Source organism: Pseudomonas sp. Tri1 (assembly GCF_017968885.1).
Lineage (GTDB): Bacteria > Pseudomonadota > Gammaproteobacteria > Pseudomonadales > Pseudomonadaceae > Aquipseudomonas.
Genome location: NZ_CP072913.1, coordinates 790,001 through 847,671, shown reverse-complemented (window position 1 = coordinate 847,671; position 57,671 = coordinate 790,001). Strand labels below are relative to the sequence as shown.

At 59.8% G+C, this 57,671-nt stretch carries 37 protein-coding genes and 2 rRNA genes (2 of these 39 running past the window's edge); 12 read left to right on the top strand and 27 right to left on the bottom strand.

Annotation, left to right across the window (positions count from 1 at the left end; genetic code table 11):
* Positions 1 to 263, top strand: partial view of an ABC transporter substrate-binding protein gene (locus J9870_RS03610; RefSeq protein ID WP_210642743.1) — the final stretch only. 1,252 nt of this gene lie to the left of the window's left edge; only the last 263 of its 1,515 coding nucleotides appear in the window; its start codon lies beyond the left edge, outside the window; its stop codon occupies positions 261 to 263.
* A gap of 50 nt (positions 264 to 313) precedes the next feature.
* Here J9870_RS03610 and J9870_RS03605 read toward each other — a convergent pair whose 3' ends face one another.
* Positions 314 to 904, bottom strand: coding sequence for a hypothetical protein (locus J9870_RS03605; protein ID WP_210642742.1), 591 nt, complete (start codon positions 902 to 904; stop codon positions 314 to 316).
* Positions 905 to 1,275: 371 nt separating this feature from the next.
* Here J9870_RS03605 and katG point away from each other — a divergent pair, with 371 nt between their 5' ends.
* A complete protein-coding gene (katG, locus tag J9870_RS03600) occupies positions 1,276 to 3,540 on the top strand; it encodes a catalase/peroxidase HPI (protein WP_210642741.1) in 2,265 nt (754 codons plus the stop codon).
* Positions 3,541 to 3,691: 151 nt separating this feature from the next.
* Here katG and J9870_RS03595 read toward each other — a convergent pair whose 3' ends face one another.
* Positions 3,692 to 4,540 carry a phosphatase PAP2 family protein gene (locus tag J9870_RS03595; RefSeq protein WP_210642740.1) on the bottom strand — a complete coding sequence of 283 codons (849 nt, stop codon included), beginning with the start codon at positions 4,538 to 4,540 and terminating at the stop codon, positions 3,692 to 3,694.
* A gap of 24 nt (positions 4,541 to 4,564) precedes the next feature.
* Positions 4,565 to 5,257, bottom strand: coding sequence for a histidine phosphatase family protein (locus J9870_RS03590; protein ID WP_210645086.1), 693 nt, complete (start codon positions 5,255 to 5,257; stop codon positions 4,565 to 4,567).
* A 239-nt stretch (positions 5,258 to 5,496) separates the two neighbouring features.
* Here J9870_RS03590 and J9870_RS03585 point away from each other — a divergent pair, with 239 nt between their 5' ends.
* From J9870_RS03585 to J9870_RS03565, 5 genes are all read left to right on the top strand, one after another.
* Positions 5,497 to 7,416: a methyl-accepting chemotaxis protein gene (locus J9870_RS03585; protein WP_210642739.1), complete on the top strand. Its 1,920-nt coding sequence runs from the start codon at positions 5,497 to 5,499 to the stop codon at positions 7,414 to 7,416.
* Between the two features lie 251 nt (positions 7,417 to 7,667).
* Complete coding sequence (locus J9870_RS03580) at positions 7,668 to 10,202, top strand: Tc toxin subunit A (protein WP_210642738.1); 2,535 nt, start codon at positions 7,668 to 7,670, stop codon at positions 10,200 to 10,202.
* 34 nt (positions 10,203 to 10,236) lie between these two features.
* Positions 10,237 to 13,995, top strand: a complete 3,759-nt coding sequence (locus tag J9870_RS03575; RefSeq protein WP_210642737.1) for a neuraminidase-like domain-containing protein — start codon at positions 10,237 to 10,239, stop codon at positions 13,993 to 13,995.
* Positions 13,992 to 18,467: a SpvB/TcaC N-terminal domain-containing protein gene (locus J9870_RS03570; protein WP_210642736.1), complete on the top strand. Its 4,476-nt coding sequence runs from the start codon at positions 13,992 to 13,994 to the stop codon at positions 18,465 to 18,467. The genes J9870_RS03575 and J9870_RS03570 overlap by 4 nt, the downstream gene beginning before the upstream one ends.
* The gene (locus tag J9870_RS03565) at positions 18,464 to 21,253 is read left to right on the top strand and encodes an RHS repeat-associated core domain-containing protein (RefSeq protein WP_210642735.1); all 2,790 of its coding nucleotides are present in this window, start codon (positions 18,464 to 18,466) and stop codon (positions 21,251 to 21,253) included. The genes J9870_RS03570 and J9870_RS03565 overlap by 4 nt, the downstream gene beginning before the upstream one ends.
* Positions 21,254 to 21,259: 6 nt before the next feature.
* Here J9870_RS03565 and J9870_RS03560 read toward each other — a convergent pair whose 3' ends face one another.
* From J9870_RS03560 to J9870_RS03545, 4 genes are all read right to left on the bottom strand, one after another.
* Positions 21,260 to 21,628, bottom strand: coding sequence for a glyoxalase superfamily protein (locus J9870_RS03560; RefSeq protein ID WP_210642734.1), 369 nt, complete (start codon positions 21,626 to 21,628; stop codon positions 21,260 to 21,262).
* Positions 21,629 to 21,764: 136 nt separating this feature from the next.
* On the bottom strand, positions 21,765 to 23,237 hold the full coding sequence (locus tag J9870_RS03555; protein WP_210642733.1) for a D-aminoacylase: 1,473 nt from the start codon (positions 23,235 to 23,237) through the stop codon (positions 21,765 to 21,767).
* Between the two features lies 1 nt (position 23,238).
* Positions 23,239 to 24,099, bottom strand: a complete 861-nt coding sequence (locus J9870_RS03550; protein WP_210642732.1) for a MurR/RpiR family transcriptional regulator — start codon at positions 24,097 to 24,099, stop codon at positions 23,239 to 23,241.
* A 22-nt stretch (positions 24,100 to 24,121) separates the two neighbouring features.
* The gene (locus J9870_RS03545) at positions 24,122 to 25,471 is read right to left on the bottom strand and encodes a gluconate:H+ symporter (RefSeq protein WP_210642731.1); all 1,350 of its coding nucleotides are present in this window, start codon (positions 25,469 to 25,471) and stop codon (positions 24,122 to 24,124) included.
* 257 nt (positions 25,472 to 25,728) lie between these two features.
* Between J9870_RS03545 and J9870_RS03540 the strand changes: the two genes are divergently transcribed.
* A complete protein-coding gene (locus J9870_RS03540; RefSeq protein WP_210642730.1) occupies positions 25,729 to 27,174 on the top strand; it encodes a SulP family inorganic anion transporter in 1,446 nt (481 codons plus the stop codon).
* 144 nt (positions 27,175 to 27,318) lie between these two features.
* On the opposite strand, the gene J9870_RS03535 is transcribed toward J9870_RS03540, so the two are convergent.
* From J9870_RS03535 to J9870_RS03525, 3 genes are all read right to left on the bottom strand, one after another.
* A complete protein-coding gene (locus J9870_RS03535; RefSeq protein WP_210642729.1) occupies positions 27,319 to 28,212 on the bottom strand; it encodes an NAD-dependent epimerase/dehydratase family protein in 894 nt (297 codons plus the stop codon).
* A gap of 103 nt (positions 28,213 to 28,315) precedes the next feature.
* The gene (locus tag J9870_RS03530; RefSeq protein ID WP_210642728.1) at positions 28,316 to 29,227 is read right to left on the bottom strand and encodes a LysR family transcriptional regulator; all 912 of its coding nucleotides are present in this window, start codon (positions 29,225 to 29,227) and stop codon (positions 28,316 to 28,318) included.
* 115 nt (positions 29,228 to 29,342) lie between these two features.
* Positions 29,343 to 29,933: an NAD(P)H-dependent oxidoreductase gene (locus tag J9870_RS03525; protein WP_210642727.1), complete on the bottom strand. Its 591-nt coding sequence runs from the start codon at positions 29,931 to 29,933 to the stop codon at positions 29,343 to 29,345.
* 201 nt (positions 29,934 to 30,134) lie between these two features.
* Between J9870_RS03525 and J9870_RS03520 the strand changes: the two genes are divergently transcribed.
* On the top strand, positions 30,135 to 30,449 hold the full coding sequence (locus J9870_RS03520) for a putative quinol monooxygenase (protein WP_210642726.1): 315 nt from the start codon (positions 30,135 to 30,137) through the stop codon (positions 30,447 to 30,449).
* Here J9870_RS03520 and J9870_RS03515 read toward each other — a convergent pair.
* The gene (locus J9870_RS03515) at positions 30,439 to 31,203 is read right to left on the bottom strand and encodes a sulfite exporter TauE/SafE family protein (RefSeq protein ID WP_210642725.1); all 765 of its coding nucleotides are present in this window, start codon (positions 31,201 to 31,203) and stop codon (positions 30,439 to 30,441) included. The two genes, J9870_RS03520 and J9870_RS03515, sit on opposite strands and share 11 nt — an antisense overlap.
* Before the next feature lie 230 nt (positions 31,204 to 31,433).
* Between J9870_RS03515 and J9870_RS03510 the strand changes: the two genes are divergently transcribed.
* The gene (locus J9870_RS03510) at positions 31,434 to 32,315 is read left to right on the top strand and encodes a LysR substrate-binding domain-containing protein (RefSeq protein WP_210642724.1); all 882 of its coding nucleotides are present in this window, start codon (positions 31,434 to 31,436) and stop codon (positions 32,313 to 32,315) included.
* A gap of 98 nt (positions 32,316 to 32,413) precedes the next feature.
* Positions 32,414 to 32,758: a cupin domain-containing protein gene (locus J9870_RS03505; protein WP_135843561.1), complete on the top strand. Its 345-nt coding sequence runs from the start codon at positions 32,414 to 32,416 to the stop codon at positions 32,756 to 32,758.
* A gap of 74 nt (positions 32,759 to 32,832) precedes the next feature.
* On the opposite strand, the gene gntB is transcribed toward J9870_RS03505, so the two are convergent.
* The 8 genes from gntB to J9870_RS03465 all read right to left on the bottom strand — a co-directional run bounded on the left by gntB (position 32,833) and on the right by J9870_RS03465 (position 42,423).
* On the bottom strand, positions 32,833 to 33,819 hold the full coding sequence (gene gntB, locus J9870_RS03500) for a guanitoxin biosynthesis L-arginine gamma (S) hydroxylase (protein ID WP_210642723.1): 987 nt from the start codon (positions 33,817 to 33,819) through the stop codon (positions 32,833 to 32,835).
* 195 nt (positions 33,820 to 34,014) lie between these two features.
* A complete protein-coding gene (locus tag J9870_RS03495; protein WP_210642722.1) occupies positions 34,015 to 35,130 on the bottom strand; it encodes an aminotransferase class V-fold PLP-dependent enzyme in 1,116 nt (371 codons plus the stop codon).
* A gap of 3 nt (positions 35,131 to 35,133) precedes the next feature.
* Positions 35,134 to 36,342 (bottom strand): MFS transporter, encoded by a 1,209-nt coding sequence (locus J9870_RS03490; protein WP_210642721.1) that lies wholly within the window; start codon positions 36,340 to 36,342, stop codon positions 35,134 to 35,136.
* On the bottom strand, positions 36,339 to 37,643 hold the full coding sequence (locus tag J9870_RS03485) for a hypothetical protein (RefSeq protein WP_210642720.1): 1,305 nt from the start codon (positions 37,641 to 37,643) through the stop codon (positions 36,339 to 36,341). Before J9870_RS03485 ends, J9870_RS03490 begins: the two co-directional genes overlap by 4 nt.
* Positions 37,640 to 38,701, bottom strand: coding sequence for a GntG family PLP-dependent aldolase (locus tag J9870_RS03480; protein WP_210642719.1), 1,062 nt, complete (start codon positions 38,699 to 38,701; stop codon positions 37,640 to 37,642). Before J9870_RS03480 ends, J9870_RS03485 begins: the two co-directional genes overlap by 4 nt.
* 11 nt (positions 38,702 to 38,712) lie before the next feature.
* Positions 38,713 to 39,675 (bottom strand): proline dehydrogenase family protein, encoded by a 963-nt coding sequence (locus J9870_RS03475; protein WP_210642718.1) that lies wholly within the window; start codon positions 39,673 to 39,675, stop codon positions 38,713 to 38,715.
* Between the two features lie 323 nt (positions 39,676 to 39,998).
* On the bottom strand, positions 39,999 to 40,886 hold the full coding sequence (gene mmsB / locus J9870_RS03470) for a 3-hydroxyisobutyrate dehydrogenase (RefSeq protein ID WP_210642717.1): 888 nt from the start codon (positions 40,884 to 40,886) through the stop codon (positions 39,999 to 40,001).
* A gap of 10 nt (positions 40,887 to 40,896) precedes the next feature.
* Positions 40,897 to 42,423, bottom strand: coding sequence for a CoA-acylating methylmalonate-semialdehyde dehydrogenase (locus J9870_RS03465; protein WP_210642716.1), 1,527 nt, complete (start codon positions 42,421 to 42,423; stop codon positions 40,897 to 40,899).
* Between the two features lie 138 nt (positions 42,424 to 42,561).
* On the opposite strand from J9870_RS03465, the gene J9870_RS03460 reads away from it, so the two are divergent.
* Complete coding sequence (locus tag J9870_RS03460; protein ID WP_210642715.1) at positions 42,562 to 43,509, top strand: LysR family transcriptional regulator; 948 nt, start codon at positions 42,562 to 42,564, stop codon at positions 43,507 to 43,509.
* Here the strand turns inward: J9870_RS03460 and J9870_RS03455 are convergent.
* From J9870_RS03455 to J9870_RS03420, 8 genes are all read right to left on the bottom strand, one after another.
* Positions 43,506 to 44,009, bottom strand: a complete 504-nt coding sequence (locus tag J9870_RS03455; RefSeq protein WP_210642714.1) for an OmpA family protein — start codon at positions 44,007 to 44,009, stop codon at positions 43,506 to 43,508. The two genes, J9870_RS03460 and J9870_RS03455, sit on opposite strands and share 4 nt — an antisense overlap.
* Before the next feature lie 2 nt (positions 44,010 to 44,011).
* Positions 44,012 to 45,280, bottom strand: a complete 1,269-nt coding sequence (locus tag J9870_RS03450; RefSeq protein ID WP_210642713.1) for a diguanylate cyclase — start codon at positions 45,278 to 45,280, stop codon at positions 44,012 to 44,014.
* Positions 45,277 to 45,852 carry a YfiR family protein gene (locus J9870_RS03445; RefSeq protein ID WP_210642712.1) on the bottom strand — a complete coding sequence of 192 codons (576 nt, stop codon included), beginning with the start codon at positions 45,850 to 45,852 and terminating at the stop codon, positions 45,277 to 45,279. Before J9870_RS03445 ends, J9870_RS03450 begins: the two co-directional genes overlap by 4 nt.
* Positions 45,853 to 45,991: 139 nt before the next feature.
* Positions 45,992 to 48,082: an exodeoxyribonuclease V subunit alpha gene (gene recD, locus J9870_RS03440; RefSeq protein WP_210642711.1), complete on the bottom strand. Its 2,091-nt coding sequence runs from the start codon at positions 48,080 to 48,082 to the stop codon at positions 45,992 to 45,994.
* The gene (recB, locus tag J9870_RS03435) at positions 48,079 to 51,768 is read right to left on the bottom strand and encodes an exodeoxyribonuclease V subunit beta (RefSeq protein ID WP_210642710.1); all 3,690 of its coding nucleotides are present in this window, start codon (positions 51,766 to 51,768) and stop codon (positions 48,079 to 48,081) included. Before recB ends, recD begins: the two co-directional genes overlap by 4 nt.
* Positions 51,765 to 55,217, bottom strand: coding sequence for an exodeoxyribonuclease V subunit gamma (recC, locus tag J9870_RS03430; RefSeq protein WP_210642709.1), 3,453 nt, complete (start codon positions 55,215 to 55,217; stop codon positions 51,765 to 51,767). Before recC ends, recB begins: the two co-directional genes overlap by 4 nt.
* A gap of 155 nt (positions 55,218 to 55,372) precedes the next feature.
* Positions 55,373 to 55,488: ribosomal RNA gene (rrf, locus tag J9870_RS03425) — 5S ribosomal RNA — on the bottom strand.
* Positions 55,489 to 55,637: 149 nt separating this feature from the next.
* A 23S ribosomal RNA gene (locus J9870_RS03420) occupies positions 55,638 to 57,671 on the bottom strand; it runs 858 nt beyond the window's last position.

Here is a 57,671-nt window from a genome sequence, read left to right as displayed (position 1 = left end):
TGCTGGGGCATGACACCAACATGAATTACATGACCCGCTACAAGAACGACAAGGTCAAGGATCTGGTCGCGGCCGCGCGGGTAGAAGTGGACCCGACCAAGCGCAAGCAGATGTATACCGACCTTCAGGCGATCGCCAAGCAGGACGTCAACTGGATCGATCTCTACTACAGCCCATACATCAATATTTCGCGCAAGAACATCGAGCACTTCCAGCAAAACCCACTGGGGCGTTTCTCTCTCGAGGAAACGGTGAAGCGCTAGCGAGCAGTGGCTTTCATCCGAGTCGGATAGGGCCAGTGGCAACGCCTTGATCACGAGTCGAGGCTTGCCACTTGATGGCCAAGCAACATCGGTCGCTCCCCGGTCATCTCGCACAGCAGCGCTGTGACGGCGCTCCCCTCAACCGTGCCGTGCTCTTGCAGAAAGCCCGCCACGGCGCTGACAGCCGGCCAGTAGCGATGCACCAGACAGCTGCAGCGGGCAATGGCCTGGGATTCGGCATCAAGTAGCTTGCGCGGCGGCAGCAGGCTGATCAATTCGAGCCCCCGGTCCAGGTCTCCCCGGCCGCTGCCCCTGATCAACCGGTCGGACCTGCGGTGCCGGTAGACCGCCTCGGCCACGGGCCCCGCGAAGCAATGGAGCAGGTCACGTTCAATGGCATCGACCATCGAGGGCAGGTATTCAGCGATTCCCGGAGCGTTGAAGGCCGGGCGCGGGACAAGGTAATCCGCTTCCACCATCCCTTCTGCGTACAGGGGGTTACCGCACAGGTCGAACAGAGGCCCCGTGCAGGCTTGGGCCTTGGTACGCACGGTGATGCGTTTTATCGGTTGGCCGTTCCACCAGAAGGCCAGGGCATGACCCGCTTCATGGAAGGCCGTGCTGCGCGGGCATTTGTTCATTATTGGGTCCGTCACGGCAGGCGCCACTCATATCATCTGCCTCACCTCTGGGGCCCGATAAAAGATTGTCCCTATCGACCGTTAATACTGCGCCTATTAGCTATCTGGCAGAGGGGGGCTAGCCTTAATTCAGGCTGGTGTAATCCGGCCCATTGAGACCTGAACCTGACAAGAGATACGAAACGTTCAGAAACGTACTGGGCTTGCCGTGGGCCACCGTACTGGCAACTAGACCGCTCTCACGTTGCGCGTGGTCATGACGATCAGTTGAGCGAACAGTGAGCCCTGCCCTACGTCCTTGATTTCACCTACCGCTAAAAAAGCCCGACCGGGCCGGATAGCTGGATGAACACGACCAAAGGTAGCTCCTCATGGCAAACGAATCGAAATGTCCGTTCAATCACGCCGCCGGCGGTGGCACGACCAACCGCGACTGGTGGCCGAACCAACTGAATCTGAAGATCCTGCATCAGCACTCGTCGCTGTCCGACCCCATGGGCGAGGACTTCAACTACACCCAAGCCTTCAAAAGCCTGGATTTTCAAGCACTGAAGGAAGATCTGCGGGCGCTGATGACCGACTCCCAGGACTGGTGGCCGGCGGACTTCGGCCACTATGGGCCGCTCTTTGTGCGCATGGCATGGCACAGTGCCGGCACCTACCGCACCGGTGACGGGCGCGGTGGGGCAGGTTCCGGCCAGCAGCGTTTTGCCCCGCTCAACAGCTGGCCGGACAACGTCAGCCTCGACAAGGCCCGTCGGCTGCTCTGGCCAATCAAGCAGAAGTATGGCCGCAACATCTCCTGGGCCGACCTGATCGTCCTCACCGGCAACGTCGCGCTGGAATCCATGGGCTTCAAGACGTTCGGTTTTTCCGGTGGTCGTGCGGACGTCTGGGAACCGGATGAAGACGTCTATTGGGGTTCCGAAAACAAATGGCTGGGCGGCGATGTCCGCTACGGCAAACCGGATAAAGCCGCCATGCAGGATCCCGGTGAAGGACAACTGGTGGCCGAACCGGGCAACGAAGAAAGCCGTACCGACCAGGGACGCAACCTGGAGAACCCGCTGGCAGCGGTGCAGATGGGGCTGATCTACGTTAACCCGGAAGGCCCCGAGGGCCAGCCGGACCCGGTCGCTGCCGGGCTGGATATCCGCGAAACCTTCGCCCGCATGGCCATGAACGATGAAGAAACCGTGGCGCTGATTGCCGGTGGCCACGCCTTCGGCAAGACCCACGGCGCCGGGCCCGCGGACAATGTCGGTGCCGAACCCGAAGCCGCAGGCCTGGAACAGCAAGGCCTGGGGTGGAAGAACAGTTTCGGCACCGGCAAAGGCGCCGACACCATCACCAGCGGCCTGGAGGTGACCTGGACCACCACGCCCACCCGCTGGAGCAATAATTACCTGGAAAACCTGTTTGGCTTTGAGTGGGAATTGACCAAAAGTCCGGCCGGTGCGCACCAATGGACACCAAAAAATGGCGCAGGCGCCGGCATCATCCCCGATGCCCACGACCCGTCCAAACGGCGTAACCCAACGATGCTGACCACCGACCTGGCGCTGCGCTTCGACCCGATCTACGAGAAGATCTCGCGGCGTTTCCTGGAGAACCCAGATCAGTTGGCCGACGCCTTCGCCCGCGCCTGGTTCAAGCTGATCCACCGCGATATGGGCCCGCTCTCGCGCTATTTGGGCCCGGAACTGCCCAATGAAGAACTGCTGTGGCAAGACCCTATCCCGGCGGTTGACCATGCCCTGGTCAACGACAGCGACGTCAGCGCCCTCAAGGACAAGCTGCTGGCCTCTGGCCTGTCGGTTTCACAGCTGGTGTCCACTGCCTGGGCCGCGGCATCCACCTTCCGCGGTTCCGACAAACGCGGCGGCGCCAACGGTGGACGCCTGCGCCTGGCCCCGCAGAAAGATTGGCCCGCCAACCAGCCGGAACAACTGGCTCAGGTGCTGGCGACCTTGGAAAAGGTCCGGAACGAGTTCAACGCCGCCCAGTCCGGCGGCAAGAAGATCTCGTTGGCGGATCTGATCGTGCTCGGCGGCAGCGCTGGCATTGAACAGGCGGCGAAAAATGCCGGGCTCAGCGTGACGGTACCGTTCTCGCCGGGGCGCATGGACGCGAGCCAGGAGCAGACGGATGTCGAGTCGTTCGGTTTTCTGGAGCCCATCGCCGATGGCTTTCGCAACTACCTCAAGGGCAGGTACCGCGTGTCCGCCGAGGCGCTGCTGATCGACAAGGCACAGCTGCTGACCCTTAGCGCACCGCAGATGACAGCATTGATCGGCGGTCTGCGAGTACTTGATACCAATGTCGGCCACACCGCGCACGGCGTCTTTACCCAACGGCCAGGGGCGTTGACCAACGACTTCTTCGTCAATCTGCTCGACATGGGCGTGGAATGGAAACCACTCTCCGACACCCAGGAAACCTTCGAAGCCCGTGACCGCAAGACCGGCCAAGTCAAATGGACCGGCACTCGCGTCGACCTGGTCTTCGGCTCCAACGCGCAGCTACGGGCCTTGGCCGAAGTCTATGCCAGCTCGGATGCCCAGGAGCAGTTCGTCAAAGACTTCATCGCCGCGTGGGTCAAGGTGATGAACCTGGATCGGTTTGAGCTTCGGTGAACAGAGTCCGAGGGCATGAGGCCTGGCAAGGAGGCGGCCTCATGAACTTTTCTTCACCCCACACCCCCGTGTGATTGGGTAAAGTCCCCTCGCTCATTCAAGAAACTAAGGTTTTAGCCCGCCCTCCCGCGGGCTTTTTTTTGCCTGTCATTCAAGCCGGCGATTGCGCGTTACCCAACTCGGGTACGGCTGGCCCGATAGTGACCGGACGTCGCGTCAACACCGGCTGCGCCAGGACCACCCGTCCATAAAACATCAGCGCCATCAGCCAACAGCTCAACCAGACGAAAATCCCCGCCCAGAACGTGTGCGACATGTAGTGCCAACCCTGCAAGACCCGCGTCGTGCCGTAGACGAACCCCAGGGCCAGCGCCCCATACATCACCGCTTTGGAATGACGCCAACGGTAACGGCGGGCCACGAAATACAACGCCAGCATCGTGAAGCCGCCAGACGCATGGCCGCCTGGCCAGCAGCGCCCATCACCGGCGACTTTCAACAGATTGAAGTTCTGGAACCATTCCTTGTGCTCGATCTTGCCAGCGTACTGGGTGGTTTCCACCGGGCAATACACGCTGGTGTGACCTTTGAGGTAATGAATGACCCCGGTGCTGAGGGAAAATGCAAAGACCACATAGAGAAAATCGCGCCGATGCTTGTGGGCAAAACGCAACGGCGTGGCCAAACGGGTCTTCTCCAGCAAGCGAAGTAATCCCGGGCGCTTTTCTGGCTTGAAGATCGGCCAGACAAACGACAACAGCGCCCCGATAATCGCCGCCTCGCCGGTCCAGTTCGGGATGATCCTGGCCCACTTATGGGTGATTTTCTCGAACAGCCGCACGTGCTCCAACGGAAAGACCTGGTGCAGCGGGTCGTAGAATAAATCGCTGAAGGCGATATCGATGCGAGTCATGTCGAACAGCAAGAACACCACTGCCGCGCAGACCAGGGGAATTCCAAGATTGAGCCCGTAGAAACGGGCGCGAGCAGACGTCAGCATGGGCGGTCCTAAACGTGGGAAAAATCACTTAAACGCCATCGATCGCCAGTCAGATGCTTCGATAAAACCGAGCAACTGCGGCGCTTGTGGCTGGGCGGTGGAGACGAACAGCGATGCGCCGTAGCCAAACGTCGAGGTTGGCCGCTGGAGCGCGGTTTCCAACGCCTGCATGCATTCGCTGTGGGTAACCAGAATCAGGTTGCGCCCGGCGACTTTATGGGCCAGGGCATTACGTAGAAGGTCGTGGCGGCAATTGATCAGCCAGTCGTCACCCGCACTCACCTTGTTGAACATGTAGCCCGCTGTCTGGGCCGCACGGACCAGCGGGCTGTTGTAGAGGTCGGCGTTGTCCAGGCCCAGTTGCTCGAACCGCGAGCCCAGGTCCACCGCAACGGCACGGGCTCGGTCAGTGATGCCTTCGCGATCATTCAGGCACGCGGCCTTGGCGTGGTCGCAGCGTTCGACATGGCGCACCAGCACGATCATCTCCCCCTTGGCCCAACCGTCGGCCAACGCCCGGGCGCCGGCGACGTTGCCGTGGGCCAGGTCCGGTATCGCTGCCGGGCTCAGCAGCCAGAGGGTCAACGGGATCACCAACAGTGCCGCCGCCAAGGCCACCACAGTGTTTCGGTGACGGGCAAACCGGCGCGTATCGATCGAACGCGTCAGGCCGAAAAGGCTCAGTCTCAGTTCCACATCAAGCCGCCCCGACGGCATCCACCCAGTCATTCGATGGCGCGACAGTAGAGAGACCGACGTTGGCAGGCAGTGAAACGAATGTGAAAAAAAGCTTGGCATGCACCTCAATACCCAGCAATCCCGATAGCCGGAAAAAAATTTACAGATCCAGGTGTGGTGGCCGATATAGCCCTGTTACAGGTTTTTGCTGGCTCTTAACAACAACAATCTTCCAGCCAATCGATGATCAAGCAGCACAACGTTCCTGGAGGAATTTGATGAATAGCTGGTTTGGCAACATTAGCGTCAACATGAAATTAGGCCTTGGCTTTGGCCTGGTGCTGGTACTGACCTGCCTGCTGGCCCTGACCAGCTGGACCAGCCTTGGCGGTCTGATCGACCGTAGCAACTGGATGAGCGACATCACCCAGCTCAACGCCAGCCTGACCAAGCTGCGGGTTACGCGCCTGCAATACATGCTAACCAATGGCGACGAGACTGCCGCACAAAATGTGCAGACCACCCTCGACGGTTTCGTGGCGCAACAGAACGCGCTGCTCAGCAGTTTCAAGAGCCCGGAAAACGTCAAACTGCTCAAGGAGCAGAGCGCAGTCATCAGCGCCTATCAGGTTTCCCTGAACAAAATGCGCGGCGCCTATCGCACCGGCAACACCGCCCGTGACGCCATGGGCGCGAACGCCGAGATCGCCTACAAGCTGATCGAGACCATCGATACCGACGTGCGGCAGATGGCTCTGAGCGATGAACGCTTCGCCCAGTTCCAGGCCATCACCCAAGCCAAGCAGGCGTTCATGCTGGCCCGCTATGAAGTGCGCGGCTACACCGCCAACAGCAACGCCGATACCGAACGCAAGGCCGTTACCCAACTGGACGCCGCCATTGCTTCGCTCAAACCGTTGAATGAGCATTTCTCCAGCACCCGCCAAGATGAACTGCGCCAGCTGGAAAACGCCCTGGGCCAATACCGCAGCGCCTTGCAGGCCTTCAAGCTGGCCACCGCCGATGTGGTCCAGGCGCGCAAGGAAATGACTGACCAGGGCGCGAGCATCGTTTCCCTGAGCGAGCAGCTGTACCAGATCCAACTCGACCGCCGCGACGCCGAAAGCGCCCAGGCGCGCACCCTGCAACTGACCAGCACCTTGCTGGCGTTACTGATGGGCATCATCGCGGCCGTGATCATCACGCGCCAGATTACCCGTCCGCTGCGCGAAACCCTGGCCGTGGTTGAACGCATCGCCAGTGGCGACCTGTCGCACACGGTCATCGTCACCCGTCGCGATGAACTGGGCGTGCTGCAACAAGGCATCGCCCGTATGGGCGTGACCCTGCGCGACCTGATCAGCGGCATCCGCGATGGTGTGACCCAGATCGCCAGCGCCGCCGAAGAACTGTCCGCCGTGACCGAGCAGACCAGCGCCGGGGTCAACAGCCAGAAAGTCGAGACCGACCAGGTTGCGACCGCCATGCACGAAATGACCGCCACGGTCCAGGAAGTGGCGCGCAATGCCGAAGAAGCCTCCCAAGCAGCCGCCGCCGCAGACGGCGAAGCCCGGGCCGGCGATCAGGTGGTCAGCGAAGCCATCGCCCAGATCGAACGCCTGGCCAGCGAAGTGGTGCGTTCCACCGACGCCATGACCGTGCTGCAACAGGAAAGCGACAAGATCGGCAGCGTCATGGACGTGATCAAGGCCGTGGCCGAACAGACCAACCTGCTGGCCCTCAACGCCGCCATCGAAGCGGCACGCGCCGGTGAAGCGGGCCGTGGTTTCGCCGTGGTGGCGGACGAAGTTCGTGGCCTGGCCCAGCGCACGCAGAAGTCCACCGAGGAAATCGAAGGCCTGGTGGCCGGCCTGCAAAACGGCACCCAACAAGTGGCCGCTGTGATGAACAACAGCCGCAACCTGACCGACAGCAGCGTGGCCCTGACCCGCAAGGCCGGCGTGTCACTGGGGAACATCACCCGCACGGTGTCGAACATCCAGTCGATGAACCAGCAGATCGCCGCAGCCGCCGAACAGCAAAGCGCCGTGGCCGAGGAAATCAGCCGCAGCATCATCAACGTGCGCGACGTCTCCGAACAGACCGCCGCCGCCAGCGAAGAAACCGCTGCGTCCAGTGTTGAACTGGCGCGGTTGGGCAATCAGTTGCAGATGATGGTGAGTCACTTCAGGGTTTGAGTCGCGCCCTAGGCCCCATACATTGCAACAACGTGGTTCACTTAAAGGTATGAAGAACCCCGCGTGGGGCCTCTTATGGGCCTCACGCTCCTGGTATACGGTCTACAGTAAAATCCTGCTCAGTAGAAACCAGCAACGCATCGCCCTTTCGTACAAAACCCACCCCCTCTCGTCCTACCGCCTTTTGTCGCACGCTCCTGTACGGTTTCCCCTGGACCGCACATTCCGTTCGAACAGGAGATGGACAACACATGGACGCAAGCAACGACTCACTGTTGCACCGGCTCATCGACGCCCCAATCGGCGAGGACAACGCCCAGGCCGATTTCAGGACAGCCCTGCAGCGCATGGGATTGACGTCAGTCTTCGACGTCATACGCATGGGCAAGGCGCAGTTCGTCCTTGAGCTGGGCAAGCACACCGACGTGGATGCCGGGCAGGTCTATGACCACGCCGCGAGCTATGCCCGACAGATCAGTCGTCTGTATCAGGAGCACCTGATATCGCCCAGCGATACCCGGCGACGTGCTCGGCGCAGCCTGGGTTCGGTCTCAACCTCAGCGTCCATCAGCTATCAAGCGCTGTTCAACGAGCATTGGGATCAGTTCTGCAAGGAAGGTGACATCGCTGCCATCGACTCGCCCGTGGCCTATCTGCGGGCGCTGTATCTGTTTGCCGGCCAGCTGGAAAACGCCTCCCCATCAACCGACAAAATCACCCTGGAGCAACGGCGACCGGACCTCAAGGGACTGATACTCGATCAACAAAGTGCCTTCGTTGCGCGGCCGATGCTGGACATCGTCAATGACACGTTGCGCGATGCGATCGAGGCCCATCTGGCAACGAGCGACAAGACCGTCCACCAGGTCCTGGCCAGCGAACACTACCCCTTCTCACTGCCCTACGACCTGCATCATCACCAGTGCCTGTTGGGGCTAGACACAAACAAACCGGTGCTTGGCGAATTGAATTATCGGGTGAGCCTGAAGCTCCCGTTTTCATCAGGAGATTCACCTTACGGGCATGTTTCGCAATCCCATGTCGAGGCGCAAAGATTGTTGTCCGGGCTCAGTCCTGAGCAACAGAAAATCCTGCTCGCGCCGGCCACTTCAGACCTGGACCTTGGCGTCCTGAAGAAAAGCTACGGCACTGAAAACACCAATCGCCTGCACGATCTTTCGTTCTTCAAGGAGCGCACCGGACTGACCACGGAACAGGTCGAGCAGTTGCTGGCACAAGGCACCTACAGCCCACGAACCTCGACCGCCAGTCCCCCCTCGACTCATGCCAATAATTATGGAGCCGCCTACATCAACGGGCCGGAATCGACAGCCGCCCTGACGATTCTCAAGCCCGCGAATACCTTCACCCATGCATCCCGCGAACGGTTCGCCCGCATGCAGCGAGTGATCCGACTGCAGCGCTGGACCGGTATTCCCGTTGCCGAACTGGACACGCTGATCGTCAATGCCTTGCGCTCGGAAGGCAGCACGACGATGACGCTCAACATCAATACCTTGCGCACCCTGGGGGTCTATCGCTATCTGAACCAACACCACGGCATCGCGCCGCAAGAGTTTGCGTCGTTACTGCACGACATGCCGATTGCTGCTTGCGGCCAGCAGGTGCCCTTGTTTGACCAGGTGTTCAATCGAACCCAATTGCTCGAACACCCGCAGGTGGAAGACCTGGTCACGACGGACCTGAAAACCTTCAGCTATCTCAGTGCTGGCCTCGGACTTGCCATGACGCAGGATTCGCTGCTGTTGCTAACGAAGCAAACCAAAAAACACCTGCCTTCGTTCAAACACGATTTATCCACGGTCTCGTCACTCTACCGCCAGGCCCGTATCGCCCGGATGTTCGGGCTCTCTCCCTTAGAATGCACGGCGCTGGCCCACGTACTGGGCGGGGAGGATTTCTGCAAAGCGTTGGTGACAGGGACATTGAGTACTTCGCACGCCTCACAGCCCGACATTCTCGATGTGCTGATGGCGCTGGATTGGGCCGTCGACTGGCTCAAGCAAGACAACCGGGATGTCGCGTCATGGTGTCGTCTGTTCGATGTTATCGGAGACGACGTGCCAATGAACAAGAGCCTGGAAAAACGACTGTCGATACTGCTGGCGGAAGATACCCAGCCGAGCGGAGACCGGCACGTGGTGGAGACCCTGTTGCACGACCTTGCCGACTTGTCCGCGGAGTACTTCCCCTGCGTGATGCGAATGGCCGACACCCATGCAACAACGATTGTCGCGGCCATCGAGAGCGCCCCTGGGAAAATGCCTGCGCTGCTGGCGACGGTATTGCGCACAGCCCAAACGTGCAAGGGATTGCACCTGAGCAGCAGCACCCTGCAGCAATTGATGAACAACCCGACCTGGCTGGCTGCAGGCAGCACGGGAACGCTGACGCCCCAAACCCTGTATCTACTCGAACGCTTCAGCCACTGCGCCCACCATCAGGCCCGATCAGAAGAACACCTGCTGCATTACCTGCAGCTTGCCAACCAAGACACGCCGCAAGGCGCAGGCGAAGAAGCCAATAACCTGCTGGCCAGCCTGCTGGACTGGAGCACTGACGAAGTCAGCTACCTGACTGCACACCTGGAACACAAACGCGCCCAGACCATGGAAGCCGTGGATTGGGTCATGCGTTGCCAGGCGTGCTGCCAGCGCACCGGGCTGTCGGCCAGCCTGCTGCTCAAGGCAACCGCACTCAACAGCGACAGCGAGACATCGGACTGGAGGACCGTCGGTGAAGCGCTGATCGCGGCCTGCCACTGACACGTCCTCCTTCCCCAACATTCAAGGATTGAATATGACCGTTGCCATAAAAAAGCAGCTTGATGAAAGCCTGCGCGATGCACAGTTAGCGCTCTATTTGAACAAGGTTGCGCCCAACAACCCTACGACAAGAAACCTGAAGTTCAAGACGGCCGAGGCGCTTTACGAACACTGGCTGCTCGATGTACTGGTCAGCCAGGACGTGCCCACCACACCCGTGGCATGTGCCATCGCCAGCCTGCAGCAATACATCCATCGCATCCTGATGAACCTGGAACCCGGCTACGACTCGGCAAGCCTGGGCGCCGAGCACCTGGAGACCTGGCGCAACGAGCTGCATCAATATCCCACGTGGGCCGCCCATCAAAAGTTGCTCTATTTCCCGTCGATTTATCTGGACCCACTGCTGAGGGCCAACAAGAGCGACAACTTCCGGCAACTGGAAAACGACCTCAATCAGAACCGGCTTCAACCCGATGCGGTCCAGTCGGCCGTCATGGCGTACCTGACCCGATTCGAAGAAGTCGCCAACCTGAGCATTCTTACTGGCTACATCGATGGCGAGGATCTTGCCAACAGCACCTACTACTTCATCGGCAAATCTCGTTCCGAGAACAGCTATTTCTGGCGTTCGCTGAACATGGCCCAACGCCCGCTGGACGGCATACCCCCATCCCCGCCAGCCAACCCGCCGAAACTTGACCAGCCGGACCCTTACGCCTGGTCGGATTGGGAAAAAGCCAACGTGCCGATTTCCGAGAGCGCGGTCGAGCATTCGATAAGGCCGGTCTGGTTCAACAATCGTTTGTTCGTCGTATGGGCCGAATGCATCCACCAGGACCCGGCAGCCATCAGTAACGCCTCTTCAACGTCACAATCGGCGGGCAGCCATCCGCTATTGCGCTTGAGCCTTTGTTTCAAAAAACCGGATGGAAGCTGGAGCACCCCGCGCGTTTGCCTGCAGGGTTACTGTGAGGACGACGCGCTTCGCAGCAAGGACCTGGATACGATCAAGACATTGGTCGGCACTGTTGCTGTGCATTACCACCAAGACTCACATGATTTGCTTTTTCTCGCTTTATGCGTCAGAGCGTCCCAAGCAAACTCATCTAACAACTTCATTTTCAAGAAAACGACTTACGTCGATAAAAATCTCGGCTTTGAACCCGGAGACACAGACACAACCAAAGAAAAGCCGGCAGAAAAATACCTTCCACACTTAAGCCACCACCGCATTCAAATAAAGGTTCCTCTCCACGCGGAAGGCGAGCTCCCTTTAACGGGGATCTTCCTCGGTCAGAAGCTAACATCTAAGACCGCTCCTCCCGACATTACCGTCGAGAAGTCCAGCCTGGGAACCATCCAGTTTCTCGATTTCGACAAATCCGCTATCAGCGAAAACGATACCAAGAACAAAGCGCGCCAGCCCATCAGGTTAAACACCGTATTCGCCGCAGAACTGATCCGTCGTACCGAAAACAGCCTGGATGCACTATTCGATCAACAGACCCAACACCTATCGGAACCCGTCTTGCCAGGCGACGCCAACAAGATCGACTTCCACGGCCCATACGGACGTTACTTCACGGAGCTGTTCCTCTACGTACCGTGGCTGATCGCCCATCGGCTAAACACCGAACAACGATACGAGGAAGCCGAACGCTGGCTCCGTCATGTCTTCGACCCCAGTCGCGCAAATGAGGGTTGTTGGAAGAGCGTGCCTCTGGTCGACGGCAATATGACGGCCTATCACGACCAGGCGCCCCACGATCCACACCAGATTGCCCTCAGCCATCCGGTGCACTTTCGCAAAGCGCTGTACTTCCTGTACCTCGACATCCTGATCAACCGAGGCGACAGCGCATATCGTGCGCTGACACCCGATAGCCTCAGTGAGGCCAAGCTATGGTACGTGCGGGCGCTGGAGCTATTGGGACCGCGGGCGGTCGTTCAGACGCTCGATCAATGGACGCGCATCAGCCTGCAAGCGTTGAGCGAAAGCCCCCATGAAAACCTGCGCGATTTCGAACGATCCCTGACCCGGTCCAACGCCAGCCCCTCATTGCGCCTTCGTGAAAACCATTCACAATCGTCCTTGCCCACGATCGATACCCCGCATCTGCGCGTGCCATTCAACCCGGAGCTGCTCAAGCGCTGGGACATCACCGAAAGTCGCCTGTACAACCTGCGGCATAACCTCGACATCGTCGGCAAGCCGCTGCATTTGCCGCTGTTCGCTCCGCCGCTGGATCCTCGCGCCTTGCCCGGCGCCAACGCCCTGAACATCGCCGACAGCGCCGCACCGGGCTTATCGCTCCCACACCTCCCGAACTATCGCTTCATGGTCATGCACAGCCAGGCACAGAGTGCCGTTGAAAGCCTCAGCCAGTTCGGCGCCACGCTGCTATCGCTGATCGAGCGCAAAGAGCAGGCTCAATTGCAGGAGCTGCAACAACAGCAAGCCTGGGACCTGGCGAAAATCGCCGTCGACCTGCAACGCCAGGCACTGAAGATCGACCGCCACAACCGCCAGGCGCTGCTGGCCAGCCGCTCTATCGTCGAGGGACGAGCCCATCACTACCAGCATCTGCTGGACAAAGGCGTCAGTGAAGCCGAGCGGCAGGCCTGTCGGTTGTACTTGAGAAGTGGCGCAGCCGAACAGAATGCGTCCGACTCCCAGGCCGTAGCAGGCAGCCTGATGATGACCCCTAACATTTTTGGCTTCAGCAATGGCGGCTCCCGTTGGGAAGGTGCGCTGCACGCTGCCGCAGCGATCGCCCAAGGCACCGCCATCAGCAACCGCACGACAGCGGCCCATCTCGAGCGGACGGCACAGTTCCATCGTCGTCGGCAGGAATGGGCCCAGGCCCGTGACCAGGCACAGCTCGAACTGCTCCAGCTCGACGCACAACTGGCGCATGTTACCGAGCAGGAAACGGCCACGCGCCTGCAACTTCACCTGGCGGAATCAAGCCTGGGCCAAGCCAAGACCAACTACGATTTTTTCCGCAGGCGCTTCACCAAAGCGCAACTGTACCAATGGCTGAACAGCCAGTTTGCCGCGCTCTACCGTCAGGCCTACGACGCAACAGTGGGTCTTTGCCTGGCGGCTGAAGCCTGTTGGCAGTATGAACTGGCGGATTTGAACAGACGCTTCATCCAGCCCGGTGCCTGGAATGCGACCTATCGAGGCCTCGCAATGGGCGAGCAACTGAAGCTGAGCCTGTTGAACATGCAGGCCGAATACTTGCGCCGCAACGAGCGGGATCTGGAAATTCGTAAAACGGTATCGCTGCGTCAACTCAAGAGCAAAACCGCAACGAGCATCCTCAACAAGGAATGGGCGCAGATCCACGCCGACCTGCTGCAAGGCCAGTGCGAATTCGAGCTGACGCACGAGTTATTCGAGGACGATTACAAAGACCAGCAGCATTACCTGCGGCGCATCAAAACCATCAGCGTCTCCTTGCCAGCCCTCGTCGGCCCTTATGAAAACATTCGAGCCACGCTGACCCAGACCGCCAGCAAGGTGTTCATGTCTCCCGGTGGCCGGTCCGTGGAAAGCCGCTACGCCCACCAGCAGATCGCTCTTTCCACGGGGGTCGACGATAACGGCCTCTTCACCCTCAATTTCAACGATGAACGCTACCTGCCCTTCGAGTACACCGGTGCGGTCTCCACGTGGTGCCTGACGTTCCCCAACCCCGAAGCCCAAAGGGACATGCTGGAGTCACTGACCGACATCATCGTGCAGGTGAACTACACGGCCCGGGCTGGCGGAGGTTCGCGATGAGTGAGCACAGCACAGTGCCTGTCAACGCGCCGTCATTGCCCAAGGGCGGCGGCGCCATCCAGAGCATAGGCAAAGGATGGAGCGCCATCGGCGTCCACGGCACGGCGTCTTATGAAATCGCCCTGCCGATTTCCCCGGGGCGCGGCTTCGCCCCATCCTTGTCCCTGGGGTATGCCAGCTCGGTCGGCAACGGCATGTTCGGTATCGGCTGGGGGCTGTCGCTGCCGTGCGTGGCGCGACGTACCAGCCAGGGTGTACCGGCCTATACCGAGGAAGACGAGATCATCGGCCCCGGCACAGTGGTGTGGCTGCCCGAGCGAGATCCGCAAGGCGCCATCCGCTCGACGCGCATCGGGCGCTACAACCGCCTGGCGCTGAACGAGACCTACACGGTGATCCGCTACTTTCCGAGAATCGAAAGCCGCTTCGAGCGGATCGAGTATTGGTCGTCGGACAAGGAAAAGCCGGGATTCTGGCTCGTACACGATGCTGATGGCAGCCTCCATGTATTCGGAAAAAGCCCTTCGGCGCGTCGAGCAGCCCCCCTGGATGCCAGGCGTGTGGGCGAATGGTTGCTGGAAGAAAGCCTGAACGCCCACGGCGAGCATATCCTTTACCAATACAAGGCAGACGTAACGGCCCAGCGCTATCTGAGCCGGGTGTGCTATGGCAATTTCAAGGCCGATGCGGACCTCTACCTGTGGGGAGCGGACCGGCTGAAGGCTGTGCAATGGCACTTCGAATTGGTGTTCGACTACGGCGAACGGAGCACCGAATACCAACAAAAGCCGCATTATCAAGGCCACCAATGGCTGGCCCGCGACGATGCGTTTTCCAGCTTCGCCTACGGTTTTGAATTACGCACCGAACGGTTGTGCCGCCAGGTCCTGATGTTCCATCGTTTTCCGGGTGAATGGGGCCCTGCCCCTGTCTTGGTGCGACGCTTGCTGCTCGATTACCGGCAGACGGCCCTGGGTTATCACCAACTGAGCGCCGCCCATGACCAGGCATTCGGCGACTCGTCGACGATTGATAACCGCCCTCCTGTCGAGTTCAGCTATAGCGAATTCACGCTTTCCAGTGCCTCCTCCTGGCAACCGATGCAGACGCTCAACGAAGGCCCTGCTCATCAATGGGTGGACTTGTACGGCGAAGGCTTGCCCGGATTGCTCTATCGAGGCGACGACGGCTGGTATTACCGCGAACCCATGCGGGCCAAGGCCAACAGCAATGAAGTGATTTACGGCCAACGGCAGGCGCTGCCCCGAATTCCCGTTGCCGATGCTGCAAAACCGTTGCATCAAACACTGATCGACCTCACGGGCGACGGCCGATTGGACTGGTGCATCGCCCAGCCGGGGTGGAGCGGTTTTTTCTCCCTCGGTCCCGAGCGGAACTGGTCACAGTTCGCCACGTTCAACGCGTTCCCCGCGGAGTTTTTCAATCCACAAGGGCAGTTGGCCGACCTGCTGGGCGCAGGCCTCAGCGACCTGGCGTTGATCGGCCCACGCAGCGTTCGCGTGTACGCCAATCAACAGGCGAGTGGTTTTGCGCCAGTCCGCGAAGTGTTCCGCGCCGAGGAGCACGATGCCCTTGCGCTCATCAACGCATCGCCCTCCGAGTTAGTGGCTTTCAGCGACATGCTAGGCAGTGGCCAGCAGCATCTGGTGCGCATTCGTCACAACGAAGTGAAGTGCTGGCCAAACCTGGGCCATGGACGTTTTGGCAACGGCATCGTGCTGGGCTCGCCTGGCCTGGCATACGAAACCTTCGACGCCTCGCATATTCGTTTGGCGGACCTGGATGGCTCCGGTGCCACCGATCTGATCTATCTGCAAGCGGACCAGGCGCTGATCTTCATGAACCGCGCTGGCAACGGCTTCAATCCTCCCGTTGCGCTGCCCTGGCCCCAAGGCCTGCGCTACGACCCTCTGTGCCAGGTAAACCTCGTTGACCTGCAAGGCCTCGGTTGTGCAAGCCTGGTTCTGAGTCTGCCCCACAGAGGGAACCAACATTGGCGCTACGATTTCGTCAGCGCGAAACCGTACTTACTCACCGGCACTGACAACAATATGGGTGCCGCCAACAGCATCCGCTACCGCAGTTCGGCGCAGGAATGGCTGGATGAAAAAACCGAAAGAGTGGCCGCCGATAGGCCCCGTGCCTGTCATCTGCCACTGGTCGTGCACGTGGTATCGAATCAAACCCAGTTGGACGGGATAACGGGCAATCGGCTGCTCCAGTCCTTTACCTATCGCCAAGGTTATTACGACGGCATCGAACGGGAATTTCGCGGTTTTGGCCTGCTGCTGCAAACCGACGAGCAGACCAACCCCGGTGATGCCGAATCGCCCGGCTTCACGACGCCGTGCCTGACCAAGAACTGGTTTCACACCGGCCAGGCAGTGGATCTGCCCCGTATCGGTTACAGCCACGCGGATCCGCTCGCCGTGGTGCCGGGCAAGACCTTGCTGAGCCAATACCAGCCTGAGATCGGAAGCGACACCCTCATTGCCTCGCCCACCACGGCGACCATCCTGGAAATGTCTCGCGCCCTCAGTGGCTATCTACTGCGAAGCGAGGTATTCGGAGTCGATGCACGCCAGGGCAGCAAAACATTGTATTCGGTCCAGGAAAATCGCTATCGCATACGCTTGCTCCAAGCTCCTGAGGGCAACCGGCGCCATGCCCGGATGTTGCCGCTGCTGCTGGAGTCCATCCACTATCAGTACGAAGGCCTGACCGACGATCCGCAATGCCAGCACACCTTCAATCTGCAATACGACGCCTATGGCTCGCTGACTCACAGCGTAAACGTGCATTACGCCCGACGAAAAACCCTCGACGATGCGCCACCGTTCAGTGACGCCGATCAGCAACGCTGGTGGCGCGATGCGCATGATCCGGCGCAACAGTTCCATTACCTGACCGAAACCTGCGCCGAGTACATCCATCTGCCAGCGCCCCAGGGCTGGCGACTGGGCCTGCCGTACCGCCAGCGGACCCATGCGCTGAAGAAGCCCAAGACACCCGAGACCGGCGGGCTGAGCACACGGGACATGACCTATGAAAGGTTCATCGAACTCACCGGGGAAACGGCCTGGATAACCCAAAGCGTTCTGACTGGCCTGTCGGTGCAACGCTACAAGGACGCCTCCACCGCAGAAACCTTGCCGGACGGCGTCGCCCACTTCGAAGCCCTGGGCGCCCACATGGAAACCGCCGAGCTGGACGAAACCGCCTTGAAAGCGTTCCATCTGTTGCCGCAAACCTCCCGCCCGAAAGGAAAGTTGCTGGAACGAATCGGCTATCACCGCATGGAGGCCTTTGCGCCGACGGCGCCACTGCTCGACAAAATCTGGTCAGTCAAAAACGGCTTCGCGACCTACTCGCCACTGGAAGGCTTCTACAAAATCCAGACCCAACAGGCGAGTGAAAGCCATGGCGTAACCACGTTCAGCTACGACAACTACCACTGCTTTATCACCGCGTTCAAACTGCCCGATGGCTGTATCACCCAGGCAATCTACGATTACCGCTCGCTGCTGCCACGGCGCCTTACCGATCCCAACGGCAACATCCAGGAAAGCCTGGTTGATGCCTTCGGCCAAGTATTGGCCACGACGCTCTACGGTAACGAGAACAACATACCCGTAGGTTTCAAACCCATCGCGCAGTTCAAGCGGCCGCGCTTCAACAGTCCGACAGAAGCGATCGAACAGTGCCAGGACGCCTTGCAGGGTGCCGCAACAGCACTCTATTACGCGCCCTTCAGCTGGATGGGTTGCGTGTCGAACGCCGCACTGGCGGACAGCGACTGGCTGGCGCGATGCGTGCTCAACCGAGACCTGCTGCCCAGCGGACATATCTGCGCGTCGGCCCGAACGCGCCTGGCGGATCGTCAAACACTCTGCGCCGACGACCTGAAACTGAAGAACGAAATAGATGCCGCAACGCGTGAGCCGGTGCACATCACCGTACTGGAGGCCGACCGTTACCCCGATGACGACCAGCAACAAATCCGCCTCGCCATCTCCTGCTTCGACGGCTTCGGTCGAACCCTGCAAAGCAAGCAACGGGTCGAGCCGGGCATGGCCTATATCGTCACATCCCAGGGAGCACTGGCGCTCAAGGACGAAAAACCCATGGAACAAACAACGGCAACACGCTGGCGTGTCAGCGAACGAGTGGAATACAACAACAAGGGTTTGCCGATCCGCCTCTACCGCCCTTACTTCGCCGATCAGCATCGCTACATCAACGATGCGTCCTTGCGGCAGTTCGGTCATTGCGACCAGCAGTTCTACGACGCGTTGGGCCGCCCCACCCGCACGCGCCTGGCCAAGCAGGCCGGCCTCTCCTATATGCGGCGGCATACCCGCCATGCCTGGTACACCCTGGACGAGGACGAGAACGACACCCTGGAAGAGGTCATGGCCGAACGAGTCTCGGCTACCGGAGGTGAGGCATGAACCCAGGCCTTCACCGCAGGACACCGACGCTCAAAGCTGTCGACAGCCGCGGCCTGCCCGTGCGGCAGGTCGCTTATTACCGGCGCAACACAGAAGAACAATCCCAAGCGCGCATCACCCGCCAACACTACGACACGGCCGGACGACAGATTGCACAGTGGGACCCTCGACTGTTTGGCACGGCCTCCGAAGCCAACCTGACAACCGTCTACAGCCTTTCCGGCAAGCCGCTGTTGGTGAACAGTGTCGACGCCGGGTGGCGCCTGAATCTCCCTGGCGCTGCCGGACAGATCGTGCGCAGCTGGGATCAGCGAGGCACCCAATGGCGAACGACCTACGATCACCAGCTAAGGCCGATTGCAATCCACGAGCACTTGCCAGACCAGGGTCCGCGCCGAGTCGAATGCCTGTACTACGGCGACAGTTCGACAGAGTCCGCGGCGCGCAATCTCTGTGGTGCATTGACCCGCCACGATGACAGCGCGGGCAGCCTGTTCATCCATGCCTATGCACTCTGCGCCAAACCGCTCAGCCAGACCCGGCACTTTCTTGTCGATGCCACGCAACCGGACTGGCCAGCCGAAGAAAGAGACCGCGATGCCCTGCTTGAAAAGGGCAATGGCTACGCAACGAGTTGGCGCTACGACGCACTGGCGCAACCCATCCAGCTGTCGGACGCAGCCCGGCATCAACAGCGCTACACCTTTGATATCGCCGGTCAACTCAAGTCCGTGGGCCTGAAAACACAAGGAGCCACGACCGAGAAAACCATCGTGAAGGATCTCGTCTACAACGCGTCTGGCCAGGTCGAATCCCAGGTTGCCGGCAATGGCGTCATCAGTCGCGCCGCGTTCGATCCGGCCAGCGGCCGACTTCTCTCACTCAGCGCGGCGGTGTCTGGCAACACCTTGCAGGATCTGCACTACACCTACGACGCAGTGGGTAACGTGACGCACATCGAAGACCGGGCCCAACCGGTGCAGTTCGGCAGCAACCAGCGAGTCGACGCCACCTGCCTATTCACCTACGACAGCCTCTACCAGTTGAGCAGCGCGACGGGCCGTGAAACGGCGGGGCTGACCAGCAATCCCGAACTCCCCGCCTTCAACAGGACGCCGTTCGACGCCCGGCAACTGTTCCCGTTTACCGAGCACTACCAGTACGACGCCGGCGGCAACCTGATCGAACTGCGCCATGTCCGCGACCGCAACAACTACACCCGGAAGCTGGAGATCGCCGCCTCCAGCAATCGCCTGCTGTCCTGGAACAAGGCTGAACACTACGATGCCAACGGTAACCCGCAGGTGCTCCATCCGGGCCGGGCGCTGGAGTGGAATGCCCGCAATCAACTCGCCAGCGTGACGCTGGTGCAGCGCGCAGACGGCCGCCACGACCTTGAGCGCTATGGCTACGACAGCACGGGGCAACGGGTGCGCAAGGTCCAGGTCACCTATGCTTCGGCTGTGACCCATACTCGGGAAGTCCGTTACCTGCCGGGTCTCGAAATCCACACCCGTAAGCACGAACGCCTGGAAGTCATCACCCTGCAGGCCGGCCGTTGCAGCGTGCGGTACTTGCACTGGACCGAAGGTCGCCCGGCGGGCATCGCCGCCAACCAGACGCGCTACAGCCTGGACGATCACCTGGGTTCCAGCTCGCTGGAACTCGATGATGAAGGCTGGCTGATCAGCCAGGAAAGCTATCTCCCCTACGGCGGAACCGCTTGGGCTGCGTCCCGCTCAGCCGTGGAAGCCGACTACCGGACCCTTCGCTATTCCGGCAAGGAGCGTGACGCCAGCGGCCTGTATTACTACGGACACCGGTACTACGCACCATGGTTGCAACGCTGGATCAGTCCCGATCCGGCGGGGGCGGTTGACGGACTGAACCTGTATTGCATGGTGGGGAACAACCCGATGAGATTTACCGACCCTTCGGGCCTGATGAGGGACGAGGACTTCAGGGAATTCGAAACCTGGGGCCGGGCCCGTTCGAAGGAAATCATGGATTCGGCAAAAGGTAAGTATTCCTATCGCTTGATGCCGGATGACTACGATAAAACGTCCGATCAGTTTCTCAACCACGGACTCCTGCGTCAGGAGTTTCTCGCCCACTCTTATGGCTACATCAAGACGGAAGAAGTCGGGCTCAGCGACTTCTTCAACCTGCCAAAGCCTCAAGGCAGCATGAAAGGATACAAAGGCGTGGACCGCCGCTATGACGGCCGGGCCAGGACCCGCACACCCCAGCAATACTACTTGAACTACGGCACCTATCGGATCGGTAATACCGCTGAATACCTGACCGATTTATCCAGCCGATACGCCGCCGCCAAAAATGACCTGTTCCACAATGTGGCCATAGACGAGGATGTTCTGAAGGACGCACCGACCCTGAGCCGGCTGAGCGATCAAGTCCATGAACTGCAACAACCGACACGGGACTGGATCGAAACCCATATCGCAAATATGGCTGGGATCATGCCGATACGTGCCGGAGGCCCCGGGACCCATGCCGAAGTCCGGCTAGCGAATTCCGTGGTAGCGCTCTACCCGGACAGGGCGGAAAGGATACTTTCCGACACCGCGATATTCACCGACACCCTGTTCAGGGGTAGGGCCCCGGACCCGTTTCCGGCCTGCATCAATTGCAGCGGCATTCTTCCAACGCAAATCACAGTGCCGACCGGACGCACTCCCGTCGACTACGCGGGCTACAACGCTCGCGTCCAGCAGATAAACGCGGCACCACGTCCCAGCCCACGAGGCCGCCGGACCAGAAGATAATGTCAGTCAAACACTGATTGCATTGGTAAACACCAACCGGTTGCCAAACGGATCGACCACCGTCATGTCCTGGCTCCCCCAGGGCATGGCTTGGATTTGCGGGCGGGCGAAGGGGTATTGTTTGGCGAGCAGTTGCGCCTGGAAGGCCTCCAGTTCATCGGTTTCGATCCGCAGCGCCGAGCCCGGCGTGCAATCGCCATGGTGTTCGGACAAGTGCAGCACGCAGTCACCACGGGAGACTTGCAGGTACAGCGGGAAGTCGTCGCCGAAACGATGTTGCCAGTCGACGGTAAACCCCAGGAAGTCGACATAGAATGTCAACGCCTTGGCTTCATCGAAGATCCGCAGGATCGGAGTGGTTTTACCGAAGCTCATGGGTTGCTCCCTGGCTGAAAAGACCCAGTGTAGATAGGTTGACCCTAGTGCTTCGGCCTAGGACCCGGCTTCTTTAGTATCGAAGCGCCATTATTGTGGCGCCAATTAAAAATATTTTCAGCCACCTGGCCCTTCCTCAAACGCTATCCGATGAGCTGAATCCCTGGCGCAGATCACCTTCGCGCGCCAGAAACCGTCCTTCCCTGCGCCCGTTTGCACGGCCATCGCTATAGCTCAGGATGCCATTGACCCACACCCCATCGATGCCTTCGGCGGCCCGTTGCGGGTCGTTGAAATCGGCGACGTCGCGAATGGTCTGTGGATTGAACAACACCAGGTCCGCCCAGTGCCCTTCACGAATTTCGCCACGATCCTTCAGGCCGAAGCGTGCCGCCGACAGGCCGGTCATTTTGTGCACGGCGGTGTGCAACGGAAAAAGCCCGACGTCGCGACTGAAATGTCCCAGCACTCGTGGGAAAGCGCCCCACAAGCGTGGATGGGGAAACGGGTCCTCGGGCAAACCGTCGGAACCGACCATGGATAACGGATGGGCAAGGATCCGTCGTACGTCGCTTTCATCCATGCCGTAGTACACCGCGCCGGCCGGTTGCAGGCGCCGCGCCGCGTCCAGCAGCGACATGTCCCATTCGCTGGCAATGTCGGCGAGGTCGCGCCCCCCCATGTGCGGATGGGGCGTCGACCAGGTGATGGTGATGCGATGGGCATCGGTCACTTGCTTGAGATCCAGCGTCGAGGAGCTGGCCGCGTAGGGATAACAATCGCACCCGACAGGATAGTTTTTTGCAGCGTTTTCCAACGCCGCGAGCACCTGCGGACTCCGCCCCCAGTTACCGGCGCCTGCACATTTGAGGTGGGAAATGATCACCGGGCTTTGGGCGTGACGGCCGATCTGGAACGCTTCGTCCATGGCCTCGAGCACCGGTTCGAATTCGCTGCGCAGATGGGTGGTATAGACCGCACCGAATGCCCCCAACTCTTCGGTCAGTTGCATGACTTCCTCGGTGGAGGCCGAAAACGCGTTGGCGTAGGCCAGGCCGGTGGACAAGCCAAGCGCACCGGCCTCCAGGCTTTCGCGCAATTGCCGGCGCATGGCGGTGATTTCTCCGACGCTGGCCGTGCGCAACAAATCGTCCATGTGGTTGCTGCGCAGGGCCGTATGGCCCACCAGCGCCGCCACGTTTACCGCCGGCGTGGCCGCCTCCACCGCCCCGCGATAATCGGCGAAGCGTGGGTAAACGAACGCCTGGGCGCTGCCAAGCAGGTTCATCGGGTCCGGTGGATCGCCGCGTAGGCTGACCGGTGAAGCGCTGATGCCGCAATTGCCGACAATGACCGTGGTCACGCCCTGGCTGAGCTTGGGCAACATCTGTGGTTGGCGAATGACCACCGTATCGTCGTGGGTATGAACGTCGATGAACCCCGGCGCCAGCACCCGTCCAGCGGCGTCGATGTCCTCAACGGCCCGGGCATCGCGCAGGTCGCCGATGCGCTCGATGCGACCGGCACGAATCGCTACGTCGGCTCGGTAGCCGGGCGTGTCGCGACCATTGATGACCAGTGCGTTGCGGATAAGCGTGTCGTACAACATGTCAGTCTCCCAGCGGCAGGTCATCGTCGCCGCCACGGTAATCGTCCAAGGCGAGTTTGACCCGCCGCAGGCGCTCTTGATTGTCTTCGGGATGGGTCAGCGCAAGCTCGGTGGCGAGCACATCGATGGCCAGCAGCATGCCGTAGCGTGCCGCCGTGGGTTTGTAGATGAACGAGGTTTCCGCGCCTTGCAGGGGCAACACCACGTCGGCCAATCGGGCCAGCGGCGAGTCGGCGCGGGTGATCGCCAGGATGGCCGCTCCGTAACTGCGGGCCAGCTCAACCGCGCCTAGCAGTTCCGGGGTGATGCCGGTGAGTGAGCAAGCGATGACCAGGTGCTCGTCGCTCAGGGATGTGGCGGTAATGCGCATCATCACCGGGTCGCGGCAAGCGGCAATCGGGTAGCCGAAACGCACCAGCCGCACCTGCAACTCCTCGCCACACAGCGCCGACCAACCACCGAGGCCGAACGCATGAATCATCCGCGCCTTGCCGAGCAGGCGCACGGCATCGGCGAACCGCGACTCTTCGAATGCCGACAGATGCTGACGCAGGGTCGCTTCGATATCGCCGACGATCTGCCCATAGAACGCCGACTGCTCGGGCGCGCCGGCCGGGTCGAGAAAGCGGCTGCCGACGCCGCTGGCCTGGGCCAATTGCAGGCGCAGGTCGCGCAGGTCGCGGCAACCGACAGTACGGGCGAAGCGCGACAGCGTGGCGCTGCTGACGTCGGCCCGTTGGGCCAGTTCATCAAGGCTGGCGGAGGCGGCAAAGCCTACGTCGTCGAGCATCAGCCGGGCGATTCTTCCTTCGCCGGCGCTGAAGGAATCCTGGCGGGAGCGGATCTGGTAGAGGATGTCCATGGCGGCTCCGGTGTGGTTGCGTTCAGAGCAAACGCGCAAGCCCGAGGGTCAGGCCGAACGCGACCACCGAGATCAGCGTTTCCAGTACCGTCCAGGTCTTGAAGGTTTGAGCAACGGTCATATTGAAGTATTCCTTGATCAGCCAGAAGCCGCCGTCGTTGACGTGGGAAAAGATAACCGACCCGGCCCCTGTGGCCAGCACCAGCAGTTCGGGATGGGGATAACCCAAACCGATCGCCACGGGCGCGACAATGCCCGAGGCCGTGGTCATCGCCACCGTGGCCGAGCCCGTGGCAACGCGCATCAAGGCAGCGAACAACCAGCCCATGACCAGCGGCGACAACTGGAATTCCTGGGCCAGCCCAACGATCTGTTGCGTGACCCCAGCATCCACCAGGATCCGGTTCAAACCGCCGCCCGCCCCCACCAGCAAAGTGATGCTGGCCGTCGGGGCCAGGCATTCGTTGGTGAACTTGAGGATCGATTCACGGTTGAAGCCCTGGGCCAGGCCGAGGGTCCAGAAGCTCAGGATGGTCGCCAGCAGCAAGGCGATCACCGAGTTACCGATGAACAGCAAGAACTGGTTGAAACCGCTGCCCGGTGTGGAGATCAGGTTGGCCCAGCCACCGATCAGCATCAGGATCACCGGCAACAGGATAGTCCCCAGGGTCACGCCGAAACCCGGCAGGTTGGCGCGCGGCTCGCGGTCGAGAAACTGCCGCTCCAGCGGATTGTCGGCCGGCAATTGGATTCGCGGCACGATGAATTTGGCATACAGGGGCCCGGCGATGATCGCGGTGGGGATGCCAATCAGAATCGCGTAGAGCAAGGTCTGCCCCACCGAAGCCTGGAACGCCTGTACTGCCAGCATCGCCGCTGGATGCGGAGGAACAAGCGCATGGACCACCGAAAGCCCGGCGACCATCGGCAGCCCGACCATGAGGATCGACACGCCAACGCGGCGGGCGATGGTGAATGCGATGGGTACCAGCAACACAAAACCGACTTCGAAGAACAACGGCAGCCCGACCAGGAACGCGATGCACACCATCGCCCAATGGGCGTTGCGCTCGCCGAAACGCTCGATCAGCGTCTGCGCCATTCGCTCCGCCCCGCCGGACTCGGCCATCATCTTGCCGAGCATCGTACCCAAGGCCACCACCAGCGCGATGTGCCCCAGGGTCTTGCCGACACCCGCCTCGTATGCGCCCACCACACCCGACGGCGGCATCCCGGCCAGTAACGCCAGGCCGATGGACACCAGGGTAATCACGATGAATGGGTTGAGCCGATAACGGGCGATCAGAACGATCAGCGCAATGATCGCGATGGCCGCGTAGACCAACAGCCAATAACCGAAAGCAGGTGCCATGCGTTACTCCTCGAATGGGGTCACGTCGATGTGTTGTGAAACTCATAAATCATTTCGAGGAGAAATCTTCAAACCCACTGAAAGTAATTTTCGTGCACAGACAAGGAATGTCGCTGACGGACATCGCGAAGTAGCGCTGATGAAAATTCAGCGCAAGACTTTCATTGGTCCCACGGCGTTCAATTCCGTACCATCCCCCCCTTTTTTGCACCACTCCCCGGCAGCCGACTCTCCACCGGCGCTCAGTCAGGAAAACCATGAAACCAGCACGCCTTCGCGCCGACGCCCTCGCCGGCCTCACCACTTCTTTCGCTTTGCTCCCCGAGTGCATCGCCTTCGCCCTGGTGGCCCACCTCAACCCGCTGATGGGGCTGTACGGCGCGTTCATCCTCTGCACGCTGACCGCGCTGTTTGGCGGCAGGCCCGGGATGGTGTCGGGGGCGGCGGGGTCGATGGCCGTGGTGATCGTCGCACTGGTGGTGCAGCACGGCGTGCAGTATCTGCTGGCCACCGTGCTGCTCGGCGGGTTGATCATGATGGGCTTCGGGCTGCTGCGGTTGGGCAAGCTGGTGCGCATGGTCCCGCACCCGGTGATGCTCGGCTTCGTCAACGGCCTGGCGATTGTCATTGCGCTGGCCCAACTGGAGCATTTCAAGCAGGGTGAAACCTGGCTCAGCGGCGAACCGCTGTATCTGATGGCAGGCCTGGTCGCGCTGACCATGGCCATCGTTTACCTGCTGCCGCGCCTGACCCGCAGCGTGCCGCCGGCCCTGGTGGCGATCCTCGGTGTCGGCCTGGCGGTCTACCTGCTTGGCCTGCCGACCCGAACACTGGGCGACATGGCCCACATCGCCGGCGGCTTGCCAACCTTTGCGCTGCCGGACATCCCCTGGAACCTGGAAACCCTGCAGATCGTCGTACCCTACGCGGTAATCATGGCCATGGTCGGCCTGCTGGAAACCTTGCTGACCCTGAACCTGACCGATGAAATCACCGAGAGCCGCGGTTATCCGGACCGTGAATGCGTGGCGTTGGGCGCGGCCAACATCGCCTCCGGGCTGTTCGGCGGCATGGGTGGTTGCGCCATGATCGGCCAGACGGTGATCAACCTCAGCTCCGGCGGGCGCGGGCGGCTGTCGGGTGTGGTGGCCGGGGTGATGGTGTTGCTGTTCGTGTTGTTCCTGTCCCCGTTGATCGAGCGCATCCCGCTGGCCGCGCTGGTGGGCGTGATGTTCGTGGTCGCGCAGCAGACGTTTGCCTGGGCCTCGCTACGGGTGATCAACAAGGTACCGAAGAATGATGTGTTGGTGATCATCGCGGTGACTGTCATTACGGTATTCACCGACCTGGCCGTCGCGGTGCTCTGCGGCATCGTCATCGCGGCGCTCAACTTCGCCTGGCAACAGGCACGGGAGCTGTACGCCGACACGCACCTGGAGGCCGACGGCAGCAAACTCTATCGCCTGCACGGCACGCTGTTCTTCGCCTCGACGACGCGGTTCCTCAACCAGTTCGAGCCGGCCAGCGACCCGACCCAGGTAACCCTGGACTGCCGGCATTTGAGCTTCGTCGACTACTCGGCCATTGCCGCACTCAAGACCCTGCGCGAGCGCTACGCTAAGGCCGGCAAGCACCTGCGCGTGTTCCACCTGTCCGAGCGCTGCAAGCAGATGCTCAAGCGGGCGGGCATGCATCACGACTGACGGAGCGTCAAACAAAAACCTGTGGGAGCGAGCTTGCTCGCGATAGCGGTGAGTCAGCCAACCTGACTACTGACTGACCCGGCGCCATCGCGAGCAAGCTCGCTCCCACAAGGGTGCTTATTCTGCTGGCATTATCGGCGTCGCTCACACCATCTCATCAAGAATCCACTCCACCACCGAAGTCCGCTTGGGCACCCAACCGAGCAACTCACGGGCATTGTTGCCCCGTACCCGGCTGTTGGAGCCCAGGCCGTAGTTGGCCATCTCGTAGCCCCACTCGGCTTCGGCATCGGCCAATGGCCAATCCTGCGGTTCGCCAAGTTTCAAGGCGCGGGCCATGGCGGTGGTCATGTCGACGAACGAAGCCTCGCCACTTTCGACGAAGTAGAACGTGCCAGGCTGGTTGCGGGTCAGGGCCAGTTTGTACAGCTCGACCACGTCCTCGATGTGCACGTTGGACCAGATGTTCTGCCCCGCCCCCACATGCCGCACCACCCCACTTTTACGCGACTGCTTGAGCAGCCGTGGCAGTTGCACGCTGTCACGCTTGACGCCCAGGCTGTGGCCGTAGATCAAGGTGTTGCAGATCACTGCCGAGTTCACGCCTTGCTTGGCGGCGTCCAGGACCAGGTTGTCGATCGCGACACGGGCAGCCTTGTCGGCGGTGGGTTGCGGCAGCTTGTTTTCGTAGTAGATGGTCTCGCTGGAGCGACCGCCCGAAGCGTCACCGACGATGCTCGAACCGCTGGTGTGCAACAGCACTTTGTTCGAACCTTTGAGCCCTTCGATCAAGGCTTCGACCGCACCGCGATGGTCGCTGCTGGCGGCATTGATCACAGCGTCGGCGGCACGCGCTTGGGCGGTGAGCAGCGCGCTGTCATCCAGGTTGCCAATGATCGGTTGGATGCCCAGCGCGGTCAGTTCGCTCGCCTGTTCGGCGTTGCGCACCAGACCGGTGACGTGATGCCCGGCGCGTACCAGGCCGGTGGCGATGGAACCGCCGATAAAACCGGCAGCGCCGGTGACGAATACGTTCATGGACAAACTCCTTGGGCAGGTAAGTGATGGAACGAGTATCGAGGACTGTTTCCTGACGAAACAGTCCACATTGCCCAAATCACTCTTGCCTTGAAGTCACGAATCAGCCCTTGAATTCCCGCGAGGCGTATTCGGCAAGCTTGCCCTGGATGAAGTCCAGGAAGCACTGGATCCGCAGCGCCAGTTGGGAGTTGCGGTAGTACACCGCATTGATCGGCTGGCGATATCCGCTGTTGGCGTCGGCCAGCAGCGCCTTCAGCCGACCGGCACGAATGTCTTCGCGGGTCATGAAGTCCGACAGGCAGGCAATGCCCTGCCCTTGCAGCGCCAGGTGGCGCACGGTTTCGCCGCTGGAGGCGCTGATGGCCGGCTGGATCGGCCAGCGATCGCCGTGCACATGACGCAGCGGCCACTGGTTGAGCCCTTCGTTCTGGGCAAAGCCCAGCAGCGCATGACCTGCCAGCTCGGCGACGCTCAAAGGCGTGCCGTGCTGCTTCAGGTAAGCGGGACTGGCCAGAATGTGCAACGGGCTGCAACCCAGGGAGCGGGCATGCAGCGTCGAGTCGCTGAGGGTGCCGATACGGATGGCGATGTCGGTGCTTTGCTCCAGCAAATCGATGATCAGGTCGTTGCTGTTGAGTTCGAGCTGGATGTCCGGGTAGAGCCTGCGAAACTCTTCGATGTGCGGGACGATGGCGTGCAGCATGAACGGCGACGCGGCATTGATCCGTAAGCGCCCGGCGGGTTTTTTCTGGCGGGACGACAAGCGCTCTTCCAGCTCATCCATCTGGTCAAGGATGCCCTTGGCCTGTTCAAAGAAATACTTGCCCTCCTCGGTCAGGTCCATGCGCCGCGTGGTGCGGTTGATCAGCGTGGTCTCGAGCTTGGCCTCCAGGCGCGACAAGGTCCGGCTGACCGCCGACGGCGTCTGCCCGACCTGCTCGGCGGCGGCGGAGATGGATCCGCACTCGATCACGCAGACGAAAATCTGCAATTCGTCGGATCTGGCTTTCACGTATCCCCCTGTCGACTGAGTTTTGTGGCGAGGGGATTTATCCCCGCTTTGCTCCCACCGCGCAGGTTTCCCCACCCGCCACAGGATAGTATCGGGATACGTAGCAAAAGACAGGTCACGCCTTCAGGCCGAACACCTCAATCAAATGCCGCTCATACCGCGCCACATCCGCCTCGATGTTCGGGCGCTTCATCACGTCCACGCACAGGAAGGTCGGCAGGCCGGTCATGCCGAGGAATTGGTTGGCCTTGTGGAACGGGAAGTACACCGCGTCCACGCCCTTGGCTTCGAAGAAGTCGGTCGGGTCGTCGAAGGCTTGCTGCGGGGCGTTCCAGGTCAGCGACAACATGTATTGCTTACCCTGTACCAAGCCACCGCTGCCGTACTTCTGCGAGGCATCGGAGCGGGTGCGACCATCGCTGGCATAGAGGCTGCCGTGGCCCTCGGTGAAGACTTCGTCGATGTACTTCTTGACGGTCCAAGGTGCGCCCATCCACCAGCCAGGCATCTGATAAATGATCACGTCGGCCCAGAGGAACTTGGCGACTTCTTCCTTGATGTCGTAGCCGCCATCGATGAAGGTGGTTTTCACGTCGAAACCACCGCGGTCCAGGACACTGACGGCCGTGTCGTGAAGGGTCGCGTTGTAGCGACCGTCGGAATGGGCGAATTGTTTGCCGCCATTGAGCAACAGGACTTTTTTCATGGGGAGCCTCATCGGGTTCCACGGCGCGGTGCTTTGAGTGGCCGCCGAATGGAAAGGTTGAAAACGATGGCGGCAGCGTACCGATGAGCTTCGCGCGGAATAAGCACCGCAACGGCAAAACTGATTTGACCTATACGCACGAATGGATGGCTGATTATTGCCGTAGGCTCTTAGGCACTTTTTATATCAGGAGCCAGCCCAATGAGTGAACTGCACGGTTTCATCCTGCACGCCAAGACCCGTCCGGAAAAAGCCGAAGCCTTCCAAGCGCTGTTCCAAGCCTATGTCGAACCGAGCCGCGCTGAGCCTGGCTGCATCGAGTACCACATGCTGCGGGACCAGCAAGACCCGACGCTGTTTATCTTTTACGAGATTTGGGCATCCCAGGCGCACCTGGATGTGCATTCGAACCTGCCGCACATGAAGCAGTTCTTCGAGCAACGCATGGACTACCTGGAGCGCGACTTTGAAATCCGCCGCGTCGACATGCTCAGCCCGTCCTCGGCTAACCGCTGATCAGCAAATGGCCGCCGAGCACACCGAGGCCAAGGAAAAACACTCGCTTGAACAGCACCGCGCTGATCCGCTGCCGCAGCCATTGACCCAGCCACATCCCCAGCAGCGCCGGCACCAGCGTCAGCATCGAAGCGCTCAATTCGCCAGCCCCCAAGGCGCCGCGCCACAGCAGGCCGGCGGCCAGGGCCAGTGTCGAAACGGTGAATGACAGCCCCAGGGCTTGCACCAGTTCATCCTTGCTCAAGCCCAGCGCTTGCAGATAGGGCACCGCCGGAATGACGAACACCCCCGTGGCGGAGGTAATGATGCCGGTGAGCAGGCCGCAGAACGGGGCGAGCCAGCGCTCAGCATCCGTGGCGACCCGCAGCGTTGGCAGCAACAAACCACACAATGCATACAGCACCAACGCCGCACCCAAGGCCCGCACCACCCAAGCGCCTCCCGTCATGCCGATCCACAACGTACCGAGACCGGTGCCGAGAAAAATCGCCAGCAGCAACGGCCACAGGCGTCGGATCAGGCTTTGCAGATGGCCGCCGAAAGCCAGTTGCCAGACGTTGGTCAGGGTGGCTGGAATGATCAACAGCGCCGCAGCCTGCGCCGGCGCCATAGCCAGCCCGAGCAAGCCCATGGAGATGGTCGGCAGGCCGAGACCGATCACACCCTTGATGGTGCCGGCCAGCAGGAAGGTGCCGATGACCAGCAGGGAAAGGGCCAGACCGAGGTTTTGATAGAAGGCGATGAGTGTGTCCATGGGGCTATCGTGGGCCCTGGGCTTTGGCTTGAAAAGCTGTCATATACTGAGGGTGCCTCTCTTTCAGCAAGAGGCTGGACCCTTGCTGATGCTACTGGCGTCATCGCGAGCAAGCTCGCTCCCACAGTGGATCGGGCTTTTCCGGAAAGAATGCAATCCCCCTGTGGGAGCGAGCTTGCTGGCGATAGCGATGTTCCAGACACCACACAAACCCGGCACAGGATCTCCTCATGCACTTCGACCTCACCGACCTGCGCCTCTACCTGAACATCCTCGACACCGGCAACATCACCGCCGGTGCGGCCCGTAGCCATTTATCCCTGGCAGCGGCCAGTGCGCGAGTGCGTGCCATGGAGGCGTCCCTGGGCATTGACTTGCTCGAACGCGGCCGACGCGGCGTCACCCCGACGCCGGCCGGCAAAGCCTTGGCCCAGCATGCCCGGGTTATGCTGCAGTACGCCGACCATCTGCAACAGGATCTGGCCGAGTACGCCCGAGGGGTCAAAGGCCAGGTGCGGCTGTTGTGCAACACCAGCGCCATGACCGAATACCTGCCCGAGCTGCTGGCCGGTTTCCTCAAGGACCATCCCAACCTCGATATCGACCTGCAGGAATTGCCCAGTTCGCGGATCACCCACGCGCTGCGCCAGGGCGCGGCGGACCTGGGTATCGTGTCCGACGCAGTGGACACCACCGGCCTTCAGACCTGGCCCTTTCGCGACGATCCACTGGTCTTGGTCCTACCGTCCGGACACCCCTTGGCTGACGGTCGGGCGCTGAGTTTCAGCGAAACCCTCAGCCACGATTATGTCGGCCTGAACGCTTCCAGCGCCTTGGCCATCTACCTCGAGGAACAGGCATTGCACACCGGAATGCGCATGCCAATCCGCATTCGCGCCGACGGTTTCGATGGGGTGATTCGCATGGTGGCCCATGGCGCAGGCATCGCCATCGTGCCGAAGGCGGCCATCGCCCGGCGCCCGCCGGAGGCTGCGTATCAATACGTGCAGTTGCAAGAGGCCTGGGCACACCGGGCATTGTTGCTGTGCGCCCGCAACTTCGAAGGTTTGCCGGCCTACGCCAGGGCCCTGGCTCGGCACCTGGCCAACTGATGCGCGCTTCTGGATAGCCCAGTGTCGAACACAGACATCTACCCGTTCATGTCGCGCGTTAGGGTGCTTGCTCTCTTCTGCCCTCTTTCGGAGCTCACATGACCGCACCCATCACCGTCCTGCGCGATACCCACCCGCTGCCCGTACTCGATGCCTGCAAATGGGAAAAACTCGAAGGCGACCCGCACACCGTCAACCTCAACGCCTACACCAGCGAAGACGGCAGCAAGATCATGGGCACCTGGATCTGCACACCCGGCAAATGGTATGTGGAATATGTGAAGTGGGAATACTGCCATTTCCAGGAAGGCTACTGCATCATCACCCCGCAAGGCATGGAGCCGATCCATCTGCGCGCCGGCGACATTTTTGTCATCGAGCCGGGTATGAAAGGCACTTGGGAAGTGGTCGAGACTGTGCGTAAGTACTTCGTCTTCGCCTGACAATATCTCGTACGTTTTTGGCCGACACGCTGTGCTCAAGGCAAGCTTGGAGCACAGCGCGATAGGACCTTGCGCTACATCGCCACGTCAACGGTGCTGATTTTACCGCTTCGATACGCATCGAATATTTGATGGAGGCTGGATCGAGCATCCCCTTTGGCCGTGAAAATGCCGCCACAGCCACGATTGGCTGCTGCGTAGCTGTCATCCTCCATCAATATCTGGTGCGTCTGCTTCAGGTTCCAGAACGGCACACCGGCAAACAAGTGATGCGTCAGATGATAGTTGTCGCCATGCATGCCGATAAACAATCGCTCGAGCAGGTTGGGGAAGCGATTTCGCGTCAACTGCACCTCATCCTTGTACACACCGAACATACCGAAGTGCTCGGAAATCTCCGAGAGCCAGCCAATCACCTGGAATACCGTGAAGTACGGGACCAACCAGAACAGAACATAGGCCCATGGCCCGACGAAGTAGCTGAACAGCAGCAGCATCGCGCCATGAACCACCAGGAGTTTCACACCCTGTAACGGACTGGCCAAGATATCACCGGCCCGGTTCTTGACCAGGTAGAGGAAATACTTGTAGGTATTGACCAGCGTTACGCTCCTGAACAGGTGACGGAACAGGAAGTCCAGACGATCCTGAGCCTCGTACAGGCCCGACTCGATATAGAAACGATGGTCGGGGTCCTTATCCTTGTCGCCCAGATGGTGATGGTGCATCTGCACATGGGACCGACGATAGGCTTCATAGTCCTGGAAGATGGGATAGGCCAGCAGGTACTCACCGACCCATTTGTTAAGCGCCTTGCTTTGCGCCAGGGTCATGTGCGCCGCTTCGTGCAGAAGCGAAGCAAGTGCCCGCTGCCGAGAGCCAATGAACAACAGTGCCAGTGGATACAGAACGTTATAGCGATTGGCCAGGAATATTGCCGAGGCAATGACCAGTAGATCCGCGCCAAGGGCAACCAGCCAGTGCCAGTTGTCTTTTTTATACAGGGGACGCAAGCGCTGCCTGAGTTCAGCAGAAGGATTAAACCTGTTTACATCGTTCATCGGAATTCCCTTTCATGACTCGAAGTAATGAATACAGGCGCGAACGCCTGCACAGCCTTAATTATTTTTCCAAACAATTAGTGCAGTACCACTGCCGCAGACGGTTACCTGCCAACACACTGCGCACATTCCATTGCGACAGACCGCACGACATAGACTTTTTATTTATATGCTATTTGTTGCCTCACCCATCATTTACAACTCGGCGAGTAACGCGACGAACTGATCCACCTCTTGAGCGCTGTTCTTCGCGTTGATGGACACTCGCACAAAGCGCTCATGCCCGTGCTTCAACATGAAGTACGGCGTGTGCGCAGCATATCCCGGCCAAGCGTTGACACCGCGGGCGCGCAGATAACTGACCACGTCTGTCGCCGAACAGCGCTCGTGGGTGAAAGCGATAATGCCCTGATGCTCGGTACCCGGGGCGATCAAGTTGACGCCGGGGGTTTCAGCCAGACGCTGGAACAGCGCCCGATAGAGTCCCGACTCGGTCCCGTAGGCGCTCGACAAACGCTCTTTGACCGCCTGATTCAACCCCAGCACAGCCGCATTGTTACGCTCGGCGTATTCAAAACAGCGAGCATCTCCAACCCCTCGCGTGACGACTCCGGATGCATCGACCGTGGCCCGGCCCAGATCGGTGAAACGAGGCTGCGCGGTGGCCAGGAAACGCTCGGACAAGTAGGCAAACCCCGTTCCTCTGGGCCCGCACAGGAACTTCCTGCCGGCAGCCGTCAACACATCACAGCCGGCGGCGCGAACATCCAGCGCCAGCATGCCCGCCGATTGACAGGCATCGACAAAGTACCAGGCAGGGTAGTCGCGCAGGATCTGTCCCACCGCCTCGATATCGTTCACGATGCCGCAGCAGGAAGGAACATGAACGATCGAGACCAACTTGACCTCGGCGCTCATGTGCCCGGCCAGCCATTGCAGGTCGAGGTTGCCGTCGGCCAGCAGCGGCATCACTTCAACCACTACGCCGTACAAGCGCTGCAATGTTGCCAGTGCAATCAGGTTGCCCGCGTATTCATAGGGCGTGACCAGCACGCGCGCGCCTTCGCACCAGGTCAATGCCTCCAGCGCGGTCACCCAAGCCTTGGTCGCGCCATCGAAAAGTGCCACGTTACGTGCATCGGTACCCAGCAGCCGGGCAATGTTTTCATAGACCTCAACGTCCAGGACCGGCGAGTAATTCAATTCGGTTTCATAGGCTCCCGACTCAAACTCGTCTTGTAGATAACGTTGCATCAACTTCAGCGTCTCGCCGGACATAAGCCCCGAGCCCGCCGTATTGAAGTGAATCATCAATCACCTCTCGCGCCTTGAACCCAGGAAATAGAACAGACTGGCCACGACCACGCACATGGACAACATGTAGAACACCGCCTGGGGGGCATAGAGCGATAGGACAACGCCGCATAATACCGGCCCCAACGCGGCCCCCAGGTTCGACAGGTTCTGCGCACCGTAGTACACGCCGCGCATATCCTCCGGGGCGATGTAGTCGATGAACAGGTATTCCACCGGGATAATAATGATCTCGCCCACGGTAAAGACGATCATGGCCAATACCCAGGCAACCGGAGCCTGCGCGTAACAAAACCCCATCAGGCCGACCACGAAGAACAGCATCCCCAGCATTAACATCCGGAACAGGTTAGTTTGGTTGATCCTGGAGCCGACCAGATATTGCAAACCAATGACCACGCAAGCATTGGTGGTCACCAAATAGTTGATGATGTTGTAGGTGTTTTCCGGGGTGCTGGTCACGATCAAGTATTGCGACAAATAGGCCGTGAACTGACCAAACACAATGGCACTGAGAATGCCGCCGATCGTAAAACACACCAGCCTGTAGTTACGCACCAAATGGACCAGTACGCCGACAAAATCATTATTTGGCCGCGCTACGCCTTCGCCGCGAGGAAGTCGCTCGCCCATCCAGCTGTACAACACAACAAAAGCCACCCCGATCAGAGCCGAGACAGCAAACGGCAGGCCGGGACTGATTTTCGCGCACAGCACCCCCAGGAAAGGGCCAATGGCATAACCGACATTGGTCAGCGTGTACTTCATGGAAAACACGCTTGCCCGCTTGTCCACCGTCACCAGGAAACCGATGCCTGATTTCACCGCGATATCGATCACCGCATAGGAAAGGTTGACCACCACGATGGCGATGATGAACGGCACCAGGCTGGCAACCTGATAAGCCACGGCAAACGCCAAGGCAAACAACGTGGCGGCACCGAGCAGGATCCGGTAGTTGGAAAACCTGTCCACCAGAAAGCCACCGTAGACACCCAGGATGGAGCTGACGATCAACGCGCCACCCACCACCAGACCGATATCGGTGACTCCCAGGCCAAAGGCCTGGGAGAAATAAACCACCAGGTAAGGCAAGGCCAGCGCCCGGGCGACAGTCAGGATAAACGTCGCCGACAGCAGCAGGACCACGGGCCTGGTATACACCTTGAGCCCGCCTTGCACGGCCAGCTCACCCGACACGTCTTTCATGCCAGCATTTCCCTGTAGACGCCGGGCTCGTCCTCGCGCAGCAACTCGATGCTTTTCTGGATGGCGGCACGGTCGCTGTCAAGAATGAACACATGACCTGGGCAGTTCTCCAGGGAAACGGTCTCCTTGAGCGTCCCTTCATCCTGGATCTTGATGCTGTGCACCCCAGGGATCGCTTTCCACCGAGCCAGGTTTGGCGCTCGCTTGATCGGCCCGGCCTGGCGAGCAATCAGAAACACACAGCTGGAATGGAAATAGAGCCTGGTTCTGGGTCGTTGCCGGTAATCGAGAAAGGCTTGGGGGTTGATCAGCGAGTCGATCCACAGGCTCAGCTGGTTATGCCCCAGGGCCCGTGTATACGCCGACAGATCAATACCCCCCGGCATGCGGGCCGCCGTTTCAAGTAACACCGGCTCGTCGTCGACAATCATCAGTTCGCTGTGGCCCACGCCCTGCTGGATACCCAGTGCGTCGAGCACGGAAAAAATGTACTGCGACAGACGACGGTAGACATCGGCATTGTCCACCGGACACATCAGTTGGTTGTAGTCGTGCACGGGCGAATCACCGATGCGGGTGCGGTAGACCCGGATGATTTCACTGACATAGTGCTGGCCGTCGACGCTTACCGTGTTGACGCAATATTCAATGTCCACATCAGTGGATTTGCTCGCCGACAACTCGGACTGAAAATCCGAGTTATCCAGATACTGCTGGACCAGGATTTCCTCGTTGCTTTCGAGAAACAGATTCCGGCTCGACTTGATGACCTCGAAGGCCTGTTCAACTTCGCTTTCCTGCGTGCAGATATGAATATTGTCCGACCCGGCGCTTTTGATCGGTTTCAACACCACCGGCAGGATTCTTTGCTCTTTGATCCAGTCGAGAATGGCGGCCAGCGAATCCGATTTGAAATGCTTGATCGAGCGCACGCCAGCGCGCTGCAAGGCTTCGTGCATTTCGAACTTGTCGCGCCAGCGAATGGCGTGGGCCGGATCATTACGGCGTGGAATATCAAAGACCCCGGCCAAATGAGCGGCCAGTTCGACGCCAAACTCACAACCGGCCAACACAAATTGTACCGAGTATTCGGATAACGCCTGGCGCAGCTCGGAATCCGAACGATAGAGAATGTCTTGGATAAAGTCGGCCGGACGGAACCACGACTTGTAGAATTCGTTGACGTTGGCGGTGGAACGCACGTGCACGCATTCCAAGCCACGAGAAATGAAGGCGGGCGCGATCAGGCTGCCGATCGAATAGGCATCCACGATCAGCACAATGTTTTTCTTATAGATCACTTGACCGTCTCCCCGGCCCGGCTGAGCGCTCGGACGGTGTCCTTGATAATACCGGCGGCTTTATGAATATCGTCGCGGCTAATGTTGATATGCGGCATGAAGCGCATTTCCCTGGCGTTATAAGGCAAGCCCCCAACCCCGTTCTGGCGCAAAGCACCGGCGAATTGCACCGGGGTAATCCCCAACGAGGCAACATCCAGGGTCACCATGTTGGTGCCCTTATAACGCGCGGGGGCGTCGTCGATGTCGTTGAGTAACTGGTGCAGCAAGGCCGCGTGCTCATGGTCCTCAACCAACCGTTCAACGTGGTTTTGCATCGCATAAAGCCCGGCAGCCGCCATCATGCCGGCCTGGTGCAGATCGCCCCCGAACCATTTGCGGTATTTCTTGGCGCGCAGTATCAGGTCCTGCGACCCCACCATGATCGACCCGATCGGTGCGCCCAGGCCCTTTGACAGGCACATGGACAGCAGGTCAGCGTTGTCGGTGTATGAAGTGACATCGATGCCGGAGGCGATAGACGCATGGAGGATGCGTGCGCCATCGAGATAACGATAGGCACCGATATCCTTGGCATAAGCAAAGACATTGTTCATCTGTTGCAAAGGAAAGATCGCCCCACCTTTACAGCCGAGGGTGTTTTCAATCACCACCACCCGTGGCAAGGCGTAGTTCTGGCTCCAGCGGCATTTGGAAGCATGGAGCTTTTCCAGGTCACTGACATCGAACAGGCCGCTGTCATGGTTGGTCAGCGAAAAATTGACCCCTGAAAAGGCCGATGTCGAGGCGGACTCATAGAAATTGATATGGTACGAGGCGTCCAGGAAGATTTCGTCGCCCGGATTCGTCATGGCCTTGACCGCCAACTGGTTACTCAAGGTGCCGCCCGAGGTAAAAAGCGCCGCTTCCTTTTGGAAGTAAGTGGCGCAGTATTCCTCCAGCGCACGCACGCTCGGGTCTTCACCGAAACAGTCATCACCCACTTCGGCCTGGTAAATCGCCTTGCGCATGCCTTCCGTTGGCTTGGTTACCGTATCGCTTCTAAGATCGATAAACATAAATTGCTCCGTTAATAACCTGCGCCAAAGACGATGCGGGAGGGGTCGTAGAAGTCAGCCAGGGCTTGCAGAACGTTTTCAGGCGATTCTGCGAGCCGGTGCAGAAAATGCAGATACCAACTGTCGCCATAAACCGCCGCGATACGACACGCCAACCCTGCTTCTTTGGCTTTGCGCAACGTCTCGGGTTGAACACCGTGAAGCATTTCCAGTTCCTGGATCTGCGAATGGTAACCCTGGTCAAAAATGCGCTTGATCAGATTGGGATCCTGCGTCGCGCAACTCACCGCAATCCCGGCCTCGAGGATTTCGCCGAGCAACTTCAAATAACGCTCATCCAATTCCGCACCCCGTGGGAGGGCTATTTCCTGCGCTTCGTTATAAACGCCTTTGACCAATCTGATCTTACGGCCATAACCAATGATTTCAGATAGATCATCAACTGTTCTATGCAAGTGTGCTTGGACAGTAAGGCCAATATTGGAATGATCAGGGGCCAACTGGGAATACACTTCGAGAATCTTATCGACCGCCGAAGAATGTTCCATGCTGATCATCACGGGAATATTATGTTCTGCGGCAGCAGACAAGATAGTAGCGGCGTTGCGGTAGGCAGTTTCCTGGGAAATGAGCATGCCGACTGCGCTTAGATCGAACCCTAACTGCGGAGTTAAGCCAGCCTTGGAGAAAGTCTGGATAGACTTCAGATATTCATCGACGAAGGCCTGGACCACGCGCGGATCGTGGTTCTCCTCGCCGACATACTCTACGCCGAGTCGATAGCCTTTGCCGTGGAGCAATTGCAGCTTATCAGCGAGCGCGTCACGATCCGAGGCGACAATATAGCGCTGAGCCGCTTGCTCAAATAACCGGAAGAATAGTGAGTCTTTATTGAATGCGTCCCGACACTCTTGATTCAACGCCAACTTTTTAAGGCCGGCAGATGTAAGTACGCACGTATCCTGCGAAGGCATGGTTATCACTCCTTGATAATAATTGCTCGTCCTGAGCGCCGAGTATTGTGCAACGATTTTTTTCTGTCAAGACTCCATAACTATAACAACTCGTTATCATCCACAACGTTTCATACATATGAAACCCGGGACTACTCAGGACAAATTCATATTAGATATCGTTTATTACAGCTTCGCGGCAATCTCGCCCAACCGGCTTATTTCCAGCGCCCGCAACGCGGCCTTGAACTGCTGCGCCCATAGAAAAAGATACACCCGTGGCGAGGGAGCTTGCGCCCTGACCACGGGTTTGCCAACGGCCTTAAGTGACCCGCATTGCGCGCTTATTGCGGCTTGCGATAGCTGTTAACAATCGCCGAAAAATCCTTGCCGCCCTCACCCCGCAGGCTCATCGCCTGGTACAACTGCTGCGCCACCGCCCCCAGCACCACCGGCTGATGGGCCTGCCGCGCGGCTTCGGTCGCCAGGCCCAGATCCTTGAGCATCAGGTCGGCACCAAAACCGCCGGTGTAACCGCGAGACGCAGGCGCCGTTTCAATCACGCCTGGCCATGGGTTGTACGTGTCCGAACTCCAGCAACGGCCCGTCGAACTGTTGATGATCCCGGCCAGCACCTGGGTGTCTATCCCCAGAGCGTCGCCCAGGGCCATGGCTTCGCTGACGCCCACCATGGAAATCCCCAGCAGCAGGTTGTTGCAGATCTTGGCGATTTGCCCGGTGCCGACTTCGCCGCAACGCACGATATTACGGCCCATTTGCGCCAGCACCGGTTGCAAAGTGGCGAACAGCTCAGCACTGGCGCCGACCATGAAGGTCAACGTGCCGGCCGCCGCACCGCCGGTGCCACCCGAGACAGGCGCGTCGGCCATCGCCACGCCCTGTTTGGCGGCAGCGGCGGCGACATCGCGGGCGGTCTGCGGGTCGATGGTACTGCAATCCACCGCTGGGGTACCGGCGGCGATGCCGGCCAACACGCCGTCTTCACCCAGCCAGACACTGCGCACGTGGGCGGCGGCCGGCAACATGGTAATCACCAGCGCCGCGCCTTGGGCCGCATCACGCGGCGAGGCGCTGATGGTGCCGCCTAATGTTGCCAACTCGGCCAATACTGTCTGGTTCAAGTCGAACAGGTTCAGCGAATGGCCGGCCTTGAGCAGGTTGCGCGCCATGGGGGCGCCCATGTTGCCGAGGCCGATAAAGGCAATGTTCATGTCCGGCTCCTTAACGCAGGTTGATGGTGGTGTTCACCCCGTCATTGACGCTGTCATCATCGAACCAGCGCGCGGTGACGGTCTTGGTTTGAGTGTAGAACTGCACCACCTGTTTGCCGTACGGGCCGAGGTCGCCGAGTTTCGAACCGCGAGAACCGGTGAAGCTGAAAAACGGCACCGGCACTGGAATCGGGATATTGATCCCCACCTGGCCGACGTCGATTTCACTCTGGAATTTGCGTGCCGCCGCACCGCTCTGGGTGAACAGGCCCGTGCCATTGCCAAACGGGTTGGCGTTGACCAGGGCAATCGCCTGATCGAGGGTGTCGACTTCCAGCACCACCAACACCGGGCCGAAGATTTCTTCGGTGTAGATGCGCATGTCGGTCTTCACGCCGGAAAACAGGGTCGGGCCGACGAAGTTGCCCTGTTCGAAGCCCTGCACGCTGATGTCACGGCCATCGAGTTCCAGCTTCGCCCCTTGCTGCACACCGCTCTCGATCAACTCGAGGATCCGCGCCTTGGCCCGCTTGGAAATCACTGGGCCAACGTCAGTGCCTGGTTCGCTGCCAGCGTTGACCTTGAGCTTCTGTGCCAGAGCCTTGAGTTCCGGCAGCCACTGCTTGGCCGCGCCCACCATCACGACCACGGAGGTGGCCATGCAACGCTGGCCCGCCGCGCCGAAACCGGCGCCGACCAGGGCGTTGAGGGTTTGCTCGCGATTGGCGTCAGGCAGCACCACCGCATGGTTCTTGGCGCCCATCATCGATTGCACGCGCTTGCCATGGCGACCCGCCAACTCATACACGTGGGTACCAACAGCCGTCGAGCCCACAAAGGAAACCGCCTTGATGTCCTTGTGCGTGCAAAGTGCATCCACCACTTCCTTGCCGCCATGTACCACATTGAGCACACCGGCCGGCACGCCCGCCTCGATGGCCAGCTCCACTAAGAGCATGGTCGACAGCGGATCCTGTTCCGAGGGCTTGAGTACAAAGGTGTTGCCGCAGGCGATGGCCATCGGGAACATCCACAACGGAATCATCGCCGGGAAGTTGAACGGCGTAATGCCCGCACACACCCCAATCGGCTGGCGCAACGTGTAGGTATCAACGCCGCCGGCAACGTTCTCGGCAAACTCCCCCATTTGCAGGGTGCCAATGGAGCAGGCGTGTTCGACCACTTCCAAGCCCCGGAAAATATCGCCCTCGGCGTCAGCGATGGTCTTGCCCTGCTCGGCGCTCAGTACGACGGCGATGCGTTTGGAGTGCTCGCGGATCAACGCCTGGAGCTTGAGCATGATGCGCATCCGCGCGCCGATAGGGGTCAGCTTCCAGGTCTGGAAAGCACGCTGGGCAGCAGCAATGGCGGCATCGACTTCCGCCGTCGTGGCGAACGGGACTTTCGCCAGCACCTGCTGAGTGGCCGGGTTGACGATGTCGTGCCATTCGCTGGACCGGGATTCAACCCACTCGCCATCGATCAGCAGTTTGACGGTTTGCAGGGCAGTGTCGTTGGGCGTAAGGGAAACATTCATGCTGGCCTCCGGGATTGTTCTTATAGAGCGCGCTGGTGCAGCAAAGGCCAAGGCGCATAGACACCTTGGTGATGAGACGGTTTTTGGAGTATAGATGTGCAAACTTCTAATAAGAACGCACATAAAAACCGGTCCAACATGCAAAAAAACATCACCTCCCTGGGGTCGCTGAATTGGGACGACCTCAAGTTTTTCCTCGAAGTGGCCCGCACCCGCAAGGCCAGCACGGCGGCCAAGCGCCTGGCCGTCGACTACACCACGGTGTCGCGACGCATCAGTTCGCTGGAAACATCATTGGGCACGCTGCTGTTCGAAAAATCCCGGACCAACGGTTTTGTCCTGACCGCCGAAGGCCAGCGCCTGCTGGGTTACGCCGAGTCGATCGAAAGTACCCTGCATATGGCCTGCGAACAGGTTTCAGGATCGGGGGTCGCCCTGTCCGGCCACGTGCGCATGGGCTGTACCGAAGGCTTCGGCAGCTTCTTCATCACCCCGCAATTGAGCCACTTCGTCGACGCCTATCCGGCCATTTCAGTGGACATCCTGCCGCTGCCGCACTTCATCAGCCTCTCCAAGCGCGAGGCCGACATCGTCATCGCCCTCGAACGTCCCGAGCACGGCCCATACGTGTGCTGCAAACTGTGCGACTACCGGCTGCAGCTCTACGCCACCCAGCCATACCTGGACAGTCACCCGCCCATCCAGCGCCCGGCGGACCTGAGCAAGCATTCGTTCATCAGCTACGTGGATGACCTGGCGTTCAGTTCCGAGCTGCTCTACCTGGCCAACGTGCTGCCCGGCGCCAATGCTCACCTGCGTAGCACCAGCGTAATCGCGCAATTCGTGGCGGCGCAGCAAGGCCGTTCACTGGCCATCCTGCCGTGCTTCCTTGCCGCCCAGGACCCACGGCTTTTGCCGGTGCTGCCGGGGGAAATCAACGTCACCCGGCAGTTCTGGATGTACTGCCGGGAGGACTTGAGGAAGCTGAAGAGGATTACATTATTGTGGGATTACATCCGCGAAGTGACTGAACGGAACCAGCCACTGTTGATGGGTGACAGCCGGAATATGGTGTTCGCCGACTAGTCGGCGATGACCACGATGGCGACACGACGGTTTTCGGTACGCCCATCGACCGTGTCATTGGATGCGACCGGTTTGCTGCTGCCCAGACCGCGCAGCTGTACGTTCTCTTCCCGCATTCCGACACTTGTGAGCACCCTGCCCACGCTGCTGGCGCGACGCATCGACAGTTGTTCGTTATAGGATTGGGAGCCCGACGCATCGGTGTGGCCATCGACGCGTACCCGCTCGATCCCGGCCCCCAGCAGCGCCTTGCCAATTCGCTCGACGATCTCGGTGCTGGCCGGGTTGAGACTTTCCACATCGCTGCCAAACAGCACCTTGCCCGACAGACCGAAGGCCCAGCCATCGTCAGTCAGCTCGAACCCTTGCTGCTTGAGTATGGCCACTTGCGCCGGGGTAAGCCCTTTCTGCGGTGCCGTCTGGCAGCCGCTCAGAGCCAGGACGGCGATAAACAAAAATGCGGCGAAGTGCCGCAAGGAAAGTTGAGGATATGGATGCACGATCAGCTCCTGGTTTGAAGATCCGCGACGGAATGCTCCGATCCCGTCGTGTGTTGGCCACCTCGGGCGAGGCGTTTGGCCTGGTACATCGCCGCATCGGCGGCGTTGAGCAAGGCGCCTGGAGTGGCGCCATGATCAGGGTAAACGGCAATACCGATACTGAGGGACGTCAGGACAGAGGCATTGCCGGGCAATTGAATCGGCATCTCCATGCTGGCGATGATTTTTTCAGCGATCAGCTCGGCGTCCTCGGCGTTGTGCAGCGGTGCCAGCAGCACGGCGAACTCATCGCCACCCAGACGCGCCACCAGGTCATCCTCACGCAACTGCGCCCGGACCCGCGTCGCCACCGCCGTCAGCACCGCATCACCGGCCGCGTGGCCGAAGTTATCATTGATGCCCTTGAAGCGGTCGCTGTCCAGATACAGCACAGCCACTTGCTCGTCGAGCTTGCTGGCATTGCGCAAGGCACGGATCAATCGGCCTTCGAAAAACGCGCGGTTCGGCAACCCGGTCAGGCTGTCGTGGCTAGCCTGGTGCGCCAGGGTTTCGTTCTCGCTTTGCAAATGGGTCTGCCAGGACTCCAGTTCATCGAGCAGGGCGTTGAAGTCATTGCCCAGGTTATCCAGTTCGGCAATGGCAGCCGGTGGCACGCGCCGGTCCAGGGCCCGCTCACTGCGTGCCGCGTGGGCCACTTCGGCCAGGCTGCGCAGCGGTCCGGTGATCGCCCGCAACTGCCGTCGCGCCAGGTACAACGCCACCCAGGCGCTCACCGCCGTGCACAAAATGATCCCTGCCAGACCGCTGAGCAGAAAGCGCAACAGGCTGCCGCCATGCCCCGCCAATAGAATGCTGCCAATGTTCTGCCCTTGATGAACGATCGGCAGACTGATGGGCTTTTCCAAAAACGCCTTGGCAATGTGCATTTCCAGTTCCGACAATAACCCGGTTTCCGGACGTTTCCAGTGCGCCAACAGGCGGCCATGCTCATTGAACACCTGGGCATCGGCGACTTCCTCGGTGGAAGCAATCAAGGCTAGCGCCTCGGTGGCCGCCGCCGCGTCATCGAACACCACGGCCGCTTCCACGGTGTAGTTGATCGAGCGGGCGATCAGGTGCAGGTTGTGATCGGCGTAGACCCGCAACGCAAGCACGCCTAGCAAAGTCAGGGAAACACTGGCCATGGTAATTGCCACCAACGCGACGATCAGGTGACCGCGCCCGATGACCGAGCCCAGGGTGGGACGGATCCGTGATTTGGCCAGGCTCATGGTGCTGCCGACCTGCGACGGGAAAGCTGCAGAACGCTCGGATGGATACGCACGCCACTGCGCGCGACCGAGTCGAGGTTGACCTCGAACGATACCTGCTCATCACCGACCCGCAGGCAGAACAGGCTACCCACGGTGCACTGGTCACCGCCTTCGCTGATGCTCAACACAGGTTTGCCGATCAGGGAGGCGAACAGACGGGTGCGCTCGTCGCTGGTCAGCTTGCCGATGTAGACGGCGTTGCAATCCGTGGCGATGCTGGGGTGATCGGCCAGCAATCGCTGCACGGTCACGGGCCGACCGGTGGCCTGGGTGGTGCCTTTGACCAGGTCGTCGGTGTATTGGGTCGGACCGACAATGCACAGTTGTAACTGCGCGGGCTCTACTGGCCAGCGAGCGTAGCTGAGAATGCCCAAGACGACTTGAGTGACCGACTCGGCCCGCTGTTCAGCCCGGCTCGTGGAGGGCGGGTCTTCGGCAGCCACCACAGACGACAGCAACCACAGAAGACCGGCAAGCAGATAATGCCCCCAGTCCTTGCTGCGCACTGCCTCCCGAACCGCCACTTTCATGGAAAATCTCTTGGTCATATGATAAGTGCCGGAACGATAGCACAGTGCCAAAAAGCCAGCGAGCGGGCGCCCTACGGACATATCCGACAGAAAACAGTCAGAATCGTGACCCAGACATGGAATCACGAAGGCTGATCAGTCAGTCATCTCGCTCCAACTCCAGCATCAGCCCGCTCAAGCGCTTGACCTTGCGTCGCACCGCTTCCTCGAATACCCCCACTCGCGGCTCTATCAGGCTGAACCATTGCTTGCCTCGGGTAATGGCGGTGTAGACCAGCTCCTTGGTCAACACGGGGTTCAACGCATCCGGAAGTATCAAAGCCGTGTGGGTGAATTCCGAGCCCTGGGACTTGTGCACCGTCATGGCATACACGGTTTCCACATCGTTCAGGCGACTGGGCAGGACGAAACGCACGCCACCCTGGCCGTCGTTGCGGGGAAAGGCGACTCGCAGCACCTGTTTGCCGGCATCCGGCCCTTCACGCTCGGGCAACTTGAGAGCAATACCGATATCGCCATTCATCAACCCTAACCCATAGTCGTTGCGGGTCATCAACACCGGGCGGCCTTCGTACCACTGGTGATCGCTGTCAATCAAACGGGCCTTGAGCAACGCGGCAGTGATGCGCTGGTTCAGCCCTTCAACACCCCATGGTCCCTTGCGTACAGCGCAGAGCAATTGGAACTCGTCGAATGCCGACAGGACCTCTCGGGCCCAATCGGCCCAGCAGGAGTCTTCCAACGGACGGGAAATGGCCGGGCGGCGCTGTCGTAGCAAGCTCAGGTAATGCCGATACCCTTGCGGCCCTTCTGGCGCGCCTTCGAGCAACCATCGCTCCAGCGCCCCGTCATGCTCGCCCTTCAATGCCAGGCAAAACAGGTCGGCATGTTGGCCTTCCACCAGTAACTGACGGGCCTTTTCAGGCTGTTGCTGGTTGACCCAACGGGCCAGTTGGCCGATACCACTGCCCTCGCCGAAGCGTCGGGAATGCCTGAGCATGACCACTTGCTGTGCCAAGGGGTGGGTGCCGTCGAGGTCTTGCTGCAGATCGCTGGCCGCCAGGTTTTCGCCGCTGACTGACTCGAGCCAGGCGCGGGTCGGCGGACTGTACCAGCCCTCCTCAGCGTCTCGACACAAGTCACCCAGCACCGCACCGGCCTCCACCGAGGCCAACTGGTCTTTATCTCCCAGCAGCACCAGTCGCGCATGAGCCGGCAGCGCATCCAGCAAATTGGCCATCATCTCCAGATCGATCATGGACGCTTCATCGACCACCAGCACATCCAGCGGCAACCGATTGCCCCCATGGTGGCGAAAATGGCGGGTCCCCGGCCGACTGCCCAGCAAACGATGGACCGTGGTCACCTCGCAGGGAATGCGTTCGCGCACAGCGCCGTCCACATCCAGGGTGCGGACCTGCTGGCTGATGGACTCGGTCAGGCGCGCCGCCGCCTTGCCTGTGGGCGCGGCCAGACGAATCCGCAGTGGCTTGCCGGCCTCGACGGCGGGCGCCTGAAGCAAGGCCAGCAGGCGTACCACGGTGGTGGTCTTGCCGGTGCCAGGGCCACCGGTGACGATGCTCAAGCCTCCCCGTGTCGCCAGCGCACAGGCCAGTTTTTGCCAATCGATGGGGCCGGCGATGCTGGCCGGCCCGAACAGCCCGTCCAAGCGCTCACGCAAGTCGCCGGGTGAAGCGTCATGTCCGGCAAGCCGTTGCCGCAATGCCTCATCGATCCGCCGTTCATAAGCCCAATAACGGCGTAGATAAAGACGTTTGCCGGACAGCACCAACGGCCGCTGCCGGGCCTGTTCACTTCCATCGGCAGCCAAGGCCACCAGACGGCTGCAAGCCAGGGCCTTGCACCAATGAGCGCCGTCCAGGGTCCGCAGTATTTGCGACGGCAGCACGTCGACCTGCAAGTCACCCTCCGGGGGCAACGACAGGGCGAAGTCAGGTTCCTTGAGGGTTTCAAACAGGTCCAGGCAGACGTGCCCGTGGCCCAACTGATGACTGGTAAGTGCGGCGGCGAGCAGGACCAATGGATCATCGTCAGGCGCCAGTTCATGGAGGAAGGCGACGAATGCCTTGTCCAGGGCGCGCAACCATCCGCGCTCGACCCAACGCGTCAGCAGCAACAGCAGATCATTCGTACTGCTCAAAGGCGCCAGGTCAGCCAGGCGCTCATCATCGGACGATGTGGGCAGCAGGTCGGCAAAGGAACGACTCATAGCAACTCTCCCTGTACCCACGCCGGCTCGGCCTTGGGTGTGGGCGCCCCCTGGAACAGACGATCCAGCTGCTCGATCAACGTCCGTGGCGGTTTGGTGAAATACACGCCCTGGCTGGCTGAACGGGTGCCACGAAGGAACAGATACAACGCGCCGCCGACATGCCGGTCATAGTCATAGTCGGGCAGGCGTGCCTTGAGCTGGCGGTGCAGGGCCAACAGATACAACACGTATTGCAGGTCGTAGCGACTATCCAGGATCGACTGCTCCATGGCCTGCGCGGTATAGGCCATGTCATCGACACCCAGCCAGTTGGATTTGTAATCGGCCACGTAGTAACGGCCGTCATGCTCGAACGTCAGGTCGATGAACCCCTTGAACATGCCGTTGAGCAACACCGGTTCGGCGGCGACACGAGCCACACCGCCGTGGGTGAACTGGCAAACCAGTTGATCGAGCTTGAGCACATCGACCTTATGGCTGGCGAACCAGAACTCCATTTCGACCTGAAACTGCGTCAGGTGCTCGAGCACCACCGGCGCCTGGCCATTACCGATCGGCAAAGGCATTTTGATCAGGTGTTGCAACCAGTCGCTCAGCGTGGTGATCCAGCCTTTCCAGCCTCGGCGATTGCAGCGTCGGGCAATGGCATCCTCGATGGCCGCCGGAACAACTGCGAAGCCTTCACCGGCGACCCATTCCAGAAGACCATGAAGGAAAGTCCCCGGGTTGGGGCCGCGGGGAAAGCGATGGATATCACCGCCAACGGCAATGGCTTCCCTGGGGGCATCCGGGTCTAGTCGCTCATCGTCGAACAGTTTCTGGGCCTGCGGATTTTCCGGCGCCGCATCGCTGCCTTCACTCAGGCTTTCCCCGATGCGCAACGCACTGTAGGAAGCAATCCACCAGTTTTCGCTGGCTTTTCGGACGGGGACCAAGGGTTCGAGCAACACGGCTTCATTGCGTGGTGGGAAGTAGCGCTCGTCGGTGGCCTGGGGCATTTCCTGGCAACTCATCGCGTCGCAGCCTTGTTGCAGGTCCTTGAGCCAGTGCCCCAACGCTACCGAGTCAACCAATGGCTCACCGCCACCCAAGAGGTACCCCAGCGCAGACAAATGCAGGATCGAGCTGTTGTTGCTGCCTCGCTTGAGATCAGCGACACCCAGCCAGCAGGCATGTTGCGCACGGGTCAATGCCACATAGAGCAGTCGCAGATCCTCGGCCAGACGCTCGTCATCGGCCTTGGCGATCAACTCGGCGGTGGGCTTGAGACTGATCTGCGCCTTACCGGCCTCATCGTGGTAATGCAAAGGCAACCGGCTGCCATCCACGGGTTTGGTCGAACAGATGAAAGGCAGGAACACCAACGGATATTCAAGCCCCTTGGACTTGTGAATCGTGACCACCTTGACCAGTTGCTCATCGCTTTCCAGTCGCAGGATTTGCTCTTCTCCCGCCTGCCCGGACAACGCCAGGTGCTCGGACAAATGCCGAATCAAGGCTTGCTCACCATCGAGCTCACCGGCGGCCTGCTGCAACAGTTCGCACAAATGCAACAAGTTGGTCAGCACCCGCTCGCCATCACTGCGCGCCATCAAGGCCTGGGGCAATTCGAAATCGTGCAACAGACGGCGCAACATGGGCAGCACCCCCTGGGTGCGCCAGACTGTGCGATAACCTCGGAACTGCATGACCCGGGCTTCCCAGGCCAGTTCATCCTGGTTGAGACGCTCCAGTTCCGTAAGCGGCAGATTCAAAGTAATGCTGGCCAGTGCCGCCCGTAGCGGTCGCTCGACATCCGGCTCGGCGCAAGCCCTGAGCCAGGTCAGCAAGTCCCGCGCCTCCTGTGAGGCAAAGACCGAATCCTTATCGGACAGATAGACACTGCGCACTCCCCGCGCAGACAACTCGTCTCGCACGGCCTGCGCCTCTTTACCGTCGCGCACCAGGATGGCAATGTCCGCCGGGCGTAATCCCCGGAACGTTTTTTCATCGTCCGTAAAGCCATCGCGTCCCGACTGGCCACCGTTGAGCAACGCCGTGATCTCACTGGCACAGGCCGCAGCCATGTGCTTGCGATACACCGCTCCGGAGAGGGGCTGATCCGAGGGCAGATGCCAGATATTCAAGGCAGCAACGGCTTGCCCAGCGATCTGCAAGGATTCCTTGCGACCTTGGGAGTCAACGGGCAAGAACGGTACTGGGTTCGCCCCCGATGGCTCCCGGAACAGGAAGGCCCCGCGCCCCAGCGGGCGAGCTTCGGCATTCTGGAAAATATGGTTCACGGCGCCAACCATGGCGTGGCTGGAACGGAAATTCCTCCCCAGCGTATGCAGTCGGCCAACGGTGGCTTCGCGGGCTCGCAGGTAGGTATAGATGTCGGCACCACGAAACGCGTAGATCGCCTGTTTCGGATCACCAATCAGAAACAGCCCGGTTTCAGGGTTGTTGTCTTCAATGCGGTAGATGCTTTCGAAGATTCGGTACTGAACCGGGTCGGTGTCCTGGAACTCATCGATCAACGCAACCGGAAACTGCTCGCGGATCAGGCTCGCCAGACGCTCTCCCCCCTCGACCTGCAGAGCAGCGTCAAGACGCAGCAGCATGTCGTCGAAGCCCATCTCCGCGCGGCGACGTTTCTCCGCCTCGAAGCGAGCCCCGACCCATTGCGCGGCGTGTTGCAGCACTGCGGCATCCGGGGTGGGCAAGGCATCCAGGCTGGCCTTGAGACCGGCCATGGCCTCAAGCCCGGGATGGTCGGGCACTTCGCCTTTCCAGGCTTCGGCCATGCCCTCGGGCGTCAACCGCGTGAACCCGGTGCCAATGTCCAGCAGCTCGAGGCTTTCGTCATCCACCCAAGCCGTGATTTTCTGAAACCACGGCTCGAAGTAGCGTGCCTGCATCTTGCGACCATCGACACTCTTGCTCGCGACACCTTGCTGGCAGATCTCCAGCAGCTCCACCGCCCATTGCCGCCACGGCGCCTTGAGATCGAGCAAGGCGGCACTGCGCTCCTGCAGGGAGGCAGCGATGAGCTCGGCAGGCTCAAGCCCGTCAACATTGGTGCGCTCGCTCGAAAACAAGCCTCTCACACGAGGCAACAGTGCAGCAGGTCCTCCCCAATGAGCACGAACCCAGTTCAGTGCCTCGCCTTGCATCGAGTAGCAGAACAGCCGCCAATAATCGCGCAGCACCTCGCCAAGCAGTTCGCTGTGGTCGGTCTCCAGGGTCTGGGTAAACAGACTACCGCTGTCGAACGCATGCTCGCGCAGCATCCGCTGACACCAGCTATGGATGGTCGAGACCGCCGCTTCGTCCATCCATTGCGCGGCGATGTCCAGCCGGTTCGCGCAGCCAGCCCATTGCTCTGTGTCGAACTCATCACGCAACTGTGCTATCAGCGAATCCGGGGCGGGGATTTCGTCACGAAAGAAACGCGCAGCTTCGGCCAGGCGCGTACGGATACGTTCACGCAACTCTTTGGTGGCGGCGTCGGTAAAGGTCACCACCAGGATTTGCGGGGGAAGCAACTCACGACCGAACCCGGTTTCCGAGCCGCCATGCCCCAGCACCAGACGCAGGTACAGCGCGGAAATGGTAAAGGTCTTGCCGGTACCGGCACTGGCCTCGATCAATTGGCTGCCACGTAGGGGGAAAGCCAGGGCCAAAGGTGTCTGCCGACTCATGAGCGTGTCTCCTCTCCGGCAGCTGAACACCATGGTGCTTCGAGCAATGGCCGATAAAGCGCATCGCACCAATCAGGGAATGTTTCGTCAGCCATCAAGGCATCGAAATCCGCAAACTGTCGGGCCAAGGCAGGACTTTCCCTTCGCTCGCCGTCAGAGGTCTGTCCATCGCCTTCGTAGGCTTTTCGAGCGGCCGCATCGGCCTTGGCCGGATCGCTCTGGCCAAGCCAGGCAAAGGCCGTCTTCACCGCGACCGGCAGCGGCTGGCGCATGCCAGCCTGCCAGGCTTGCAACAGATCGCCGAGCAGTCTTTGCGCCACCGGCTGTTCAAAAGGTGCCAGCAGCAAACTGTCATCACTGGCCACCAGCGCCGTCGTCATAGACAGACCGTTAGCACAGGCCACCAGGTGGTTGACCCAGGGACGTATCAGGCGATGCCACTTGCGAGTCTTGGTGGAACCAATGCTGTTGGGAATCGCGGTGATGGCAAGAACCGCACCATCGGACCGCTGGTGCAGGCCACTGAGCCACCCTTCGACGCTCACCCCATGCAATTGCAGGCTGACCGGCACAGCACTGGTCAGCGGCGTGGGCCATAACGCCAGGAGCTGTTGGTAACGCCGGAGCAGATCGGGCAAGGGCTCGATCAACTCGCGCTGCATGCACTCTCCGAACCCGGCCATCGGTAACATCCCGCTGTTCTGGAGCCTCTGAGCGTGGGCGGCCAGGGCAAGATCGGGCTGGTCCAGGCGAACCAGGGCCGCTTCGAGCAAGCTGTCGCTCAGGCTGTAGCGTTGCAACGCATCGAGAACGAAGGGTTCGTCATCGGCCAGGGGCGCTTCGATAGCTTCGAAAAATACTTTGAGTCGTTGGCTGAAGAAATGACGGACGGGATTGCGCAGAAAATCCTGCAACTGCCCCAGGCCCAAGGGTTCTTCCTGGACGTAGGGCTCCAGCACCTGGGTCTTGTCGGTGTGATCGTGAGCGCCGTGAAGCATCCGCCATTCACTGGCATAACTGAACAACTCATCGCCTTGATGAAAATATCGAGCGCTGAACGGCTGCAGAGGGTGTTCCTGGGTCAGTGCCTCGAGCAGATTCCTACTGTCATCTGCCAACCGCCAACCACTGGCCAGGTGATCGCGCAGTTGGCCGATCAACACCGACGCGGGTCGGTCACTGTTGTCGCGAATGCTGCGTCCTACCCAACTGATATAGAGTTTCTCCCGTGCCGACAGCAGTGCTTCCAAGAGCAGGTATCGATCATCTTCCCGCCGTGAACGATCGCCTGGACGATAGTCGCTGCCCATGAGATCGAAATCCAAAGGTGGCTGGGCTCGCGGGTAATCGCCATCGTTCATCCCCAACAGGCACACCAGCTTGAAGGGGATCGCGCGCATCGGCATCAAGGTACAGAAATTCACCGCTCCGGCCAGGAAACGTTGGGACAGTCGACCTTGATCCAGCCCGGCCAACCAGGCTTCCCGTACAACCGTCAGCGGCAACTCGTCGTGCAGCCCCACCGACTCGCAGGTTTCCAACCAGGTTTCGCGCAGGTCCTCGAGTTGGGCCAACAGGTAGTCGTCATGCTCGTTGCTCGCCAGGAAAAACAATTGCATCAGGTCGTGCAGACGCGAACCCCATTCCTGTGGTGATGCGGGCTGGGCGAATTCCTGATGGGCGACTTCCAGCGCATCCAGCAAGGCCACCAAAGGACCAATCAACGCCGCATCAAGGCCGCCGATTTCATCATAGGGTTCAATGCCCTCATAAGCGCCTGAACTGCCGACGGCATACCCCAGCAACATGCGCCGAAGGCCGAAATGCCAACTGTTCTGTTCAAGCTCCGCAGGCAACCCCAACCCGGCACGGTGTTCGGCGCTCATTCCCCAGCGAATGCCAGCCCCCTCGATCCAGCGATGCAGTGTAGGCAAGTCGGCCTCGTCAATGCCGAAACGCTCACGCAACGCCGGGACATCCAGCAAATCGAGAATTTCACTGACCGGGAAGCGGCTGTCAGGCAACTTGAGCAGGTGTTCGACCGCAATCAGCAGCGGATCACGCCCTCGCTGGCCCTGGTCGGTCAGGGTGAATGGAATAAAACGGGGATCGGTTCTATCCAATTGGCCGAACACAGCACGGATATGCGGGGCATAACTGTCGATATCCGGGACCATGACAATGATGTCCCGGGGGCGTAGCGTCAGGTCGGCACTAAAGTGGGCTAGCAACTGGTCATGGAGAATTTCGACTTCGCGCTGAGCGCTGTGGGCAATATGAAAACGGAGTGACCCGTCTTGTGCCGTATCGACGGCTGGCCAGTGTTCCCGGGTTTCATTCAGGGGACGCAGCTCAAGGATGTCATCTTGCAACTGACTGAGGAGGGTCGTCGGATTCCCGTCACTGAACAGGTCGATTCGCCCATCGCGAAATACCGAGCGATAGCTGTTGGGGTCATCGTAGCTGTCGAGCAGGTTGATGTAATCGCGTCCCTGCTTGCCCCAGGCAGCCAGCAACGGATGAGCATGCTGATGCAGGGTCTGCGGGTCGAGGACGACGGGCATGCCGGTCTTGCGTGCTTGACGCTTGTATTGATGACGCAGCAAGTCCTTGTCGGCCACGATGTCCGCCCAATGGTGACGACACGGATTGTGGACGCATAGCAGGACCTGGCTGAACCGGGACAGACCTGCGAGCGCTTCGAGCACTTGGGCTGGCAACGAAGAAATGCCGAACACGATCACCCGCGCGGGCAGACCTTTCGGCGCGACTTCCAGGCTGTTGATACGCTCGATGTAGCGCTGGTGAACGCCAGCACGGCTTTGGGCCATGCCTTTCTCTCCGACGTCCAGCAACAAGGCTCGCCACAGTTGCGCTTGCCAACAATTGGCTGGCGCGAGCGGCTTGATTTCGCCCCGCACGCTTCTTGTCTGGTGTCGACCTTCCGCCCAGTCTTCAAGCCAGTCGGCCCGATACACCTGGTATTGGTCGAACAGATCGGCAAGACGTTCGGATAACTGATAGCGCTTGCGTAAGTCGGTGTCGTGGGTAAGGAATCGCCGCAGCGGCTCGAAATGAGGCTGCTCGATCAATTGCGGCAGCAGGCGCATCAGTCGCCAGGTTAGGGGCGCCTTATCCAGCAGGGACTTGGCCGGAATCTCGTCACGCCCCAGAACCGTACGATAGAGTTGCCACATGAAGCTGCCTGGCAACTGCACATCAATGGCGGCCGCAATACCGCAGCCACCCGTATCGTCATCTTCCGGGTCTTCAGCCAGTGCCAGCTTGAGCCATTGGGCAATACCGTTGCTTTGTACCAGCGCGATTTCATTTTCAAGAGGGGCCAGCGGGTAACGCCGCATCAAGCTGATCACCAGGCTGCGCAACTCATCAAGGCGATTCCCGTGAACCACCATGAAAGCAGGGCTAAGGGACGTCGCGTCCGGCATGAAAGGCATCCTTGAAAATGCAAAAGCTAGGGCCGAACCTTAGCACTGTCGGGGGGCTGTGACAGCCGGGAGCTGTCCGCGCTTGTCGTAAGAACTTTCCTGCGGGCAAAACAAAACCCCTACCTGCGTCAGCAGATAGGGGTTTCGGAATTTAATCTTGACGATGACCTACTCTCACATGGGGAAACCCCACACTACCATCGGCGATGCATCGTTTCACTGCTGAGTTCGGGATGGGATCAGGTGGTTCCAATGCTCTATGGTCGTCAAGAAATTCGGTAGCCAGCGCGTGCCTTGCGGTCACGTTCCAGCGAATGGGTATGCGATAGTTTGTGTGTTTGCTGCGAACTTTCGGTTCATGTCGTCTTCACACACCGCAATCTGGTGCCCTTTCGGGTCAGCAAATTGCTTGGGTGTTATATGGTCAAGCCTCACGGGCAATTAGTACAGGTTAGCTCAACGCCTCACAGCGCTTACACACCCTGCCTATCAACGTCGTAGTCTTCGACGGCCCTTCAGGGGACTCAAGGTCCCAGTGAGATCTCATCTTGAGGCAAGTTTCCCGCTTAGATGCTTTCAGCGGTTATCTTTCCCGAACATAGCTACCCGGCAATGCCACTGGCGTGACAACCGGAACACCAGAGGTTCGTCCACTCCGGTCCTCTCGTACTAGGAGCAGCCCCTCTCAAATCTCAAACGTCCACGGCAGATAGGGACCGAACTGTCTCACGACGTTCTAAACCCAGCTCGCGTACCACTTTAAATGGCGAACAGCCATACCCTTGGGACCGGCTTCAGCCCCAGGATGTGATGAGCCGACATCGAGGTGCCAAACACCGCCGTCGATATGAACTCTTGGGCGGTATCAGCCTGTTATCCCCGGAGTACCTTTTATCCGTTGAGCGATGGCCCTTCCATACAGAACCACCGGATCACTAAGACCTACTTTCGTACCTGCTCGACGTGTCTGTCTCGCAGTCAAGCGCGCTTTTGCCTTTATACTCTACGACCGATTTCCGACCGGTCTGAGCGCACCTTCGTACTCCTCCGTTACTCTTTAGGAGGAGACCGCCCCAGTCAAACTACCCACCATACACTGTCCTCGATCCGGATAACGGACCTGAGTTAGAACCTCAAAGTTGCCAGGGTGGTATTTCAAGGATGGCTCCACGCGAACTGGCGTCCACGCTTCAAAGCCTCCCACCTATCCTACACAAGCAAATTCAAAGTCCAGTGCAAAGCTATAGTAAAGGTTCACGGGGTCTTTCCGTCTAGCCGCGGATACACTGCATCTTCACAGCGATTTCAATTTCACTGAGTCTCGGGTGGAGACAGCGCCGCCATCGTTACGCCATTCGTGCAGGTCGGAACTTACCCGACAAGGAATTTCGCTACCTTAGGACCGTTATAGTTACGGCCGCCGTTTACCGGGGCTTCGATCAAGAGCTTCGCGTTAGCTAACCCCATCAATTAACCTTCCGGCACCGGGCAGGCGTCACACCCTATACGTCCACTTTCGTGTTTGCAGAGTGCTGTGTTTTTAATAAACAGTCGCAGCGGCCTGGTATCTTCGACCGGCGTGGGCTTACGCAGTAAATGCTTCACCCTCACCGGCGCACCTTCTCCCGAAGTTACGGTGCCATTTTGCCTAGTTCCTTCACCCGAGTTCTCTCAAGCGCCTTGGTATTCTCTACCCAACCACCTGTGTCGGTTTGGGGTACGGTTCCTGGTTACCTGAAGCTTAGAAGCTTTTCTTGGAAGCATGGCATCAACCACTTCGTCACCCAAAGGGTAACTCGTCATCAGCTCTCGGCCTTAAGATCCCGGATTTACCTAAGATCTCAGCCTACCACCTTAAACTTGGACAACCAACGCCAAGCTGGCCTAGCCTTCTCCGTCCCTCCATCGCAATAACCAGAAGTACAGGAATATTAACCTGTTTTCCATCGACTACGCTTTTCAGCCTCGCCTTAGGGACCGACTAACCCTGCGTCGATTAACGTTGCGCAGGAAACCTTGGTCTTTCGGCGTGGGTGTTTTTCACACCCATTGTCGTTACTCATGTCAGCATTCGCACTTCTGATACCTCCAGCAAGCTTCTCAACTCACCTTCACAGGCTTACAGAACGCTCCTCTACCGCATCACTTGCGTGATACCCGTAGCTTCGGTGTATGGTTTGAGCCCCGTTACATCTTCCGCGCAGGCCGACTCGACTAGTGAGCTATTACGCTTTCTTTAAAGGGTGGCTGCTTCTAAGCCAACCTCCTAGCTGTCTAAGCCTTCCCACATCGTTTCCCACTTAACCATAACTTTGGGACCTTAGCTGACGGTCTGGGTTGTTTCCCTTTTCACGACGGACGTTAGCACCCGCCGTGTGTCTCCCATGCTCGGCACTTGTAGGTATTCGGAGTTTGCATCGGTTTGGTAAGTCGGGATGACCCCCTAGCCGAAAC

Excerpts from the sequence above, each read along its gene's own strand:
- J9870_RS03605 (WP_210642742.1), bottom strand. The coding sequence starts at position 904 with ATGAACAAATGCCCGCGCAGCACGGCCTTCCATGAAGCGGGTCATGCC.
- katG (WP_210642741.1), top strand. The coding sequence starts at position 1,276 with ATGGCAAACGAATCGAAATGTCCGTTCAATCACGCCGCCGGCGGTGGC.
- J9870_RS03595 (WP_210642740.1), bottom strand. The coding sequence starts at position 4,540 with ATGCTGACGTCTGCTCGCGCCCGTTTCTACGGGCTCAATCTTGGAATT.
- J9870_RS03590 (WP_210645086.1), bottom strand. The coding sequence starts at position 5,257 with ATGCCGTCGGGGCGGCTTGATGTGGAACTGAGACTGAGCCTTTTCGGC.
- J9870_RS03585 (WP_210642739.1), top strand. The coding sequence starts at position 5,497 with ATGAATAGCTGGTTTGGCAACATTAGCGTCAACATGAAATTAGGCCTT.
- J9870_RS03580 (WP_210642738.1), top strand. The coding sequence starts at position 7,668 with ATGGACGCAAGCAACGACTCACTGTTGCACCGGCTCATCGACGCCCCA.
- J9870_RS03575 (WP_210642737.1), top strand. The coding sequence starts at position 10,237 with ATGACCGTTGCCATAAAAAAGCAGCTTGATGAAAGCCTGCGCGATGCA.
- J9870_RS03570 (WP_210642736.1), top strand. The coding sequence starts at position 13,992 with ATGAGTGAGCACAGCACAGTGCCTGTCAACGCGCCGTCATTGCCCAAG.
- J9870_RS03565 (WP_210642735.1), top strand. The coding sequence starts at position 18,464 with ATGAACCCAGGCCTTCACCGCAGGACACCGACGCTCAAAGCTGTCGAC.
- J9870_RS03560 (WP_210642734.1), bottom strand. The coding sequence starts at position 21,628 with ATGAGCTTCGGTAAAACCACTCCGATCCTGCGGATCTTCGATGAAGCC.
- J9870_RS03555 (WP_210642733.1), bottom strand. The coding sequence starts at position 23,237 with ATGTTGTACGACACGCTTATCCGCAACGCACTGGTCATCAATGGTCGC.
- J9870_RS03550 (WP_210642732.1), bottom strand. The coding sequence starts at position 24,099 with ATGGACATCCTCTACCAGATCCGCTCCCGCCAGGATTCCTTCAGCGCC.
- J9870_RS03545 (WP_210642731.1), bottom strand. The coding sequence starts at position 25,471 with ATGGCACCTGCTTTCGGTTATTGGCTGTTGGTCTACGCGGCCATCGCG.
- J9870_RS03540 (WP_210642730.1), top strand. The coding sequence starts at position 25,729 with ATGAAACCAGCACGCCTTCGCGCCGACGCCCTCGCCGGCCTCACCACT.
- J9870_RS03535 (WP_210642729.1), bottom strand. The coding sequence starts at position 28,212 with ATGAACGTATTCGTCACCGGCGCTGCCGGTTTTATCGGCGGTTCCATC.
- J9870_RS03525 (WP_210642727.1), bottom strand. The coding sequence starts at position 29,933 with ATGAAAAAAGTCCTGTTGCTCAATGGCGGCAAACAATTCGCCCATTCC.
- J9870_RS03520 (WP_210642726.1), top strand. The coding sequence starts at position 30,135 with ATGAGTGAACTGCACGGTTTCATCCTGCACGCCAAGACCCGTCCGGAA.
- J9870_RS03515 (WP_210642725.1), bottom strand. The coding sequence starts at position 31,203 with ATGGACACACTCATCGCCTTCTATCAAAACCTCGGTCTGGCCCTTTCC.
- J9870_RS03510 (WP_210642724.1), top strand. The coding sequence starts at position 31,434 with ATGCACTTCGACCTCACCGACCTGCGCCTCTACCTGAACATCCTCGAC.
- J9870_RS03505 (WP_135843561.1), top strand. The coding sequence starts at position 32,414 with ATGACCGCACCCATCACCGTCCTGCGCGATACCCACCCGCTGCCCGTA.
- gntB (WP_210642723.1), bottom strand. The coding sequence starts at position 33,819 with ATGAACGATGTAAACAGGTTTAATCCTTCTGCTGAACTCAGGCAGCGC.
- J9870_RS03495 (WP_210642722.1), bottom strand. The coding sequence starts at position 35,130 with ATGATTCACTTCAATACGGCGGGCTCGGGGCTTATGTCCGGCGAGACG.
- J9870_RS03490 (WP_210642721.1), bottom strand. The coding sequence starts at position 36,342 with ATGAAAGACGTGTCGGGTGAGCTGGCCGTGCAAGGCGGGCTCAAGGTG.
- J9870_RS03480 (WP_210642719.1), bottom strand. The coding sequence starts at position 38,701 with ATGTTTATCGATCTTAGAAGCGATACGGTAACCAAGCCAACGGAAGGC.
- J9870_RS03475 (WP_210642718.1), bottom strand. The coding sequence starts at position 39,675 with ATGCCTTCGCAGGATACGTGCGTACTTACATCTGCCGGCCTTAAAAAG.
- mmsB (WP_210642717.1), bottom strand. The coding sequence starts at position 40,886 with ATGAACATTGCCTTTATCGGCCTCGGCAACATGGGCGCCCCCATGGCG.
- J9870_RS03465 (WP_210642716.1), bottom strand. The coding sequence starts at position 42,423 with ATGAATGTTTCCCTTACGCCCAACGACACTGCCCTGCAAACCGTCAAA.
- J9870_RS03460 (WP_210642715.1), top strand. The coding sequence starts at position 42,562 with ATGCAAAAAAACATCACCTCCCTGGGGTCGCTGAATTGGGACGACCTC.
- J9870_RS03450 (WP_210642713.1), bottom strand. The coding sequence starts at position 45,280 with ATGAGCCTGGCCAAATCACGGATCCGTCCCACCCTGGGCTCGGTCATC.
- J9870_RS03445 (WP_210642712.1), bottom strand. The coding sequence starts at position 45,852 with ATGAAAGTGGCGGTTCGGGAGGCAGTGCGCAGCAAGGACTGGGGGCAT.
- recD (WP_210642711.1), bottom strand. The coding sequence starts at position 48,082 with ATGAGTCGTTCCTTTGCCGACCTGCTGCCCACATCGTCCGATGATGAG.
- recB (WP_210642710.1), bottom strand. The coding sequence starts at position 51,768 with ATGAGTCGGCAGACACCTTTGGCCCTGGCTTTCCCCCTACGTGGCAGC.
- recC (WP_210642709.1), bottom strand. The coding sequence starts at position 55,217 with ATGCCGGACGCGACGTCCCTTAGCCCTGCTTTCATGGTGGTTCACGGG.